The sequence below is a fragment of the Ruoffia sp. FAM 26255 genome (assembly GCF_045528525.1).
Taxonomy (GTDB): domain Bacteria; phylum Bacillota; class Bacilli; order Lactobacillales; family Aerococcaceae; genus Ruoffia; species Ruoffia tabacinasalis.
On sequence record NZ_JBGQQX010000004.1, the window covers coordinates 1 to 57,671 of the forward strand.

The window sequence follows — 57,671 nt, forward strand, 5'->3', positions numbered from 1 at the left end:
TAAAAATCGAATCTCGATAAAAATGTTCTGTAAAATCTCAAAAAACATATAAATTTTAGAACCAAAGCAAAATTACGACAAAAAATGTATTTTTAATCGAAAAATTTAGAAGTATGAATTATTCAGGCAAGTATGTCTCGGATTAAGGATCTTGACGCTGCGCTTGCGCCCATAAACTGGTACACATTTTCTGTTGTGACTATTTCACTGTTGTCAAAGAATAAATAGCGCAATTGCCGTGCGGATCTGAGTATTGTTTCTGATTTTGCTTCTTTAAAATGACAGTGCCGGCATGTCACTTTTCTTAAAGTGATTTCTACATCAAATCGGTGACACGCTGGACAAGTAACGCCTTTATGGATAGTCGCAAAGTCTTCTATCGGCAAGCCTGTAGGCTGGAACGGATTTTCAATCGAATAGCGGTTCAAGACTTTTTGTATTCTATTCAAATATGCTGGTAACAGAGGTTTGGCCAGAAATTCGGTCTGCTTTTTCAAGAAGTTTCTAAATTGGTTGCGCTGTATAATTTCATAGTCAAATTCATAATCGAGTTTAACTCGGCAATGTTCATTGATGAAAATCATCGCACCGGTTACTTTAATATTTTCGGAGACTTCATTGGCAATTCGTGTTAGGCGCCGTACTTTGGTCGCCATGGCATTCATAAAATTATTTTCCATTAAATGCGCGTTAATGTAGCATTCGTGATTTCTATATTCAAATTCGCCATCAAAATTCTTCACTTCAATAACTAACCAGTGATTTTCTTTGATTAATAGAAAATCGGCTTGCATCGTGCTTTTGTAGTTAAACCAGTAGTCTGAAAGGACATGCCAACTATCGTCGGCGTATTTTTCTAACCATTGAGCAACTTCTGATTCCCCGATATAGCCTTGTTTTAAAGACCAAAATCGACGTTTCTGTTCTTCAGCTAAATATATTTGGCGTATAACCGACATTTCGAGTTGAATGAGTTCGATATTTTTCTGCATTTTATCACCCCTATATATATACGTAAAAAAGGGCGATTTTCATTTTTTATTTTAAAAATTAATCATCTAAATTTAAAGTGAGTGCGTTCATTGCGACAATAATTGTTGAAAGTGTCATTAAAATTGCACCGAGCGCGGGCGAAATAGTGATTCCGATAGATGCCAAAAGACCCGCAGCCAATGGGATTGCAATGAAATTGTAGCCTGCTCCCCAAAGTAAGTTTTGGTTCATCTTGCTGTTTGTCTTGAAAGACAGTTCGATAAAGGATTCAATGTCGCCGGGTTCAGATTGGGTTAAGACAACGTCTGCGGAATCAATTGCCACTTGCGTTCCGGCTCCAATGGCGACTCCGACATCAGCCAATGCGAGTGACGGCGCATCATTCACACCATCTCCAACCATAATAACCGTCTTACCTTCAGACTGTAGACTTTTAATTAAATCATATTTGTCTTGTGGTGACTGGTTTGCACGGTAATCAATACCTAAAGTTTCTGCGACACCTTTCGCGGCATTTTCATTATCACCTGTTGCCATAATTGGCGTAATGCCTTTGTCTTTGAGAATTGTCATCAGTTCTTTACTCGTTTCTTTAAGCTCGTCACCTAGAGACACTGCGCCCAATGCTTCGCCATCTTTAGTTAAAATACTAATCGTTGCACCAGGTAAAATTTCAATATCAATCGACTTTCCATACACTTTTTGACTCACTAATTTATACTCTGTATCTTGATAAGTTCCCACAACTCCTTCACCAGAAACGACTTCTGTTGATGTGAAGTCAACGGGGTTTACATTTTCCTCAGAGGCATGTTCGATAATTGATTGAGCGATGGGGTGACTTGACCCGCCTTCAATTCCAGCCATGATAGCTAATAGCTCGTCTTCGTTATAGTCACTTGATAATGAATCAATCGCTAATACTTTAAATTCACCAGTAGTCAGCGTTCCTGTTTTATCGAGGATCATCGTGTCTGATTTTGTTGTTAATTCATAAACTTCACGGTCTTTCACAAGTAGTCCGCGATTAGCACCTAAACTAGTACTTCGCGAAATCACAAGTGGAATCGCTAATCCTAAAGCATGCGGACAAGCAATAACAAGCGTGGTTACCGTATAAGAAATCGATGTTTGTAAATCAGCAATTACCCACCAAGCGACGAATGTCACTAATGCCACACCGAGCGCAATATAAAATAACCAACTCGCAACTTGATGTGCTCTGTTCTCTGCTCGAGACGGATTACCTTGAGCTTCTGTGACTAAACTTTGAACTTGAGAGAGGAATGATGAATTTCCAGTTTGGCTGACTTTAATAAATAACGTCCCTTGTCCATTAGTTGATCCTCCGATAGCTGTGTCGCCTTCGGATTTCTCAATCGGTTTAGATTCACCCGTCAGTAGCGCTTCATTCACTCGAGACGTTCCGCGAATGATTTCTCCATCAGCTGGAATGTTTTCGCCTGCTTGAACTCGGACAGTGTCGCCAACCTTTAATTCTGTTACCGGGCGCTGTTCAATCGAATCATCTTGTAAGACAACTTGTGCTTCTTTCGGAAGTAATTTTGCTAAAGAGGCTTGAGCATCTCCGGCATTACCTAAAGCAACCATCTCAATCCAATGTCCAAGCAACATAATAAGGATTAGCGATGCGAATTCGAAGTAAAAATCCATCAGGTACTCGCCCGTAACATAGCGCATAATTACCGCATAGACACTATATAAATACGACACGCCAAGCCCTAAAGACACAAGCGCCATCATCCCTGGTGATTTCTCTTTAAACTCACCAACCGCACCTTGAAAGAACGGCTTCCCTCCATAGAAAATAAGGAATGTAGACAGCACGGTAGCTAAAATATCCGAATATGGAAAAGTGTATTGAAATGGAAACGGTATGTCCAAGCCCATCAGTGGAGAAATCCACATAATGATTAACCCAATCGGTAAAGATCTTAAGAAAATTTGTTTAAAATTCCCATGGTGGTGATGATGTCCATGGCCACCGTGATCCATGTGCTCATGATGGTCGTGATGGTCATGCCCTCCGTGGTCATGATGATTGTGATGGTGTTGTTTATCCTTACTCATTCAATTCCCCTCCTAAATTTACTTGACACTCACATTGCCCAGACACACAGTCGCATGCCACAACGTCCAATGCCGTTTTCTTTTTCTCTTTTAAAATGCTCATTAATTCTTCAATATCACTTTGACTTAAAGGCGCGTTGGTTAACATATCTCCGATTACTTCCCCGGCTTTCTTATTACAAATACGAGCTAACATATCTGAAATAGATTCATCTAAACTGGCTTCTTCTGTCAGTTTAGCTGAGTAAATGTATTTGCGTCCCTCTTGTTCGGTATCCAAAGCGCCTTTTTCTACTAAACGGCTGATTAAAGTTTTAATTGTGCTAGCTTTCCAGTTCATTTTATCTTCTAATACTTGGATAATTTCGCGACTTGTCGCCTTGCCTTGAGCCCAGACGACTCGCATAATTTCCCATTCTGCATCGGTAATTTTTAACGTTGGTATTGCTTCTGTCAATAAAATATCTCCTTTCAAACTAAGTTTATGATTACGACTACAATTGTAGTCATTGTTTAAAGTTTAGTTTACACATGTAACTCGTACAAGTCAACTTATATCCATTACATTTATATAAATTCCTCCGTTTATGATAAGATTAAAATATAACAGCGCTTTCATAAGGAGAGGTTCGTATTGAAAAAGCTGGGCTTGTCTCGTTTATTTGATTCCCACTTTTGAATTAATCACGGGCCTAATCTGTTTGTTGCTAAACATTCCGTTCCCTTTTTCATCCAATATCGCAGTCATATATTTTATGATAGCCAAACTCCTTTTTCTCTATTTAATGACACGACTCCTACATTCACAAGGACGTTCGATTCGGGATGTGATTGATTTTCAAAGGGACCGTTTAGGTAAGGATCTCCTTTGGGGGCTGCTTTTGATTTTTGTACTCTTTATCCCATTTGCTGCCGCAGTAAATGGGTCGCGTTTTTAATATTTGGGGCTGTGTCAAAAGTCCCTTTTTATAAGATGATAGAAAACAAAAGATCTGACGATAGAAGATAATCCTCTTCCTAATCGCTAGATCTTTTGTTTTTCATTAGTTTGTTTATTCTTTTGAGCATTCAGTGATAACTTATGGAGGTTACATGCCATTAAAGCGATACCAATCTCCTGACTGACTTTTTCTTTGCCTCTTACGTGGCACCTGGTGAACCCTAAAGAACCCTTGAGAAAACCAAAGGTTGTTTCAACATCTATTTTTCTGCGCTGATACACGGATTGACATTCTGGGATAGAGAAAAGTGTGCGTTGTTTGGCTTTAAAATATTCCCAAGATGGATTGACCATTATCTTTCGCACATAGCCCTTTTCTGTCAGAGCTTCCGGAATCTCTTGATTATCTGGAGTATAGCGCTCGGCTTTGTACTCTTTAAAGTCACGGGTCATACCATAGTTATCTGTTCGTTGACGGTAAGCGGAAAAATTAAATCGCACGCCTTGGGGATCGATATAATAATCTTCAGATTCATCATATTGCCAGTTTATGACTTTCTTTTCATCTGTTAACCACTTTTTTGTCTGTTCTTTTAACATTGTGCCATAAGGAATCAGCGCGGTTAAGTTCGGAAAAGAATCTTCTAAGAAACGATAATTAGCTTCAGACCCGTACCCCGCATCCATGCTTAAGAATTTCATTGAATGTATGAGCCTTTCGTGTGTCGTTAAAAAAGGTTGCAGCGTGCGTGTGTCTGTGGGATTGGGATAAATTGAATAAGCGAGCGCATACTGTCTACTTGTCGCTAATTGAAGATTGTAACCTGGTTTAAGTTGACCATTCATCATATGATCGTCTTTCATTCTCATGAAAGTTGCGTCAGTATCTGTTTTAGAGTAAGAGTTACGTTCGCCAAAAGTGGTCGATTGTTGGAGGTAGTTTTGATGTTTTTCACGTCGTTCTTTTATTTTATTCATCACTGACTTTACTTTTCGGCGTTCTTGTTTCGCAGGATTAGGTGAGAGTGTCACAGTTTCTTGTACCTTCACCTCCAAGTCTTTCAGTCTGGTTTCAAGGATCGTAATGACTTCCTCTAATCCATCTAATGTTATGGGGGTATCCGCAGGTAAATAAGCGGCAGCATAGGCTGCTTTTAATTCGACCAACAGTTCTATGATTTTATCCTGGTTACTTTCATCAAAGCGAATCATATTCTTTTTCCAAACGAAGCTATACTTATTCGCATCAGCAAGCAGCTTTGTTCCGTCAATCGACAATTGATCATCGATTAAGCGGTGATCGCGTAAATAATCGAGGAGAGACTCAAAGCCTTTGTCTAAGATTGCTTGTAATTCTGGCGCTCTTCGACAACGTCAAATAGTCGAAGCGGATGGCAAGCCGTCTTGAGTTAACCAGCGTGCCGGCATATTTTCCTGGACAAAAACATTGATTTTCCGACTCGTAAAGACACCACGCGTATAAGCAAACAACAATAATTTAAGAACAGCAGACAGACTGTATTCTCTAGGTCTACCAAATTCATAAGGATGATGAATCTCCAACGAATCGACTAAACCATTAATAAAATGAGCGACATGATGTTTTTTTGGCATATAATCCAATGATATATCCAATTTAAATTGATTTATGTTATAATTAGTATACATTTTGATAAGTCCTTTCATGGGATTTATTCGGACGAGCAGAAGTGAAGGTCTGTTCGTCTTTTTTCATACCTTAATTATAACACAAAACCGACACAAACGCTGTTGAAACAATGTTCGTGTCGGTTTTTATTTTGGAGGTATATGTCGACTTATGACACAGCCCCATTTTTTTGATTGATTTTGCACCAACTACTTCCCCTTGAGTCTCTCATTCATATTTGAGTTTTGTTTCTATTTGTGATATTATGAGCATATCAAAAAAATGAGGAGAGATATTATGGCAGTAGAATTAACAACTGTTAATGCAAAGTTAGTATCAGGACTTAAAGTAGATGCGGATGCTCGAGGCCACGTGATTCGTTTAGACGAACCTAAAAACCTTGGTGGAACAGATACAGGCATGAACCCGGTGGAAGCTGTACTCAGTGGCTTGGCAGCTTGTAAACTGATCGTGGCTAAATCTTTCGCTGCTAAAAATAATATCAACTTCCGTTCGATTGCAATCGACATGGAAGGTGAATTAGATCCGGACGGTTTCTTAGGTCTAAACCCTGACGCCAAAATCGGTTTCTCAAAAATCAAAACAATCTATCATATAGATTCTGATCATACTGAAGAAGAGATCAATAACTTTATCGACTTCATTGATCGAACCTGTCCCGTTCTCGATACAATTATTAATACCCCAGAGTTCGAAACTGAAATCAGATAATTTAATCAGCTTTAGAGGCTATGTCATAAGTTAGTTTAACTAAGCAATCCGAAAGAGAAAACAAAAAAATATTGACCAGCAACTTTTATAGGCTGGAATACCCATGTTGGACTTATGACACAGGCCCAAGTTATTTTACAGGTGACTGAGTTAATAATCTGTTAACTACACCTGTTTGGCTAAGGTGGGTTGGCGCGATTGTCGCTTTATTCTTTCCATTTATTAATGCGCCGATTGAAGAAATCATGTACCGAGGTTATGCCCAGCCTAAGTTTGCTGAAGGTTTTGGTAAGCCGTGGGCAGGTATTGTCATTCCGTCGATTGGTTTCGGCTTGCAACATTGTATGTTAGCGGCGAGTTGGCAAGGGGCCTTAGTTTATATTGGCGCATTCTTCTTTTGGGGACTTGGTAGTGCCTTGATTTCCCACTGCCATCAAAGATTATTTCCCAACATTTTCGCGCATTTTGTTGTCCATTTGGCTTTTGCTGCAATGCCTCTTGTGCTTTTAATGTTAGATGTTTATTAAACAAAAAGAGAGCCCACGTCATTTTGTGAGCTCTCTTATTTTGTTATTCTTCTGCACCTATTTAATTGGTTAACATTTTCAACCAATGAACGATAAATGTAGCCACAGCCGCAAAGCCTAGAATAATTACCCAAGTCATCAATGTCAGTGGTTCTGTCCCTAAGACATTATTCATAAATGGTAAGTAAACTGCAACCAATTGTAAAGCGACACCTAAAGCCATGGCACCCACTAACAATTTATTATGGAATAGCGTGCGGTCCAAGCCGAAGGTTTTGAATTTACGAACATTAAAGATATGCATTAACTGAGCAATTGCCATATATGTAAAAGTCGCCGTTTGAGCATATTCTAAGGATACGTCTGTGAAATTATGGAATAGGAAGAATACCCCGAAAGCTCCTAAACCAATAAATATTCCACTTATAATAATTCGACTTAAGAATTGACGGTTGACCAACCCTTTTTCAGGATCACGTGGCGGATGATTCATCACATTATCTTCGGCTTCTTCGTAAGCTAAGGCAATGGCCGGTCCAATATCAATGAGTAAGTTAAGGAATAAAATGTGTAAAGGTTGAATTGGCATCGGTAATAGGAAGATAATTGTGAATAAAATTGACACAATTTCAACCATATTACAGGCGAATAGGAAAGATACAAATTTTTTTATATTTTCAAATATGATTCGACCTTCACGCACGGCATCGACAATGGTTGAATAACGGTCATCCGTTAAAATCATATCAGACGCTTCTTTTGCGACTTCCGTTCCGCGAATTCCCATCGCGACACCGATATCAGCACCGTTCAAGGCAGGCGCATCATTTACACCGTCTCCAGTCATCGCAACGACTTCACCTTCATCTTGAAAAGCTCTAACGATTTGTAATTTGTTCTCAGGAGAGACGCGGGCAAAGACAGCTGTTTCTCTAATTCGGTTAATGAAGTCCGATGAATCATGCATTTCGTCAATTTCTTTACCAGTCATGGTGTTTTCCCAATTGTTAATCCCGATTTCTTTTGCAATCACTGACGCTGTTCGAGGGTGGTCACCGGTAATCATTTTCACAGTAATACCAGCCTCTTGCGTTTGTTTGATTGATTCGGCAACATCTTCTCTTGGTGGATCCATAATCCCGAACAAGCCATCAATCGTTAATATCTTACGATTATTATCAAACCAACCTTCGATGTCTTCTGTAATCTCATTGGCTTCATTCTCGTCTTCAACCGTATAGCTGGCTAGGCCGATGACACGGTTCCCTTCTTCAGTTAAAAGCTCGTTCCTCTCTGACCAAAATTCACTTTCTTCATCATCAATGTCTGTATATTCAGCTACTACATCTAGAGCACCCTTCATAATAAAACGGTAGATATTATCGGGCAGTTTATGGAAAGTAGCCATATATTTCTTCTCAGAATCGAAAGGAATTTCAGCTAGTTGCTCAAATTCAGTCTCTTTTAAAAATTCTGGTGACATACCAATTTTGTGTCCTAAGACAGTTAAAGCCCCATCCGTTGGGTCTCCTTCAATAGTATACTCGCCGTCATTTTCCGCTTCTTCATTTTCATCCGCCTCGTCTAGTTTAACTAATTTTGCATCACTGGATAAAAAACCATTAGTAATCAGCTTCAGTAAATCTTGATCGTTGTCATTTAAAGCGTCTGTGTCATGAATATTCTTAGCTTCTACGTCAACAACTTCACCGTTGTATTTCACAGTACCTTTAGGTTCATAACCGTTCCCAGTAACCTCATATTTTTCATCATTTTTAATAATTAGATGTTCAACCATCATTTGGTTTTCCGTCAGGGTTCCGGTCTTGTCACTAGCAATAATCGACGTTGACCCTAGCGTTTCAACCGCGGATAGGTTTTTGACGAGCGCTTCATGTTCAGCCATCGTCGACATCCCGTTCGATAAGGTAATCGTTTCAACCGCTGGCATAGCTTCTGGAATCGCCGCTACTGCTAGAATAACTGCCACATGTAGCATTTCTGCCGTATCTTGACCGTTAAGAATACCAATTAATAAAACTAATCCTGCTGCAACAAAGGCAACAATAATTAAAGCTTTACCTAATTTGTCTATTTCTTTATCTAGTGGACTTTCTCGGTCTTGATCTTCATCTAACATCTCAGAAATTTGACCTACTTCAGTATTCATACCGATACCCGTCACAACGGCTTCGGCTTTACCGCGGGTTACTGCTGTACCGGAAAAGACCATATTTAATTGGTCACCGAGTGCTTCATCTTCTTCAAATGTTGCGTCAGCATCTTTATCGACCGCTTCAGACTCTCCGGTTAAGGCTGCTTCCATGACCGCAAAGTTATTGGCACTAATTAACCGTCCATCAGCCGCAATCGCATCCCCTTCCCCTAAGATTAGAATATCTCCGGGCACAAGTTCGGTCGAATCAATTTCAATCTCTTCACCGTTACGGCGTACTTTTGCTTTTGTATCCACCATTGATTGGAGGGCTTCAACCGATTTTTGCGCTCCGACCTCAACAAAATACCCTGTAAAGACAGATATAAAAACAGCTAATAAAATTGCTAGCGCTTCAACCCAATCGCCCATTATGACTGAGATAACAGCCGCAACACCTAGTAAGTAAACGATAATATTATTAAGATTCTCTAGAAAAATCTCCCATTTAGACTTTGTTTCTGATTCTTCTAATTTATTCTCACCGTGTTCTTCCCGATTTTCTTCGACTTGAGACTCATTCAAACCCTCTTCAACAGAAGTGTCGAATTCCTCAAGCACTTCCTCTAGTTTCCTCTTATATATTTCACTCATAGTAAACTCCTCTTGTTTATAAGATTCTTAAAATAGCATCCTTACTTTTTCATATTCTTAATATAACATTTAATTTAAAGAAATTAAATTTATTTGCCTTGCGAAAATATATTAAATAAGCTTGATATTACACTATTTTAAATAAATATTTCGATATAATTACACTTAAATTAAGTTGACAATAAGCTCATATTTTATACAAAAAAAGAACTGCCTCTTTAGACAATTCTCTAATAAATTTGCTTACCATTCTTCATGAAAGTTCTCGACGGCTTCTTTGTAGCGTTTGATGATTCGGTCTTTTTGCTTTAATAGCACTTTCAACCCACCTAGGAGTTCTTGGGATGTTTCGACCATATCCAAGTCTTCTTGTTGTTGCATGATTGCTTCATCAACGAGTTCATGAGGCACTTCGGCTTTTATTTCATTGAACACAGAAATAATCTGGTGCTTTAGACGTTCTTTCCGTTCAGGTTCCGCTGCTTTTATTTGCGGCACATGTTCTTTAACAAAACGGAAATCTAGTCTCCGAGTCATCTTCCCGTCTAAGACTCGGACATATTCTTTTTGAAAAGGGGTGATCCCAGGCGTTTGTCCGTGAATTTGGTACCAACCGTCATACATCGCCCAAACGCCGGGCTCAATTTCGGGTTGGAATTCTCGGCTAAGGATAAAGGTCGGATCGTCGCCCGTAATTTCTGCTACCCACCGTTTTTCATCGGCGGCTGAAGGTTGTAATTGTAAATATTGTGGTTTCAGTGTCGACATTCCTTTCCTACTCAACTTACTTATGTGCGAATTTGCCAATTGAATGTGGCTTTGAGTGGGTCTCTTTGTGTCACTTTCATACTAACCATTGACCCTTTTCGCATCCGGCGGGACTCACCAGTGAATTCATATACCCACTCACTTAAAGTCGGTTCATGTCCAAAGACGAGTAACGTCGCATCATCTTGAACGGTTTTTAATGCTTCTAAAAACTTTTCTATCTCTCCAGTATAGATAAATTCATGAATCCTTGGTTCCTCAAGCTTTAATTTGTCGGCGGCGAGTGCGGCAGTTTCTTGTGCTCGGTTAGCCGGACTTGACCAGCTTACAAAGTTCCGTTCTTTCAGTGGCCCGAGTTTTTCTTCGAGTTCGGGTAGTAGTTTTGCGTATTTTTCCTTCCCTTTATCAGTCAGGTGGCGGTCGATGTCAACGAGTCCTTCCCTGCGCTCTTCAGCTTTCGCGTGGCGAATGAATATCAGTTCCATGATTCTCTCTCCTTTTAACTATGCTTAAAAATTATCTCGCGCTATTCTTAATTCAATAAAAGTTTCTAAGTTTTCAGCTTGTAGGAACAAGTTAATATCTTTTTCTATTCCAATTGTCGAAGGTAAAGTCGGTTGATCTTTTGCTCTTTGTGCTTGTACTTCTTCTAAAGCTTTTGCAAATGACGGATCTGTTGGATCTGTCTCGTGAGCAAAACGTAAATTCGTTTCTGTATATTCGTGCGCTGCATAGACTTTGACCTCATTTGGTAAAGCTTTAAAGGTTTGAAGTGCATCATACTGAGCTTGATAATCCCCGGTGAATACACGTCCGCAACCGCCTGAGAACAATGCGTCCCCACAGAATAAGTCATCTCCCATTAAGTAACTGATATGCTCTTCGGTATGACCACCGCTTTTAAACACTTTAAAGGTTTTGTTCAATAATTCAAACTCATCGCCATCTTTGACAGTAACTTGGTTGAGGCTGGCAGTTTCTTTCGGTCCATAAACAGGTGTCTCTGGGTATTTTGCTAAGACATCTTTAACCCCACCAATATGGTCATCGTGTTTATGCGTTAAGATAATCGCAGCTAAGTCCAATGCTTCTTTGTCAAAATAATCTAAAACACCCGCTGACTCACCAGGATCGACAATAATTCCATCAGTTCCATTATCTATGACCCAAATATAGTTGTCAGAAAAGGCTTTTACTGGATTAATATTCATATCACTCACTCCTCTTTGCTTATATTTATCTTTATTCTAATCTTAGCAAAGTTTACAGAAATTTTCTTGTGATACTACTTGTGGGAGTTGGGAAAATGCAGACTTAAGACAAATGGCGGGGGGTTTGGCTTGAGTTAGATGAACTCGAGACAAACGGGATTGTCATTTGGCTTGAGTTGAGTGAACTTGAGACAAACGAGATTGTCATTTGGCTTAAGTTAGACGAACTTGAGACAAACGGGATTGTCATTTGGCTTGAGTTGGAAGAACTCGAGACAAACGGAGTTGTCATTTGGCTTGAGTTGACTGAAATTGAGGCAAACGGAGTTATCATTTGGCTTGAGTTGGAAGAACTCGAGACAAACGGAGTTATCATTTGGCTTGAGTTGAGTGAACTCGAGACAAACGGAGTTGTCATTCGTCTTGAGTTAGACGAACTCGAGACAAACGGGATTGTCATTTGGCTTGAGTTAGACGAACTCGAGACAAACGGAGTTGTCATTCGTCTTGAGTTAGACGAACTCGAGACAAACGGGATTGTCATTTGGCTTGAGTTGAGCGATTTCTTGCCACACGCATTCGCGATTGTACTCTAGCCTCCAACCAAATCCATTCCAATACAAAAAGGAAGGGCTTTATGCCCTTCCCCTAAAAATTTAGCAATGTCATTCCGTTTTGTACTATATGTCTGAATAAACGAGTGTGTTGCGTGTCGTTTTTCTGTGTGTTAATTTATACTTTTCTTGCATCGGAACCACATTACTTTCTGCGTATTGGTCACTACCTGTTGAAATGCAAATTTCTTCACACTTGCACATCTAAACTTAAATATACACCACTGTCATTTATATACATCTACTAGCCTTCGCTATTTCTTTACACAGTTACCTCTAGCATTATGGTAAACAACAGATAGTCCTGATACGCTGAGTAGCACTTTCACTGCTACTCCGAACCTTTAAGACGGTTCTGTCGTAAAGAGTGAAACGCCAATCTTTACTTACAGTTGCATCTCTCTCTTTACTAACTACATAATGCCATGTAAGCGTTTACTTGTCAAGCCTTTTATTCATCTTTTTTCACTTTTTCTTTATAAATTATTGATTCAATCTCTTCGTCCAAAAGAACCTGACGAATCAGGTTAAATGCACTCCAAACAGAGTATTCACGGTTCTGATTACGCTTGTATCCAAAGTGGAATTTCTTCGCAAAAGTAGACTTCTCTTTAACCGCCACACCAATCCAGACAGTTCCCGGTATCTCACCCTCTAGTGAACTTGGCCCTGCCGCTCCCGTTAAGGACACAGCGAGATCTGCCCCAAACGCTTCAAGTGCCTTTTCAGCCATCTCAAATGCACACTCTGCACTCACTACGCCATGCGTTTCAATGACTTCCTCAGCTACACCTAGAACTTCTTTTTTAATGGATTCATCATACGTAACCATCCCTCCATCAAAAAATAGGCCGGCTTCAAATAAACTCGACAATTCACTTAAAAATGCGCCCCCTGTTAAACTCTCAGCCCCTGTTATTTTAAGCTTCTTCTCTTTTAGTAGCTTTCTTACAATATTAGGTAAATTTTGATCACCGTAGCCAATAATATAAGGAGCAACACTTTTTTCAATCTCACTTTCAGCTTTAGCAATGAGTTGATGAACCTCATCGGCGTCAAAACCTCTCGCAGTAATCTGAACTTCAATCTCTAAACCCGCTGGAAAAATCTCAATAAACGTCGTGTCGTCAGATACCAAAATATCACCGAGATTTCTCTGCGCTTGAGCCATTGTTAAACCAAACAGTCGGAAAAGCTTTGTAGAGACGACTTGTCCATTCAAAAGATGCTCAATAATAAGTGGCCAAGCTTTCTCAGTAAACATGGGTTTTAATTCATCAGTTAGTCCTGGTAGTAAGATATACGTATGGGTATCAGACTGATAAAACATTCCCAAAGCGAGACCTGTGACATTCACTAACGGAATCGAATCAAGTAAAGTTAGCGCTTGAAGTTGGTTATTTTTTGGCATGATTAAGTCTGAATTTTTATGGTAAGTAATAATTCGGTTTTGTGTGTCATCATCTAAGACCAGTGGTTTATCGAGATGCTCTGATAGTGTTGTTTTGACGATATCGTCATCATCAGGACCTAAGCCACCTGTAAACACGAGTACATCTGCTTGTTGCTCTGCTTTCTCAATGGTTTCCAATAGCTTTTCTTTAGAATTATCGATCATAACTGCTTGAGTCACATTAATACCTACAGAAGTCAACTCGCGAGCAAAAAAAGCTGCATTTTTATTCTCAACTAAGCCTTTTAACAAACTTGAACCGACTGATATAATCTCTGCTTTCATTCAATCAACCTCCCAGATTTTTTTACTTTTATTATCTTTCAGTTTATCACAACTGTTTAGTGGATAGAAAAACTGTATGACTGTATTTCGCGATAATGGTCGCTTAAGTAAATGGGTATCATTTGCAGATAAAGCGTATACATAGTAAGCTTATTGTACAATAATAATAAAGATAATAGAAAAATAAGGAGGGAAAATTATGGTACAAGCAAAAGAGAAATTAATCGAAAAAGTAATGGCATGCCAAAAAGCCTGCGAGCACTGTTTTGATAGATGCTTACAAGAAGAAGACGTAAAAATGATGGCGGAATGTATTCGGACAGACCGAGATTGTGCTGATATATGTGGTATGGTTGTATCTTTCTCACATCGTCAAAGTCCCTTGTTAGATGAATTGATTGCGTTGTGTATTAAAGCTTGTGATACTTGTGCAAGTGAATGTGAACAACATGATCACGATCACTGTAAAGAATGCGCTAAAGCGTGTCGTGAATGCGAAGCAGCATGTAAAGAATATTTAGCAGTATAATTTATTAGAAGACGAGTATAAGTTCCTAAGGGAGGCTTATACTCATTTTTTGTCTCAACTTTAAAAACAGAATCGTTTCATTTTGTCTTATCTATATTGCTCCGTTATACTTACGGTACAAACATCTAAGGAGACTATCGCCATGAAAAAACTCAATTACAAACACATAAATAATCAACAACTCATCGATATCCGTGGACAACTGGACTATCAAGCTGGACATGGTCCAAAGACGCTGAATCTTAATCCAAGTAATTTCAAAAAGTACGCCTCATCATTTATCGCATCGGATCAAGCTATCATTTTTATTATTAATGAAGAATCAAAAGATTTCATTGATGAGCTTGAATTATTGAGCCAAGAAGTCGGATTTATTGATGTTCAAGGATATATTTTAGCACACGATATTCCGATAGAAAGCAGACAACAAATCAAATCCATCAACGTACATGATTTTCTTGCAGTTGAAGATGACTATATTTTACTTGATTTCAGACATCCTGATGAGATTACACGTCCTGCCCCTGAAGAGAATTTAATTAATATTCCACTTGAAGACTTACCTTCCACTTACCAAAAGTTAGATAAAGACCAGATGATTTATACACTATGTGGCTCAGGTAATCGCGCAACTTCAGCAGCTTCTTTTCTAGCTAATAAAGGCTATAAACCTGTCGTCATTGAAGGTGGGATGAAAGCCGTTCAAGAGGCAGTTTATTAACTTTTTGCAATGTTAGTAAAGTCGGTGTATCCAAAGTTAGTATTTATAGATATAATAGATTACATAACAATACACTTTATTAACAAATAAAAAAAGGAGAAAGCGATGTTAACACCCATCATTTTACTTATTGTCTTTACTCTGTTAAATGGTTTTTTCTCTGGTTCAGAGATGGCATTTATAACTGCAAATAAAGACAAATTAGAGAAAGAAGCCGAATCTGGGAGCAAAAAGGCTCAACTCGCATTAAAGCTATATTATAATCAAGATCGCGTTTTAGCGGTTGTCCAAGTGGCGATTACTTTAATCGGAACGTTAAACTCATCTTTTGCAACGAGTGGGTTATCACAATTCATTTCACCTTATCTAGGTGCACAAGGTGCGGCGATCGTTATTTCGCTCATCGTAACTGTATTAACTTTAATTTTCGGGGAATTATTACCTAAATCAATTGGGCAAGCCATTCCTGAAAAATATTCAAAGGCATCGGCACGTATTTTAAATCTGATTTACACGATTTTTAAACCGGTTGTTTGGTTTTTAACTGTCACGTTAAACTTCTTTCAATCGCTTCTTCCGATTGACTTTTCCAATGAAGATGAGAAATTAACTTTCTCAAATATCCGTGAAATTGTGATTCGAGGTGGTAAAGAAGGAGCGCTTGAATCGGATGAAGTTGGCATGATGCAAGGTGTTCTGAAACTGAACCGGAAAAATGTTCGTGAGGTGATGGTGCCTCGTAATCAAGCATTGATGATTGATATTAATAAAGAACGCGAAGTGAATCACGAAATCATCGTCAATTCGACATTTTCAAGACTGCCTGTTTATCAAGATGACAAAGATAATATTTTAGGTGTAGTTTTAGTGAAGGACTACTTGCGTGCGAGTGTCCTGGTCGGCGATTACACCCAAGTCGATTTAAAAGATTTAGCTCATGATCCTTTAAATGTTCCTGAAACTTTACTATTAGATGATTTATTCTCGCAAATTCAACAAACGAGCAATCATATTGCGGTTGTAAAAGACGAATACGGTCAAACCGTTGGGCTCGTTACTTTAGAAGATATTATCGAGGAAATTGTTGGAGAGATTTATGATGAATATGATACGGTCGAAGAAGATGCTCTAGTGCAAAAACTAGACGAATCATCATGGCTAGTCAACGGTATTATGAATATCAATGACTTCAATGAATACTTTGGTACCATTGTGACAAGCAACGAAGTGGACACAATTGGTGGCTACTTCACATATAAATCCGAAATTATTCCAAGCGAAGATAAGATTGGCACATGCCTTGAAATTGAAATGCTGATGCTTGAATTAATGCAAGTCAATGAAGCAACTGCAACTCAATTAAAAGTTACTCGCATTGCTGAATAGCATAAACAAAGGCTCAAGAATGGTGATGAATTTATCACGGTTCTTGAGCCTTTTTAAATTATTTTGTTGTTGTCGCTAAGTCCCAATAAGTGACTTTTCCGGTTCCATTTCCAGTTATTTGTATCTTATCTTGGTTCGCATCGGGATAGACGCGTGAAGTAAAGACGGCTTCACCATCATTGACAAAGATTTCTAATGAGGACGTATCAGAGAAAATGTGTAATTGCGATAGTGATTCAAGTGGAAGCGTGCGCTTACGACGACCGTAGCCACTTTCTCCATGTCTTAATGTTAGTTCTCCGTCTTGATAAGTTACCGAAGTATCTTGTCGCAGTTGTAGTTCAAAATCTTTCGGTCGTTCATCAAAATCAATCAATAGTTCGTAGACTTCACCTCTTAGTGTGTCAGCAGACAATTCAGTCAGAGAATACGACTGTTCTTGGCCACGCAGAGTCTGATATTCCACTAAGGGGCGTTGTTTTAACATGCCGTCTTCAAAGTTTAACTCACGCGGTAAAGCCATCGCATGTTGCCACCCTCTCGCAATCGTTGGGTTATTGTATTCCGGCTGAGTATCGCCAATGCCCATCCAAACCCACATAATGCGGCGACCTTGGTCGTCTTCAAACGTTTGAGGTGCATAGAAATCAAATCCATGGTCCAACTCTCTAAAATCTTCTTCCACTTGGAACTTTAACTCATCCCAGTTCACTTGCCCGGTTAAGTAAGTGGCCGCATGTGGGTTATGATAGTTGTATGTTGTTGGCAGGATTCCTTGTGGTGAAAAAACTAAGATATCTTTACCTGACACATTAAAGTAATCCGGACATTCCCACATGTACCCTTGCTCTTCATCCCCTTCTAGAAATATACCTTCATATTCCCAATCATATAAATTAGGTGAGCTATAAATCAAGATGCTTCCCACATTAGTACGGCGTCTCGCACCTAAAATCAAGTAATATTTTCCATTTAATTCAAATACTTTTGGATCGCGAATATGATCCGTAAAACCTTCTGGGTATGCTGAGTGCGGAATGATCACTTCTCTTGATTCAATTGTAAAACCATCGGGTGAAACTACATGGACAGTATTTTGTTCGCGTCCACTAAATGTATAATCATGGTCACCCTCATTTTTAACGTTACCTGTATAGAAGAAATGAATCTTATCGTCTAATACAATGGCACTGCCTGAATATACACCATCTTGGTCAAACGCTTGATCAGGTGACATAAAGATCTCTTCATCTTTAAATTGCACCATATCTGTCGACGTCTTGTGTCCCCAATGAGTTGCGCCACCTTTAGGGTCTTCCGGAACATATTGATGGTATAAATGATAGACGCCGTCAAATTGCACCGCCCCGTTTGGGTCATTCAACCAGCCTGTTTCAGGCATTTGGTGATAACTAAGTCGCCATGGATCTGCCTCTACACTTGCCTTTAATTTTGCTTGAGCTGCTTGAATTTGTTTCCAGTTAATATATGCTTTTTTACTCATCAATTCGTCTCCTTTACATCACTTTTAAACTTCTTCACGAATGGCTTTTCCTTGTAAACGAACTAAGATGAAGCCAACTATGAAAGCTACTAAGCTCACGATAATGTATTGTGCTAAAGCTGTTAAGCTACTTGTATAAAGTAGCAATCCAGGAATAAAAGTAATTCCCATACCTGTTGCTGCTAAGTCGAAGAGGTAAATTAAAAATCCTCCAACCGCACCCGCAACAATCCCTGAACCAAATATACGAAGTGATCTCATGTTAACACCGAATAATAGGGGTTCTGTAATTCCAAATAAAGTAGGCACCGCTGAACTGATCATGTTTGTACGTTTCACTTGGTCCTTCATTAAAAAGGCTGTTCCAATTGCAGCACCAAATTGTCCTGCCATACTCACTGTAGTTAAAGGCTGAATCACATTCAATCCCGTATCACTCAACAACGTTATTTCGATTAAACCAATTGAATGGTGTAAACCAGTAATAACAATTAATTGTTGAAGTGCTCCAAAGACTATGTAGCCAATACCTAACGGCGCATTGATTAAAGTGACGATACCATCAATGACAAAGCTTTCAATTACTTGAATGATTGGACCTAACACGAATAATATAACACCAATTGTAATCGTAATCGTTAAGAACGGCGTCACAATCAGATCCATCACTTTAGGCACCCATGTACGTAACCATTTGTCTAATTTACTAATCATCCAACCCGCAAGAATCGCTGGGAAAATCGAACCTTGATAGCCATAAATATCAATCCCGAAAATATTCATCGGAATCGCACTGCCGCCTCGAACGTCATAGGCATTCGGTAATTGTGGTGCTACCATCATCAACCCAACAACAATACCTAACAACGGATTCCCACCAAATTTACGCGTTGCACTGTAGGCAATTAACACTGGTAAGAATGCAAAAGCCGTATCTGTTAGCATCGCAAAGAGTCCTGCAACATCTTCAGTCATCTCTAGACCAAGTTCAACTAATAAACCACGCAGACCCATTAATAGCCCTGTCGTTACTAGCGCTGGAATTAAAGGCACTAAAATATCTGCTAAAATTCGAACAACTTTTTGAACAGGATTTAAGTTTGCATAAATATCATCTTTCATCGACCCATCATCATCTGAACTTGATTTTCCTAAATATTCATCTAATTCTTTAGTGACTTCATTGACTTTTCCTGTACCAAAAATAAACTGATGTTGCCCTGTTGAGAAGAAATAACCTTTACTCTCTTCAATATTTTCTGCTTTCTCTTTATCTAACTTACTATCGTCTTTAAGCACAACACGCAAGCGCGTAGCACAGTGCTCATAGTTTTTTATATTCTCTTTACCACCAATGACATCCAACAACTGTTCAATTGATTTATCATATTTCCCCATGTTTATCCCTCCAGATAATTACAAAACTTGGAAACGGAACCGGTTCCATTGAATAGTAAAGCAAACGCTTGCAAATTGCAAGCATTTTTTGTTATTTTATTTTTTTAGTGGATTGTTTTACATTTAATTGATTGGGCATCGTCTCCAGTAAGCTAACTGGATCCTCTTTCATCATTTGTTCGATCCGATTCAACGCTTTAATCCCTAAGCCATAAAATGGGTAATCGATGGTCGTAATACTTGGAAATGTATAATCAGATTCGCTATATCCCCCAAAACCGGATAAAGAAAAATCATCTGGAACAGATAGATTTAATTCGTTGGCTGCATTCAATATTCCGATCGCTATATGATCCGTTGCAGCCGCGATATAAGTTGCCTCAGTCGTTGGTAAATAGTCTAAAGCTTGTTGATAAGCTTCTTTTCTTGAGAAACTCGTCTCATGGAATGCTGCTTCAAAACCTGCTTCTTTTACTGTATCCATAAACCCATTTCGTCTCAAAACCCCCACCGCATTGTCCTCTTCTGTGACGCCGACGTATAATATTTTTGTATGCCCTAATTCCAAGGCATGTTCAGCAATCAATCTGCCAGCTTCATAATCTTGATGGACAAGACTTGGAACACCCTCAATTTTTTGGCCTAAAATGAGGGTGGGAATGCTTAATTGAGTTACTTGTTTCTTTAAGTCCTCATCCATCTTACTCGCGATGAGAATGATGCCGCCGACTTTTTGTCTTTTTAATAAAGAGATATTCTCTTTCTCACGTTCAATACTCAAGTTGGAATTGGTTAACATTAACTGGTAGCCTTTTTCATGCGCAACGTCATCGATCCCTTTTAACACTTGATTTGTCGATGGGGAATCGAATCTTGGCAGAACCACACCAATCATATTTGAGTGCTGGGCTTTTAAACTTTGGGCAAATTGATTCGGCACATAACCTGTTTCTTCGATGATGGCTTGGATTTTTTCACGTGTCTTATCACTCACAGATCCATTATTTAAATACCGGGATACCGTGCTTTTTGCCACACCCGCACGCTTCGCAATGTCATTTAATGTCGTCAATTCCTTCACCTCTTTATCTATTTAACATTATATTACCATATCGGACCAATGAACTCATTGTCCAAATTCAAATCCTAAGATTCCTTTAAAATAATTCGCCACAGTTCGGTTATAACTATCAAATTAGGTGAAATTTTAGTATATTAGAGATACTTAATTAATCATTGGAGGTCATTACTATCAAATTCGAACATAAAATGCGTGGAAATGTGTCATTTGGTGTTAACCCAATTGGGTGTAAACAAGAAGTGAATAATCAAATTGACTTTGTTAAAGAACAAGGTGCTTATGAAGGCCCTAAAAAAGTCTTAATCATTGGTGCGTCTTCAAGTTACGGCTTAGCGACACGTATTAGTCTCGCTTTCGGTGCGAATGCGGATACGATTGGTGTATCATTTGAAAAAGGTCCTAAATCAGAAAAAAACTTAGGGACAGCAGGTTGGTATAACAATATCTACTTTAAACAAGCGGCAGAAGCCGAAGGCTTAATCGCGAAAAACTTCGTCCAAGATGCTTTCAGTCACGAAACGAAGCAAGATGTTATTAAATACATCAAAGAAGAATTTGGTGGTAAAGTTGATCTGGTTGTATACAGTCTTGCGTCAAGTGTCCGCACAGATCCTGATACCGGCGAACGCTTTAATTCAGTGATTAAATCGATTGACCAAACAGTTGTCGGACCGAATGTAAATATTCAAAAACAAGAGTTCTTTGAGCACGTCTTAGAACCTGCGACAGAAGAAGAGATTGCCGATACAGTCAAAGTGATGGGGGGCGAAGATTGGCAATTATGGATGGAAGCTTTAAAAGAAGCAGGTGTCCTAGAAGAAGATGTTTTAACAGTAAATTACTCATACTTAGGTTCTGATCTAAACCGTCCTTACTATGGTGACGGAACGTTAGGTCAAGCGAAAGCAGACTGTGAAGTCAAAGCAGATAATATTAATGAATTATTAACTGATATTAATGGAAAAGCGACGATTGTGGTTGCGACGGCTGTAACAACCAAAGCCAGTTCAGTGATACCATTCTTCCCAGTGTATTGCATGGGGCTTTATCGCATCATGGCTGATAACGGAACGCATGAAACGCCAATTATGCACCAAGACCGTATTTACCGTGATATGTTATATGGTAATAATGCAGAGTATGATGACAAAGGACGCCTACGTCCAGATAGTTGGGAGTTAGATCCAGAAGTTCAAAAAGAAGCTGAAACATTAATTCACACGATTAATGAAGATAATTTCACTTCGGACAAAACTGGTTATAGTATCTTTATGAAAGAATATTTAAACTTAGCTGGCTTTGACGTTGACGGTTATAACGAAGCCGAAGGCGAAGAAACAACTCTAGATGATTTACTTGCTTTAGAATTCTAAAAATTCAAACAAAAAACAGTTCGCCTGTCCAACGCGAACTGTTTTTTGCTGTCTGAGGCCTTTCATTTGGCTTTTATTCACTATATACTTAAGATTAATTAAAGGATGATATTAATTCATTATAATATTATATTTAAGAAAGGATGAGGAGAATGAAAGCTGCCATTATTGTGGATAGTACTGCAGGCTTAACTGAAGAAACAGCGACGCTCTCGAATATTTACCAAATATATCTTAGTACCATATTTGTAGATGGGACTGTGTATATTGACTCGCCCGATGAGTCTTTAACGAAAGATTTTTACGATAGAATGGACACTGAGAAAAACCTGCCCAAAACTTCTCAACCCGATACGAAACAAATTTATGATTTATTTGAGCAACTCGTTCAAGATGGTTATGACACGGTCTTTGGTGTTTTACTCTCTGAGAAAATAAGTGGAACCTTTCAATCAATTCAAACGACTTCCAGAGAATTCAGCGATCAATTAGACATTCATTTAATTGACGCACAGTTGACTTCTTTTGTGATGGAGGCGATGGTACTTAATTTAGTTGAACTCATTCAACGTCAATTTGAACCAAATGACATTGTTACTCGTATCAAGCATTTGCTTGAACAATCAGCCTTTTACTTCACTCCAGCAAAACTGGATAACTTAGTGAAAGGTGGTCGCGTTAGCTCATTAAGTGGGTTTCTTGGCAATGCCCTCAATATTAAGCCCATCATTACAATGGGTGCAGAACACGATGGGCAAGTATATGTTCCGGAAAAAATCCGGACGAAGAAAAAGGCTCATGACCGCTTGTTTGAGATTGCGGATACACACATTCAACAATATCCAAAACACGCATATGTCGCGGTTGGCCATACTGGGGCTGAAGAAGATGCCCAAGTCATGCGCGACCGCATTCAATCCGCTTACCCTGATTTACCCATTCGAATTGGCTTTATTACGCCCGTTCTAGGAACTCATGGCGGGAGTGGTGCCATTTCAATCAACGTGGCCCCATTATTAAATCCTTCCGCATACTCCAATTAAATACGCGCATTTGCTAGCCATTCAGCAATCAATTTGACCGTCAGGTCAGGTTGATCTGCATAGAGATTGTGGCTAGCTTTTTGTATAACTTTATAATCGACATAAGAGTTTTGTCTCTCTTCCAGTCTTTGCATTTTAATCGGTAACTCCTCTTCGGAATCACTTAATAGCAATAAGGTCGGAGTTTTGTAATCCGGTCGGATAATCGTTAATTTCATCGCATCATTTAATTTCATTAGTTCCAACAAGCCTTCTTCAGATAACTCGTCGCCACCTATTTGACTTAGTACTTCTTTAGTTTCTTCCATAGATTCAGCCAGCGTTTTACCAACATCTTCATTCGTCAAGATTCCCCCATCCAACATAATCACTCGTTCAATTTGTGTTAGGCGGGTAGATAAGTAAGCAGCGATTTCGGCCCCGATAGAATGCCCCATCAAGATGATCTCTTCATCTGGAAAATACCCTTCAAAATAAGCTAGCAACTCTTCAAAATCATCAATCGTGACATCTTTCGCACCGAACTGTCCCGGTAAATCTAGATAAGTAAATTCATAGCCTTTTTCTTCCAATGACTCTCGTAACTCCAATGAATCTTCTCGACCGCCTCCGAAACCATTTATAAAAAATATTTTCTGGCTCATCTTTATGACCTCTTTTCTATAATGACTCTTCACCAGGTAGGTTGCGTTAGTATAACACATCGCCTTTAAAAAACATCCTTAAAGACTTTTACTTAATTTAACACTGAGCGAATGGCTTGAGTCCATTGTTCCATGCGTTCTTTTTCACGGCCGTTATTCAAACCACTTGTAGATAAGGCGCTGACAACGTCATAGGATTGAAAGACTGGTTGCTTAATAATTTCTTTATAGGCTGTTTTCCCATTCGCAATAATGAGTTTGATTGGTATACCCTTTAACACGATTTCAAAATCATTTAAGGTCGGATTCTTTATCTTATGATCTAAACTTCCCTCTCTTTTCGCCGTCGCATACACATCCCAAAGACCGATGCCGTGGGCTTGTAAGGTATCTAAGCGTTCTTGGTAATCAACTGGGTCTGGAACTTCTAAGGCGTTAAATACTACCCGCCAAAAGGCATTCCCGGGGTTACCGTAGTATTGCTGCTTTCGTAAAGACGGCACACCCGGGTGGCTACCCAAAATGAGGATGCGTGTTCCTTGATTGACGACTGGTTCAAAACTATGTGTCTCTTCCATATCTCATTCTCCTATTCAACATTTTTAATGCAAAAAGCTCCTTCTAAAGAAGCCAAAGCTTGTACTTCAGAAAGAGCAACTAATTACTTTTTAACTTAGTCTTTGATTGGTTTGTATTCGACTTCTAAACCTTTCTTCACAGCTGGACGCTCTGCAATGCGGCGAGCCCATTCTAATACCTTTGGATATGATTGGATGTCTAAGAATTCTGCTGAACCTTCGTATAAATCCCCTAGAGCAAGACGGCCATACCACGACCAGTTTACGATATCTGCAATGGTATATTCGTCTCCTGCAATATATGGTCGTTTCCCTAAAGTCTTATTTAATAAGTCTAATTGGCGCTTTGTTTCCATTGTGAAGCGATCAATCGGGTATTTTATTGGTTCTGGTGCATAGGCAAAGAAGTGTCCAAATCCTCCACCAACATAAGGTCCTGCACCAATTTGCCAGAATAGCCAGTTCATCGTCTCAGTGCGCCCATGAATATCTGTTGGAATTAATTTATTAAATTTCTCTGCTAAGTAAAGTAAAATCGAACCTGATTCAAAGATTTCTAATCGTGGCTCTTGGCTTTGATCAACCAGTGCCGGAATCTTAGAGTTTGGATTGATTTCGACGAAATCTGAACCAAATTGGTCACCGTCGCCGATATTTATTAGATATACATCATAATCAACATCCACACCTAATTCTTTTAACTCTTCAAACATAATGGTTGCTTTAATTCCATTTGGTGTTCCTAGTGAATAGAGTTGGAATGGCGCTTCTCCTACAGGCAATGTTTGTTCGAAACGACTCCCTGCAGTTGGGCGATTACCCCCTAAATTCGAATTTTCGTCTTCCCATTTCCACACTTTTGGTAATTCATATGACGTCATCGTAACACTCCTTATATAGTTTATTCGTAGCTTCATCATACTACTTTTACTGAGCTTTTCCCAAGTATTCGCTTAGAAACTATTCCCGCTAATTTTATAGGTAATTTCACTAAGGTCTCTACCTAACTGTGCTATAATAGTCTTAAGCAATAATAATAAGGAGAGATTACAATTTATATATTAATCATTTCACTTGTGCTTATCATGGCCTTGATTGCTATGCGCATTTCAAGTGATTTAAAGATACCACAATTACTTCTGTTCATGCTCTTAGGTGTTTCCTTTAATTTTTTTGGCGCAGATTTTACGAATTATAATTTTTCCAATCAAATATCTTCCATAGCTCTGATGTTCATTATTTTCTATGGAGGATTTGGTACAAAATGGAAGATGTCAAAGCCAGTTGCAAAAGAAGCTATTACTTTAAGTTTCCTCGGAACGGTTCTAACCGCATTGATCACCGGACTCTTCGTTTATTTAGTCTTTGATTTTTCTTTACTTGAGGCTATGTTACTCGGTTCCATTATTGGTTCGACCGATTATGCCAGTGTATCGGACGTTCTCGTCTCTCGACGCTTAAAATTAAGATACAATACAGACTCATTACTAGAGTTAGAATCAGGATCGAATGACCCGACGGCTTATACGATGGTCGTACTATTCTCGACGCTACTTCAAGGAAAAAACGTCAATGTTCCTGTCTTAATTATCTTACAAGTTGGGATTGGTTTATTACTCGGCTTTGCTTTAGGGTGGGTATTCATCCGTATTCTCGACTACTTAAATACTCGAGAAAATATGGAAGTCATTCTGTTAGCTGCCGCTGCTTTATTCACTTATGAATTTACAAACCAAATTGGTGGTAACGGCTACTTAGCGGTTTATATCTTTGGTATTTATATTGGTAATAAAGAATTCGTTGGTAAGCGTGAAGTTGTCTTCTTTTTTGATAGCTTTACAAACTTAGCTCAAATTGGCCTATTCTTCTTACTTGGTCTTTTATCTGATCCAAGTTCGATTATTGCGATGTTGCCGATTGCCTTAGTGATTATGTTATTTATGACATTTATTTCGCGTCCTGCCTCGGTTTATGGTTTAATGGCGCCCTTTAAGTTGAATAAAAACCAACTGCCTGTTATTGCCTTTGCCGGACTACGAGGAGCTGCGGCAATTGCGTTCGCCATTAGTGTGGTCAATTCTGACACACCATTCTTGAACGACCTCTATCATATTGTCTTTGATATTTGTCTGTTATCATCTCTCATTCAAGGAGGTTATTTACCAACCTTATCTAAGAAAATGGATATGGTTGATCCTGAAGATGCGTCTTTACGTAACTTCAACTCGTTACAAGATAAGAGTGACGTCGGCTTTTTAGCTACTAAGATAAAAGCAGACAGTGACTTAGTGAATACTTATATTCGAGATATCACACTGGCTTTTGATTTTATTATCGCAAAAGTCCTTCGTCACGGCGAAACAATTGTCCCAAACGGCGATGTGCAACTTAAAGTTGGCGATGTGATTGTCTTAGCTGGACGTTCTTACTTCGATGTGGTCGGAACGGACTTACTAGAATTTCGAATCAACAGCCACCACAATTGGGTTAATAAACAGATTAAAAATATTCGCTTAGAACGTGACTCCTTAATCGTCTTAGTCTTAAGAGGCGATAATGAGTTGATTGTTCCAAATGGGGATACAACTATTCTTGATCAGGATACCGTCTTAGTTTTAGAAGCATCTAATGCGAAGTAAATAGTTAAAGAGCGAGGCACATATGCCTCGCTCTTTTTTGTAGACGTTAACTTGAGTCAAACCGATCTTGCATTTAGATCAAGACCCTTTGACGTCATTAAACTACTCCTTCAAGTTTGTTATTCACTTACAATATACCATTCACTCCATCCTAAACTAAACATTATAATTTCAATATTATATTGATAACTTACTTTGTTTTATAATTAATAAATTATCGTCTCAAGTAGATATTATGGAAGTGAGAATGAAGTTAAATATCGCTTTTACAAATCGCGTTTATTTGATTCAATCATAATAAATTCTGGTAAATAATTCGGCGTACACCCTTTCGAAACTTTCTCATCTTTGTACAGGCCTGTATCTTCACCAATTATAACGCAACGTTTACGGTACTGTTCCTCATAAACCCCAATCCAGCCTGCTGTAAAGTTCATAGCCCACTGAACTTCTGGTCGCTCTTGACTAATTTTAGCTTCAATTGCAGTTACCAAGTCTGATGTATTATTTGGTGGTGTTTTCCCAGTCCATCTTAATCGTCCTTGATGATACCAGTAAGTCCGCCTTTGAAGTGCGTATGGACTTATCCTCCCACGACTCCATGAGTGTCGTTAATTTCTTATTCTTTATGAGCTGATTAGCTAACAACCAATCCATTAGATTGTTACTTTCATCATATGTATGAATTTGCATATCATCAACAAGTTCATCTAATACTTCTTCTGAAAGTAGTTTTTTGTCCATAATTAAGATTGATAAAAGCCTTGGTAAAAACTTACCACTCGACCAAAGTTCCATCGCCAGTTCATAATCAACTTTTATTTCTTTTGCAATTTTTCGTAAGTCACCTAATTTTGTATTATCATCAATCTGTCGAAATATTGTTTCCGCTTTTTCAGAGGTCTGTATTACTTTGTTTTGATTCATCGAAATACTCCTTTAATTAAATCCGTGAGCTTTTAAATAATTATAGCTTTCTTCTAAACAATCGAAAGGATCTCCTTGGGATGTTTCTTGTTCAGCAAAAGTATATTGGATCCCTGTTTCTTTAGTTGCCTGCCTCCTTGATGAATAGATTGCATCCAATATACAGAAAAAGAGCACATCTACAGAATAGTAAAACTATTCCATAAATATACTCTCACAATCAACGACCAAATAAAGAAAGCTTTGCTACCTGATCAGTTGACATAGTTTATCGCTCTTTTTTACTTACTCTCCCCAGAATCGGTAAGCAATGGCTTGACCTTGCTTGATTTTATCCCATTGCTGTTCCTGAGATAATTCATTCCCTCCATCACATGACGCGAAGCCACATTGATGAGATAAGTACAGATTATCTTTTGAAACATACTGAGTAGCTTTTTCTAATTGTTCATACACTGCAGCTTCATCATCTAATTTTGCCGACTTACTTGATAAGAATCCTAAGACTACTTCTGTGTCAGGCTTGTTTTTAAAGACGCTTAACGCACTTAAGTCTCCGGCACGCTCATCATCCCACTCTAAGTAGAAACGGTCATAGTTTTGTTTTTCTAAGAATAAATGCGCGATTTTCTCGTAACTTCCACCACCCATATTACGTGAATCATAGTTACCACGGCAATTATGCGTATAGACTTTTAAACCCAGTGAATGAGCATAGGCAATGACATCATTATTCAAATCAATGAATTCTTGGGCTAAGCCTAAGATTGATGAGTGATCAAAGTCAGTACCACTAAAAGGACTATGTGAGTTATCTTCAGCAAATAACTCCCATAAGCAGTCATCAAATTGGATAATCGTTCCACCTGCTTCAGCGAATTCCTTTAAGAAATCTTTGTAAGCTTGACTTAAATCCTTTTTGAATTCTTCTGCCGTCTGATAAACTTTCCCTCCGATTTCCTCTGACAAGCTAAGTTCTCCAAAAATATGTGACGGAGATGGAATACATTGCTTTAACGTTGCACCTTGGGGTGATACTTCTTTTAAGCGATTAAAGTGGTCGATGAATGTATGATTATGACCTTGTAAAGGCGATTCAATTGTGATGCCGATATCCTTACGAGTTTCATAACTGCTCACTTGATCCAGATCACGGAAGAAGTACCCATTATCCGCAATGTAGCGTTTAATACCATTTAAACCCCACACAAAATCAAGGTGCCACATAGATTTTGAATATTCGCCATCAGTCACTTCAGGTAAGCCATGTTCAATTTGTTGGCCAACAACTGCTTCCACGGCTTGATCTTCTTCTCTCTTATAGCCGTCAAAATCATTGTAAAATGGATACGCAATATCATCACGCTGTTCGATTTTCGTCTTATAATCTAATAATGACTCAGGACGTAATAATGATCCTACGGTCAAGAATCGGTTAGTTGAGTTAGCTGTTTTTGTCATTCATAATACCCGTTTTTAATTTGTTTCTAATAGTATAGAATACATGATGAGATATTAGTAATATCTATTTTAGTGTGCTTAGCATAGTATTTAACTATGACCAAATAAAAAAAGGGGTGTTTCAATGAATCTAAAGCAAATAGATTATTTCTTGAAGGTTGTGGAGACGGCTTCAATTACTAAAGCAGCCGATGAATTATATCTTTCCCAACCGTCCTTATCACATGCGATTAAAGAGTTGGAAAAGGAAATGAATATCACGCTGTTCCACCGTAGTTCCAAAGGTGTGACTCTTACGAGTGAAGGCGAAGAATTCCTATTATATGCAAGGCAAATTAGCGAGCAAATTAATTTGATGAACCGCCGTTATAAAGACGATGAAGCACCGCAACAAATTTTTAGCGTGGCAGGGCAGCATTATGCTTTTGTAGTTGATGCATTCGTCCGTCTGCTGAAACAATACGAAGACCATGACTATCAAGCGACATTGAAAGAACTTCGAACCTATGAAGTCATTGAAGACGTAGCTAATTTGAAAAGTGAAATTGGTATTATCTATCGCAGTCATTATAACCGTCAAGTCATCAACGCTGAACTAGAAAAAAAACACATTCATTTCACACCACTTATCTCTGTTAAACCACATGTATTTATTTATAAAGATCATCCCTTAGCCGATTATGAAAAGATAGCTCTCTCTGATTTAGATACTTATCCAAAATTAAGTTACGATCAAGGGTAGCACAATTCCTTTTATTTTTGGGAGGAAGTATTGGCCGACTTTGCTTCACGTAAAACAATTACAGTGAGTGACCGAGCAACTTTGTTTAATCTAGCTATTGGCCTAAATGGCTACACGATTAGCTCAGGTATTATCAATGCTGATTTGAACGGGAGCGATATTATTGCAAGGCCACTCGTCTCTTCCGAAACGATTGAAATCGGCTATATTACTAATAACATGCACACATTAAAACCAATCGCTCACACATTTCTTGAGATCTTGACGGAACGACTAGAAGTGTCTGTTGGGAGTGACTGATAATTTTTACTTTATTCATCGATAGACCATAAAACATAGACACACCTTAATTTACTCCACTTTTTTGTATTTATGTATTTAAATAGCATCATCAACTATAAAATCAATCGCAATGCTGTTAATACAGTTACGATAATAATAAATCGGCGGTACCATACATCATTGATACGCTTAATGAGCCAAATTCCGACTAAAGCACCGACAACAATGAATGGAATTGAAAACACCGTAAACTTGACTGTATCGCTGTTAATCGTACCACAAAGAAAAATATGAAATGGCAATTTAATCAGATTAACTAGAAAAAAGAACCAAGCCACTGTACCAATCATTGATTCCTTCTTAAGCTGTTGAGTTAAAATATACACATTAAAGATGGGACCCGCTGCATTTCCAATCATTGAAGAAAAGCCACTCAAAGTACCGACAGCACCTTTGATAAGGGGATTGTCTGGCAAAACTATTGCTTCTTGTTGATATTCTCGAACGATTAAAAGAATAATACAGAGGATAACAATGATGCCGATAAGGAATTTGAATTGTGCATCATTGATCCAGTTCCCAACAATGGCACCCGCGACTACACCCACGATACTGGCTGGAATTAATTTAAGTACATCCGCTATGTTTCCTTTCTTACCATACTTAAAGATTGCTATAAGATCGCCTACAATCACCATTGGCAACATAATACCTGACGAATTTTTACCCCCAAAAATTAATGCCATCATGGCGACAGCTGGTATTATTGCCCCTTGAATTCCAACCTTTGAGAAACCAACGATGAGCGCACTTGTAGCTAGCATTATTATTTCGAATACATCCAGTTCAAACATTCGCCCCCTCATCCGTGTTAAGCTCATTATAGAATATATAGTAAGCGTCTTCCAAACTTAGTTATTCAGTAGGTTGAATCAAATGCCTATATATTCTTTTCATGTTAGAATGAAAGTAAGAAACTATTGGAGGATGATATTATTATGAACCAAGAACTCGTTGAGATTTGCCTACGTGTTAGAGATATTGACGCTACTTTAGATTTTTATACGAATCTATTTAACTTTGAAGTGGCTAGTCGCAGAGAATTCCCTGAGAATAAGTTTGATTTAATCTACTTAAATTCTCCTGGATCATCTGTACAAATTGAACTGACTTATAATTATGATGCAGAACCATATAATGTTGGGGACGGCTTCAGTCATTTAGGTGTGACTGTCAGCGACTTAGAAAAAATGCATGAAGTATGTAAAGCATCTACTTATGAAACTGGTGACTTAAGAGGTCTTACAGGTGGCACGCCAACTTACTTCTTCGTAACAGATCCAGATGGATATCGTATTGAAGTAAAACGAGCTAAATAAGTAATAATTAAAAAAATGTAAGTGTATTGGTTATTTTCCAACACACTTACATTTTTTCTTTAATTAACTAAACTTTTAGCTTTATCTCGACCAGACTCAGCTCGGTAAGCTTTATAATGTTCTGGGTCTTTTTTATAGAAATCATGGTGATATGTTTCTGCTTCATAAAACACCTCTGCAGGAGTGATTTCTGTAACGATTGGTCTATCATAGGCTCCGCTTTGTTCTAAGGCTTCTTTAGACGCTTCTGCCTTTAATTTTTGTTCTTCTGTTAAGTAGAAGATACCAGGTCGATAGGATGAACCACGGTCAATAAACTGTCCACCCGCATCTGTTGGATCACTAATATTCCAATAAATATCTAAGATTTTCTCATAAGAAATGATACTTGGATCAAATTCAATTTGAACTGCTTCAGTGTGTCCCGTTTCTCCACTTTTAACAGCTTCATATGTTGGATTCACAACATGCCCGCCTGTATAACCTGAAGTTACTGAATGAACGCCATCCCATTGATCGAATGGTTGAATCATACACCAGAAGCATCCACCTGCTAAAATTGCTGTTTCGTGTTGTTTTATCATATTAATCCCCTTCTCTTCTATATATTCTAGTTCTTAGTTTTCTACTTCTGGTAAGGGCACATCGAACATTGGATATGTCTCACCGTTATATACTTCATGTATTTTCTCTTCAACATCATCTGTTTGGTAAATTTCTGCTATTTTTAAGTATAATGGGTTATCTTTATTCTCTTCTAAAGTTGTAATGGTATTGATGTACATTGGATTAACTTTATCCACATCTTCTGCATCATTGAAGATAGCGTCATTAATGGATAATCCTGCATCATTGGCAAAATTTGTATTAATGAAAGCTGCATCCACATCTGGTAAAGATAGTGCCGCAAAGTTTGGTTCAACAAGCACCATTTCTAAATTCTTAGGGTTCGCGGTAATATCTTCCTCATCCGCGTAAATTCCAACTTCATCATCAACTTCAATTAATCCAGCAATCTCTAAAGCTAAAAGCGCCCGTCCTAACGTTGAGGGATCGTTTGGTAAAGCAATGCTTCCGTCTTCTGGAATATCGGCTGGAGAGGGATGTTTCTCAGAATATAGACCTAAGGGCATTAAGATTGTATTGGCAATCGCATAGACCGTGCCGTCATTATCTTCGTTCCAAGATTTAATAAACGGATGCCCTTGGAAACCACTCATATCAAGCGAGCCATTTTGCAATGCTACGTTTGGTTGATTGTAATCATTAAACAGAACCAGTTCTAAAGTAATTCCTTCCTCTTCCAAAGCTTTCTCTGCTACATATTCCCATAGTTCAAGTCCTGTATCACTTACAACACCGACGATGTCCGTTTCACCTTCAAACTCTTTTGTTTCCTCAGCTGAAGCAGCTGGTAAAAGCCATTGGCCACTCACTAATAAGATACTTAATACGATTTTAAATACACGTTTGATATGTTTCATTATATTCTCTCCCTTAAGCAATTATTCTTCCAGACCTTGCAACTCTTTTGAATAAAAAAAGTCCCTTTTGTCAGAGATATCTCTAACAAAAGGGACGAAGAGTCGTGTTACCACCCAAATTTCTATTATCTTCACAAATAATAGCTCAATCAGTATCAATAAATACTGCACACTGTATCGGGTGTTCCCGTCTAAGAAGCATTAACCTCTTAAACTGCTCCAAGCTCATCTTCACTCACGCTTAAACCGCCCTTTTTCACCAAACCAGGCTCTCTGTACTTGTTAAGTCGTTTCGCTACTCTTCTCTTCATCACAGTCGCTTATTAATCTATTGTTTTACATACTATGCGTCTTCATTAAAATTGTCAACCCTTTTATTATATAAAAATTATAAATTACAAATAACTCTCATTTAAAATATAATATCCAATAAGTCTCCATATGAATGACAAAAGATAATAACGTTTTTAATGGTTAACATGGGTTAATTACTTATATGCCTTAACTATATAAGAAAGAGTGAGTCTATGAAACCTGATTATTACCTTGAAGAAATCATTGAACCCTTTAACCACCTAAAGTCCATCTTCGTAAGGTCACAACTTAACAAAATGAACAACCACCTACAATCACCTTACAAATACCCAAAAGAATATACTTATACCTAAAACCCTTCACACTTCTAGTTTTCCTCATGATGGTATCATCCTAGTAGCCGGATTACTCGGTATGTTACCTGCAATTTTAACCGGTCGTATCTTCGATGGTCGATTCATCGGTGGTGACTTTAACCAGTTAATCACCCTGATTGGCGCATCATTCATCGTCCTACTTTTAACCGGTTTAATCGGTTTCACCTAAAGTTTCCTCGGCGCTTGTCTATCTCAAAACATCGGTAAAGACATGCGTAATCAAATTTTCGGCCACCTTCAAAAACTATCGCAAGGCTTTTATGCTTCTGGTAAATAAGGTGAAATTATTACCCGAATGACCAGTGACATCAGTGGTGTTCAAAGCATTGACACCGGTACTTTAACCCAAGCCGCCTCCAACTTAGCTGTCTTAATTTCTTCTTTTATTGCGATAATCCAACTAAACTGGATACTCTCTTCAATCAGTATGTTAATCGTTCCCCTAATTGTCTTTCCTGTTAAAATAGTCGGTAAAAAATGCTGGGCACTAACCAATGAATCTCATGATTTAAACGATGAAGCGAATGAAATATTAAATGAAACGCTCAGCGTGAGTGGTCAACAACTGGTTAAACTGTTCACTAAAGAAGAAATTGAGTATCAACGCTATCAGACAGTAGTTAAACAACTCACACAAGTTAAAGTTAAAGAAACAACCGTCGGTCGATAGTTTAGAATGGTTGCACAAACCTTCATCGAAGCAGGCCCATGTTTATATACTAGCTGGGGGGCATCTTGCTTCTGATTAATCATTCCCGAGGTTTAACCGTTGGTAATATTACCTTCCTTGTCGCTTTTTAATGCAACTTATAGACATACATATCGAATTTATCCGCTCGCGAACTTTATTCAACCGTATATGTAACTACTTAGATATGCCCATTGACATCCATAACAAACCAAACGCTCTCACATCAAGCTAAATAAAAGCCAATCTGAGCTTTAACAATGTCTCATTTTACTACAAAGAAGATTCACCTTTCCTTCATGTTATTAGTTCCCAAGTAAATGAAAGTGAAATTCTCGCAATCGTTGGCTCTTCTGGTGCAGGTAAATCGACCCTTTTTAATCTGATTCCAAGACTCTATGACGTCATTGGAGGAGAAATTAAACTGGGTGATTACAATATTCAAGATTTAGATTTACACTTCCTAAAACAAAATATCGGAATGGTTACTCAAGAAACCTACTTATTCAACGTATCCATCCGGGAAAATCTCCTTTACGCTAAAAGTGACGCCACTGAAGAACTCATCCAAGCCTGTAAAGAAGACAATAACCCTGACTTTATCACAAGTCTTCCCGACGGTTATGACACCAAAGTCGGTAATCATGAAATCAAACTATCTGTTGGAGAGAAACAAAGGCTTTCAATTGCTAGGGTATTTCTAAAAGACCCAAAAATACTCATCTTAGAGGAAGCAACATCTAGTCTTGACTCAATAACTCTGAAGGCTTAATCCAAGACACTCTAAGCTCATTAATTAAGAATAAAACGAGCCTTGTCATTGCTCTCCACCTGTCAACATTTATCAATGCTGATAAAATACTCGTCTTAGACAATGGACAGGAAGTCAAAAGAGGCACACACCAGCAACTTCTACAAAATGGGGGTATGTATATACTGATGTATGAAACCCAATTTAAACCGTATCTTCATGATACTGAACAACTTGCTTCTGCTTAATAGAATATAGAATACTTGTCACCTGTCGCTGAACCTTAAATCCCATTCTGGATCAAGAGTGTCAGTACAGATGGCTTTTTTATGTAATAAAGCTTAAGTAGCAGTCTTTTGACCAGATAGTCAAATATGATAGAAACGATACGTTGATCACGCGGTCAATATTGAAATGAGGTGACACGACTAAACAGAACAAAGCAAAGTAATTTAAAAAATCAATAAATTATCCAAAGTGCTATTACTGAGTTTGGCCTTCATCGTTATAGTGAGACCTCACTTAACGCAATATCTAAAGAAAGTAATTTTTCCAAAGGAATTATCTATCATTATTTAAAGAACAAACATGATCTATATTTAGCTTGTGTGGCTGAATGTTTCAAAGCTTCATCACTTTTCTTAATGAAGAGTCAGTTTCCTTTGAAAATATCGAAGTAGCAACTAAAAAATATTTTTCATTGCGTCAACAATTCTTTGAACGAAAATCTGAATTTAGTAATATATTTGCGAACGCCGTTTTTCATCCACCCCTACACTTAAAGAAAGAAATCAGAGCACTGAAAACAAAGCTGGATCAATTTAATTATGATTTCTACGAAAGTATCCTTCAATCTTTAGATTTAAAGGATTTATGTGATTTTTGATGAGGCGATGGAGCCTTTACAGCTATTTTCATTTTATCAAGAGCTTTAGGTAAATATTCCGGCGCTTATATTGGAGCGAAAGTCACAAAATTACCCGATACAGTAGCGAAACATCTTAGTCTGACACTATTACCCCACTCAGGGTTTTTACTCGCCTTTACTGGGATTGCAGCTTCACAAATCGCTCTATTCGACCCTACAACAGCCACCATTATTCAAGGTACAATTAATTGCAGCAGCCGCTTTTATCAACGAGATAATCGCTGTTCTTATTTCTAAAAAAGCCTTTGAATGGGCTGGGGAATCAAATCAACAGAGAGCCACTCAACCCATAGGTGATTTGAATACATCGAAAATTTAATTAAATGAATGCACAAATAGAGCACTCTGGGGATTCTTGAAGAGCTCTATTTGTGCATTATTCTATGGACACGCTTTAATTTATAACTTATTATATATTTACTAAATATAAATTTAACATCAATTATAAGCACCTGCCTGTATTACCAAATAACAAAAAGGAATGATGACATGTCAGATAAAATTGATAACAAAGATATAAACAGAGGAAACGAACTTGTCACTACTCTCTTATCAAATCGCATCTTAAAAATAGACCGTAAAGAGTTCCTATATCAATTATTCAAGGAGGAACCAGAAATTGAAAAAATACTTGAAAATGGCCCCATTGAAATTATTGATGAGAAACAAATTGCTTCCATAGCTAAAAAAGCCATTAACAATACGACAATGAAATCATCTGCTGCATCCTTCGTTTCAGGACTGCCTGGAGGTGTCGCAGTAGTTGCTTCAATACCTGCTGATATTCTACAGTTTTACGGCATGTCGATTAATTTAGCTCAAAAACTGATGTATTTATATGGTTATCCTGATATGTACAATGATGATAAGCTAACCCAAGAAGGGAAAAACTCATTAATCATTTTTCTTGGTGTGATGTTAGGAGTCAGTGGGGCTGGAACAGCTGTTAAAGGGATCTCATCAGCTCTAGCTGGTCAAGCAGTTAAGAAGCTCCCACAACAAGCACTCACAAAAACTGTTTATTATCCAATTATCAAAAAAACTTTAGCTAATTTTGGCGTAAAAGTGACTAAGAATTCCTTTGCAAAATCTGTATCAAAGGTCATTCCAGTCGTTGGTGGAGTTGTTTCTGGTGGACTGACTTTAGCTACCTTAAGACCCATGGGCTATAAATTACAAAAAGCTTTGCATGAAGGGACTTATGCACCAATCGTCCAAGAGGATATCATTAAAGATGTAACTTTCACTCAAGTTACTAATAGCGAAGAAGACGAAGCTTTTGAAAAACTGAAGAAAACAAAAGAGTTATTTGACTTAGGTATTGTTAGTGAAGATGAATATACAGAAATAAGAGAAAAGTATTTGAAGGATTTTTTATAAAAAAATCAAAACACAATAATAGATCGCTCAGGATAATCCTGATATGTCCCCCTTAAAGTAGACAATTTTAAAAGCAAACTACTTTCGGGGGTCACCTCAGTATATCACAGGACGTTGTCCTTTTTTATTACACAGGGATTTTGTTTAAACTTGATTGTCATCAAGTGTAATTTTCTTTTCTTTGGATAGTATTAAGCTATCAAATAGAGAAAGAAGGATTGAAATGCTACAAAAGAAAAAAATGTTTATCCCATTAGTTATTGCTGGTCTCGGTTTTAGTTTAATTGCTCCTATTACTGCGGAAGCACACTGTGACACTCCCTCAGGTCCTACTTACAATGCACTTCAGACAGCCATCGAAAAAAATGACTTTAATCACATATCGTACTGGGTTCTTCCAGAAAGCGAAGCAGAATTAAAAGAAACTTTCGACAAATCTATGAGTGTTATGGACAAATCAGATGACGAAGAGACTGACCAACTTGCTCACGATTATCTATTCGAAAACTTTGTTCGCTTACACCGCGCTGGTGAAGGGGCACCTTATACAGGAATATCAGATGAGCCTACAGAAGAAGGTATTGCATTAGCTGACCAGAGTATCGCTGAAGAATCACTACAACCATTGGAAGACGCTGGGTACATCACAGAGGATAATAAAGCCCATGTTGAAGAGGTTTTTAGTAGCTTACTTGAACGTAAAGAATTCGATGTAGAGGATACAGAAGCTGGTCGCTCATTTGTAGAGGCTTACGTTGAGTTTACTCATCTATTCGAACAGGGTCACGAAGAAGAGAGTCACGATTCACATTAAATAACTCATTTCTAAGTATTTCGGTAAAACTCAACCCCATGATAAAAGTCTATGTTAGCAGACTTCTATCATGGGGTTTTTTAATTTCAGTTTAAAATAGGCAATCTAACAAGTGACACTATAGTCTAATCGTTACCTCAAAGCGATTCTGGCACTTGGGACAGACTACTTGCCTTCTTCCCCTCTTAAGAGGTAACCGTAGAGTAACACCGCATTCAGGACATTTTCTGTAACGGTGCGTTCCCATATGACGAATTCTTTGCCATATTGGCTTTACTTTCCTTTGAAGCTTACTTATCCACTTCATAAACTTTTGATTTTCTGCTCTTCGTGATGATATATTTTTAGAAAACACACGGTAAAATATCCATATGATAAAAATAGATAACAATATATTTAATAGTCGGATTTGCGCAAAAATCTGGACAATAGAAAGCACAAAGTAAAGGATAATACCTGCAACGTAAAGATAATCTATCCCATAACGCCCTTGCATGAATTGGGCTAATTTAACTTTAATTTTATTTAGCATTTAGGACCTCTTTTTTAAATTTATATTACAACTACAATATGAACTTAAGAATAATTTTCGGTTGAAAGGGTAAAACTCAGTTAAAAGATTTCTATCCAGCCTTCATAAAAGTTATTCTCTAGGATAAAAACACTAAGACATTCGATATACAATTGCACTTCGATGATGGATACATTGATCAAGCATCTTTGCCTTTTAGGTTAGCTGTAATTTTTAGCATTACTTATGAAACGCATGTTCCATTATAATGCGACACCTTCTTTTCCAGCAAGTTTACCGACGGATGTGTGACGGTTTGGTTTTGGGAATATTAGCCAGAAAAAAAGTACATCTCAGGGGTTAAACCTTGATGTACTTTCTAAATTAATGTGATACCGGCTATAGGGATCGAACCTACGGCCCCCGCGTTACGAGTGCGATGCTCTACCAACTGAACTAAACCGGCATTCTTTGTGTTTTGAACTAAAGAGAATATTATAAACCTTTCAGCGAAAAATAACACAGATAGTTTTCAGTTTCAAGCTCATTCCTCTAGCTCAGGATGGTTAATCCCTAGAATACGTTGTTGGCGTTCCTCGATATTTTGAATATCTAGTCTTTCCGTAAAATTGGGACTCGTTAGATTAAACAGATAATTACTGTAATCCTTAATATAGTTTAGCTTCTTCGGATGTGCAGAATAAGCAACTGTCAACAAAGAGTCAAACAGTGCAACCACTCCAGAAATATCTTGCTTCATATAGTGAATTAATTGCCAATAACTTTCATATAAGTCTTTTGGAAAATTATTGAAATCATAAATCACGTTACCTCCCGAAGAAAATGTCTCATCAGTGTCTTCGCCCATCACCACAAACCTTCCTGGTATACTGGCAAATTTTGAATCCAACAAAGCCTTGTAGTTTAAGATATAAATGGCGGTATTAGGATCATTTATGCCTGGCGAAACCGCCCTCAGAGCTACTTCAATCAATTTAGCTCGAGCAAAATTTGGATCGTACATAGAAGAAGGTTTTTCTTCATAAGTTAGGGTGCGGTTTATTGCCGCTTGGAGCTGTGATTCATCTTTAACTTTTCGGTTAGTGTATAAATCGACTAGCGGCTGATTTGCGGAAATAAACTCTCCTATTCTTAGATGTAGCACTATGGTGCCTTTGAATTCCTTGCTCAGTTCAACTAGTCGATTAAAATTAATATATTCAACATAACCACTCTCGTTAGCCTTTACTGTGAAGATGTGTAGCGTGTCTATTTGAGGAAGATGATCCAACAAAGGCATTTCTTGAAAGTATTCAATCGTTTCATCCGCAACTGACTCGGCCTCCTTGTACAATTTAGTCACAAGATGGTTCAATTGTACGGATATTGCCACATTATAAACGAACTTCGTAAAATAAAAAACGCAGGCAAGGGCGTACAATAAGGCAATGGAGGCCGAAACAACCAAATATTCATCTTCTGAATTGCGCATAAAAAACAAAGAGGAAAGACAATAAATAAAACCACCAAGAAAAATCCCCAAAGTTTGCATAGATGTTTTCTGTAAGAGAAAATTCTCAACAGTCCGGGGACTGAAATTAGATGAGTAGAACGAAATGACCGATAACATCGTCCCAAACGTGAAGGTTGCCACTGAAAAAAGGGAACCCGCTAGCAGGCTCAAGATTGATTTGGCCAGATTGACGCTCGTTAGAAAAACAGTCGGGAAATAGTCCACCACATTTATCATTCTGGTGTCGAGCAAGATAACACCAATCGCTAAAATGAAAGAAAAGAGCACGCTCCCTCCTAGAATAAGCCAAATACGTTTATCTTCAAAAAATAAGCCAAATGCCTTGACCATGTTCTATAACCCCTCCTTTGATAGAATTATTTTCTCTATTATACCACTCGCTCCTTAGGAATGTCTTCTTTTCAGCCGTACTTTTTCTGATGTTCTTTCTTCAACTTTAAATACGCTTCATTTTCCCTCACAATTTTCCACTTCTCTTCAAAAATGGTAGCTGACTTTGCTTTTTCTTCGTCTATTATTCTTTCTTTTATGTCGCCCTTTTCATCATATTTGCGACCACCTTTGTAATTGGCGTAACGTCTAGATCTAGTGTAGCCCATTTGAAGAAACTTCCGACTCATATCCATACCCACAAAATCACCGGCTGCCTGGTAATCCAAAAACAGCTGGTAGATTTTGTCAGAAGATACTTTAGCAATTTCTGGAGTCTTAAAACGCCAATGTGGTAGTATCTCACTTTTATAAGGTTCTACCAGAAGCACCCCTTGTTCTCCTCGGCCCACTCGATACAATTCAGGCTGGTCCCGGAAGTTTATCTGAGCGAAATCCAGTTCATAATCAAAGGCCATGTTACCCCCCTCATGTCGATCCATTTCACTTTTTCTGTTTAGTTTTGTTACTAAACATGACGTTAATTTTGTGTTCCAGGCAACTATCTTGTCTGCTCCTAACCGGAAGACAAAAAAGCTAGATTCGTAAAGGTCTCGCTAACATTTGTCTGTAAATTGTTTTCAATTTTATCATCATTTATGATACGCATGTCCGTATCATCGATAGGTAATAAAATCTATTAGCTATTTTGATACGATTAAAAAAGAACCTCAAGCTAGTCTTCTCTGATATGAGAGATTACCCTTTGAGATTCTTGTTAGATATATGTAGCTTATGACATTAGTTGTTTCTTCCATTAGTCCATATATTGATTTTTAAAAAAGTTAGATGACTTTTAGTTCATGGACGTATAGGTTATAGGTATCTCTTTCTGCATCGTACTCATTAGATAGTAGTGCTTCGTACTGTTTTGTCTCATCTACTGGCTCACCGAGTAGTTCTATTATGCGTTTAGACTCTATATGGATTTGATTGACATCCTCATCGTATTCATAGTTACCTTCTATTACTTCTACTATTTGAAATATTACTTTCTCTACTTCTTCTCCATCTTTTTCATCAACATCATTATCCACTAGTACATCATTTAGTTCATGTACTTTGATTATAGCTTTAAAAGTATCATTTTGATTCATTGTAACCGCTCCCTAAGTTTGATACTTTCAATCTACCATTATTTTTCCTTGAAGTCGAGAACTCATAGTTTTTACAGAACTGATTGTGAATTAAACTTACCCCATATCCCGATAATAAGGATATGGGGTATTTAACTTTGTTTAACATTTTATTCTTCTATTATCTCTAGTGGTGGTAGACTATTAACTAAATCGACCGTTTGCACAGAGACATTGATGATTGATAACAATAGATTAAAAATGTATTTTGGATCTTCAGAGTAATCATTTGGATCGTCAATTATACCAGATTTTTTGTCGGTCTTTACTCGATATTGATCTATAATCCATTCGATTGCTGAACGACCATTAAGTTTATATTGATAAGCCTCATCAGGAATATTTTTGATTGTAATATCCTTATTAAATTTCAAAGCAGTTTTATCTTTTCTGTTACAAAACTTAATTTTGTTTACAATATAACTTGGTCTATCGTTACTAAAATCAATATCTACTTCTTTATATGGTTCGATGTTTTCATAATTAATATGTAAATCAGCTAGTTTTTTTCCTACCTCAACAAAAAGAGATTTGTTTTTTACTAAAGGTATTCTTGGTAACTCTTTCGCTAAGTCATTCTTAAATTTACTTCGATAATCATTACTGTGCAAAACACCATAGATATAATAATACAAATCAAGATTATCTAACCCAAAATGTTTTTGAGAGGTTTCGCTTGAGTTATCTTTACTAAATTCGATTAACATACCATCATTATATTGATTATTGTATAGAAAGAAACCTTGTGCACCTGCCTCTAGTAAATTTAAATCTGTAATAGTATTAGTCATTAAAGTGTGGAAAGGATTTTTACTACCCTTTCCTGGAACAGATATTAGCAGATTTCTTTCCCCATAATAATCTTTAAATTTTCTTGGCCTTTCAACAACATTTGAATCATAATATACCCACTTCTTAGTAAATGGTCTATACATTTCAAGAACTAAATGTCCTCGATTATAATGGATAACAGTATCATTCTTAAATTTTGTACGTAAACTACTGCTCCATTTAATAAAACTATCGTCAGTATTAATGTGATTTAATTTTTTGTCTTTAGTATATTTTTTTAGCCTTTTTCTTTCCCTATTATAGTTATCTATTAATAATTGAGAATTAATTAAAGTCTGATCTTTACTAAATCCTGTAATCCAAGCATCTCTATTTGTACTTATCCCTAAACTTTGATTGTAAAATATACTATTACTAAAACCACTTTCCATAGGTAAAAGTTTTTGATAAATTTCATTACGTTGATTAATCCAATCATTATTATCATCTGGTTGGATAATATTAAACCCTATATTTTTTATGGTATTAAAATTTTCTACTAACTCTAGCTTTCCTTCCATTGATAAATAATCATCTACTTCATAATAAAAAATTTGATGATTACTAGAATTATCCTTTATAAAAAATGTTATTGCAATTGGTGCGCGACTTCCCGAGCCAAAAATCTTTCCTCCCTCTTTTCTAGATTTTTCACCCGAAGTTCTTTGATCTCCTCGTAAATTCAATATGTAAATATAATTAAATTCTTCTAGGAGGCACTTGCGCATTCCAGCAGTCGAAGAAGTTGTAATAAACGATGCATTTGTAACAAAACCAATTATTCCTTTACTTCCAATTCTATCTGATGACCACCTTATCGCTCTAATGTAAGAATCATACAGAGTATTTTTATTAGTTACATTGGAATATTTAACATAGGTATTTTTTAATCTTTCATCTAATTTTGGATATTTCTGATTTTGATTTTCATCATTATCACTTAACTGTCTTGCTGAGTACGGTGGATTTCCAATTATTACAGTAATTGGTGATTCTTTTTGACGTTGTAAACGTTCATTATTATCTCCAAATAAATCTTCATCTAGTACAGACTCTTGTTCTGTAGTATCAAAAGTATCAGTCAACACTATCCCTTCAAATGGATGATATTCATCAGCACCAAAAACTTCTTTGAAAGTTTCCTCAATATTTATTGCAGCTATATAGTAGCTAAGTAGTACTATTTCATTGGCAAAAATTTCATTCGTATATTTATAGAGTAAATCTTCTTTATTGATTAACCCTGATTGCAGGAGACGAGTGATAAAGGTTCCTGTTCCTGTGAAAGGATCAAGTACATTCACATTTCTATCAGATAAAGATTTACCTAGATGTTTTTGTAAAGCATCTTCTACAGAATGGATGATGAAATCGACCACTTCTACTGGTGTAAACACGATTCCTAACCGATCAGTTGTATTTGGAAAACCTACTTTAAAGAACTTCTCATACAATTGAACGATGATGGTTTGCTTAGCTTCTAGATTATCAATGCCTTCTGCCCTTATTCTGACACTCTCGTAAAAGCCTTCTAACTGTTCTTGCTCTTTATTCAAGCCTATTATTACTAATTCATCAATCATTAAATCCATGGCTTGAGAAATGGGATTATTTAAAGCAAATGATTCTTCTTCAAACAATGCATCGAAAACTGGTTTGGTTATCATGTGTTGTGCTAACATTTCAACCGCTTCATCCACTGAGATTGAGTCATTGATATTGTGTCGTAATCCTTTCAAGAACTTCTCAAACGCTCTTGCGGTAGCAGGTTCACTTTCTAACATGGCATGTATCCGAGTGATATGTTGCTGTGCTATCTCAGTTACATCTTTGGACCATGTTTCCCAGTAACGAGTGTTACCGACTTTATCAACGATTTTTCCATAGATTGCATGCTCTAACTCAGACCACTCTTCTTCCGAAAGATTAAGTGTTAGTTGTTCAGTCTTTGTGTCTACAACGTATTCACCATCATCCTCATTAACTTCTGGAGCTCCATCATTTACACCGATCACTTCGATTTGACTTGGTTTTTTCTTATTTAACTCCAACTTGTTTATCGTTGCGTCAAATCGTTCATCAATGGAACGTAGAGCGTTCAAGACATCCCATACTATCTTATATTTTTCATTATTATCTAACACTTGATTAGCTGAAACACCACTTGGTACTCCAATAGGTAGGATAACGTAACCATATTCTTTACCTGGATATTTCCGCATCACACGACCTACTGCCTGCGCAATGTCAATCTTTGACTTTCTCGGGTTTAAAAACATTACAGCATCTAAGTCCGGAACATCTACCCCCTCAGTTAAGAATCGAGCATTGGAAAGGATTCGACATGTTCTATCAGGCACGTGTGACTTAAGCCAATTTATTTTTTGATTCTTTTGTAACGCGTTCATTGAACCATCTGCATGATCGATTTCCACTTGAAAAGCGTCGGCATTATCTTGATCGATGTATTCATCCACAACGGTTTGCCACATATTAGTAATGAGTTTTGAATTAGCAATTGTATTGGTAAATGCAATGGCCCGTTTCATGGGTTGCCCTGATAACACATTGGAATTATCTTTACGTTTTAATAGACCATTCCAACAGCCAATAATCTTTGTAACATCATCAAACTCTAATTCATTATTCTTACTTGCAAACACTCGTTGCATCTCTTTTTGTACCATGGATTCATTCACAGCAAGTACCATGACTTTATAATCTGTCAAGATACCTGTATGAACTGCTTTTCCGAATCCGAGACGATAAAACTCTGGTCCATAGGTAGCCTTATCATCCATATCTGCGATGACTACTGACATTTCGTCCGCTTTAGTTTTTGCATTATCTCCGAAGACACGAGGTGTAGCGGTTTGGTATAAACGTCTTTCACTCTTTACTAGATTATTGTCATGAACTTTAACAAATGCACTACCATCCTCACCTAACTTTGTTGCACCAGTTGTACGGTGCGCCTCATCAGCAATGATTAAGTCGAACTCATAAAAACCTGACTTTTGAGCTTGTGCAATCACATCTATTGATTGATACGTTGAAAAAATTACGAGGAACTTATTATCAATATTTTTTTCTTCAATGTCATCTTTGTATTCCATCAATTTTTCAGCATTAGTGGTTGCTGGGTAACCAATGTCGGCTACACTTATATCAAACTCAGTACTTTCACTTTCTTTACGCGTTACACTTCTATCAGAACAGACCGCAATGGTATTCATATCATTGGCGTAAATACTATCGCCTGTCCATCCTCGTAAAGATTGAGAAAGAAGTTGAATACTGGGAACTAAGTACAGGACCCTAAACTGCCCTACTTTTTCTTTAGCTAGTTGTTCAGCAATTTGGAGCGAGGTATATGTCTTACCTGTCCCGGGAGCCATAATCAACTTACCGCGATTGTGTTCTTTAAACCCTTCTAGGACTGCTTCGAGCGCTTCCACTTGATGCGGTCTAGGTGTTTTTGCAGGTTTTAAAGGTACTGCTACCTCTGTTTTACTTGGTGAGTATTGTGACCAGTCGATATGACTATTCAGTAAATCTTCAAAGCCGATACGAGCAATTTTCTTATCGCGATCTTTTAAAGCACTCTCGGCATTAGAGGACCATCTTGGTGAAGACGCAACAATGATACCACTTGAAAAGTACCTCTTACCTATTTCGTTGAGGAACGAATCAATGTGCCCTTTTTGAATGATTGTAGATGGGGCATAGTATTTACATTGAATGGCTACTAAGTCTCCCGTAATTCGTTCTTTTGCTACTAGGTCCACACCCACATCAATTTTAGGTATACCGTATTCATTAGGAACATCCTTCAAAAGCCAAACGTCACTGAAACGTTGCTTGTACATTGGTTCATTCTTGAAGTAAACCAATGAAACATTTTCAAACATGGTTCCTCGGTCTCTTTGGATACCGTCTTTCTTATCTATTTCTTCTAACAGTTCTTCCAAAGATGATAATTTTGTTTTCATAGTTGATTACGCTCCTTGACTTCATTCAATATGATGATAAATCGTTACCTTTTCTATAGCCCACAGAGTGTTCTAGTATCATCTATTGTATTAAGCTTATTATAACATATCGAGTAAATGAGAATAATTACTTTCCTGTATCTAAAGACAATTTGATTATATATTATTATCTTGAATGTCTGGTTCTAAGTATGGCAATCATTCATTTACAAGACGTTAAACACCCCCATCGATGCCAATCGATGGGGGTTCTTTGTCTTTATTTTATATTAGGAGGAAATTTTATGGAAACTGTATCATTTGTAAAGTTGAAGCAAATTGTTGTTGCTGAGCCCGAATTTGAAGGGCTGACCTTGGACTCTACTGGGACCGTAGCGAACTTTGCCCGCGATTACATCGGGAGTAATGACCGTGAAACCTTGATTGTTGTCGGGGTCAACACAAAGTCTGCGATTAACTTTATTTCTACCGTATCGGTGGGGTCGCTTAACTCAACCATTGCGACACCCAGAGAAATTTTTAAACATGCCATTCTGTCAAACTGCGCTCGCCTTTTTATCGCTCATAATCACCCGTCTTATGATACCACCCCGTCTAAATCTGATTTTGATTTCACTCGACGGATTCAACAAGCAGGTGTGTTGCTCGGGATTGAACTGGTGGACCATCTCATCGTAACACCGACCGACTATTTCTCCTTCCTAGGTGAAGGGTTCTTAGACAATGGAGGGATTATCTATGAGTAAGGAAGCACTTGCCCTTGAATGGATCAGCGAATACTTAGGTCGTCCTATTAGCCTAGATGACGTTGGCTATGAGTCCTATGTGTTCGAGGGAGATGAGTTAGATGCGTCGCTCATCCCTCCTAATTATGTTTCTTATTTTAAACCGGATCAACAAGTCCTGACGTGTCTGTATGCTTATGGTGATACGATGGTTTACTTGCTACAGCCCCTTGGGAGTGAGTTACCAGCCATGACACTAATGGGCTTACTCGATGATTATGAGCTCATTCGCTATCGATTACTAAATGGAGGTGTTTAAGATGCAGACAACTATCATAATACTAGAAGTCATCGTCCTTATCGCCTCTACAGTCGCAAAAGAACTTGAACGAAGAAATGGAGGTGGCAAGTAAGATGGTAAAAGAGTTAAGTAAAGAGATTGTCACCAAAGTGATTGAAGAAGATTCAGGTGCTCACCGCTATGTGTTAGAGCGTATTTGGGATGACAAACAGCAGATTGTGACAGTCATTACGCTCTACCCCTCTAGCTCTGAACTGGTCATCACCGATACCACTACCATGTTAGTTACCAACAATGTCTATAAATTAGGGTTTGGGGGCTTCTTATCGGTGAACCTGTATTCGAAGATTCATTTCCCCGATTCCCCGACGAAAAAAGACAGAGCCCGTAACTACAAGACGGCTACCAACAAGACCAATGACGAGTACATTCTCGAAAGCTGTAAGAAAGCCGACGAAATTATTATTGCGGTCGGTTCTCTACCCTCTAAGAACAAACTAGTTGCACAGCGACTGCAATCAATCTTAACGACACTCAAAGAGGAAGGATTGCTCGATAAGACAAAGTCACTCATCGATCAGGAGAAACAAGTATTATGCCATCCCTTAGCTCCTAAAGCAAGAAACAGTTGGACATTAAAAAATAGTCCCATATAATTAAGACAATAAGAGTCATGGTTAGATAAATTACATCATAGGGAGTGAAAGAAACAATGCAGTTAAGGACTTTTAGAGAAAAAATACTTTATATAAGCTCAAAAACACGAAGAAAAGATGTGGGTCAAATTGGGTACGGTAAATTTGATTCTCTCCGTACAGTAGGAATGTTTCTCCAAGAAAAACAAGGTCTTAGTTCCCAAGACCGTACTTATGGAGATAAACATGGCAATCAAATTACCATGCTTACTATAAAATACTTAATTGCGATTTATATGTTTAGTTTGAAAAAAAATCCTATTCTGTTTGCTGAGGAGTTAGGGGAATTAAAAAAGTTTGAGTTGTTTTCTACAATACATCTTGAGAAAAACACGGACGAAGAAGTGCAGAAATTCGAAGAGTTCCAATATATGAATAAATTACAGGAAGTATTACAGATGAAACAATCGGAATTGCTAAAAAAAATTCCTAAAAACACCTTTTATTCACAGGAAATTAACTCTCCTGTCCTCCTCTATCTTCTCTACTTTCTGGTAAGTTATGGAAGTAGTGATACATTGCTTAAAGATTTTGATAAGATCGCGTCAAAATTTGAAGAGACAATGTATAACAAATCAAGGTTCATCTTCCAAACAAGTGTTGAATTGTACCGCGATGATATGTTATTGACGATGTTACTTGAGCCTTTAGCTCACAAATTAAACCCTATTAGGTTAGTTGAAATTTACAATAACCATCTCGATTACTATAACGGCCTCTTGGAAACAGATGCAAAGTATCTTAGCGCATCTGTTTCCGGTTATGATTCCATTGGAACTAACAGCAAGGTACGTAATAACCTCTCAGATAAAGTTAAATTATTTCCAGATGAAGAGGCCTATCATGATGTAGCATTGCCTGAGGAAATTCTTAACCTAGATGAAAAAAGCAAGAAGAAAATATTGAGGGTTATCATAGACTTATTCAATTTAGAATCCTCTTATGAATCGCTATTAGAAGCTATCGAAATGGATTATCCGGATGACATTTCTTTGCTGAAACCTTTGTATAAAAATTTAGAGGATAGAGATCCCGAAATAAAAACCTTTGATTTTAACTTTACTAACCTGATCACCTTTCGCCTCATACAGGAAGCTTGCTCCCTATCCCTAAAAACTCATCTTGTATTTAATCAACGTATCATAGATATACTACATTCTCTTGAAAATTCCCTACCTGATAATAGTCACCCCTTCGCCTATCTTACCAGAAAAACCGACTAGAACAGGCTAATCTTCCTTCAAAGGCATTCTACTCTTTAAAAAGTAGGATGCTTTTTTGTTGTGGTTATTGACGGTAGAAATCCGGACTAAACTCCCATTTTTTTTGATTTCTTGAGTCCGAGAGAAATCATCTAGGTTATCTTACTATGTATGTAGCGTAGTAAGTTACTACGTATCCATCATCGGCCGATGGGGAGTGGCAATAATGACAAATACAGAAAGAAGGAATTATGATGACTGAAAATAATGGAGTATATGGCAATGATCTAGAACTCAATGAAATGATGGAATTGCGAAATTATCCGAATAAAATGGAGTTTAACGCTAGAATCACAGGGATGCAGTTTACTAATGAAAACACCTACTTCCATTTAGAACTAACGGAACCCGCAGTAGGGATGAAGCACGATGAGGTATTTACACTCGGTAAGAGTTATTTATTAAAAGAATCTAATGAAACTAATGAATGGAGTAAGCCACTAGAAGATGCACTTTTCGCGTTTGGTTCTGAATTAATCAATCCTCTTGACGAATTTGATACTGACTTAATCTACCAAAGATTAGTGGGTGATATTTTTAATTTTGAATTTGTCAGAACAGATTCTAAGGCAGATTGGGAATTGGTAGAAATGACGAAGGTGAACGAGAGCTTTAATGGTAACGATTTAATTTCATTTCAAGGCAATATCGTTAGTGTGTCACATACCAATAATTCTATTGAAGTCGTATTTAAGTTGGCTATAAGTTCCAAGATGCATTTCCATGCTGGAAGTTTGCATCAAATTTATCACTACCACCTTTATAATGACGAGCAAAAAGAATTGTTTGAAAATACATTTGACGAGTTTGTAACATTTGACCCTCGAACTAATAAGTTCAATTTTGAAAATAGCCAATTAATAGTCATTTACCCACCTAAAAAAATAATTGAATCAGAAGAGTTTATTCGCTTCGATGCACAGGCAGTGAGACCTTTCATGGTACTACCCATGCCAAAGGAGGTGGTGTAATGAGAAACGAAACAGGTGATTTTCAAATCGGGTCCTTCACCTACAGCGTAGAGAACGGGATTACTGAAGGGGACACAGTCTGTTCGCTATACGCTAGGGTATCAAGTGTCTTCATTGACCATACTACTATGGAGCAGACATACCAACTTGAATTCAAGCATGCTGTGTTAAATGAAATTTACAAGATTAAGGTGGAGTACTCAGAATTATTGACGAGTGGTATTAGTTCCTTAATGCGACTAGGGCTGGACGTTACCAACAGCAATAAGCAGTCGCTTAGTAATGCTTTGCTTGCGAGTATTCCCTATGCAGAGGTCGTATTCGTTGTCACTTCATATGGTTTTAGCAAATTCAAAGGTATGCAGATATTTATTACTGATAAGGTCCTATCCAAAGAGCCTATCAAAGAGCTACTTGTCGTCCAGAACAACAAGTATGACTTGGTTCCAAAAGGCAGTCTGGTTGATTGGCTTCAGATGTATGAAGATTATGTAAAGGGCTATCCTCCATTAGAACTGGCGGTAGTCTTGGGACTGAGTGGACCAATTATTTGTCACTTGAATCAAAGCTACCCAGATCTTAAAACGCTTTTAGTCAATTTCTCAGGTGATAGTTCAAAAGGCAAGACTACAGCGCTCTCGTTAGCTGTGTCGGTGGCTGGTGAACCGAATAAAGGCCACCAGTCACTGCTTCGCTCTTGGAATGGGACGAGCAATGCCAATCTCGGATTATTAGAAGGGGTTTATGGTATTCCGATTGCCTTTGATGAACTTAGTGCCAATTCCACCAGAAACCTAGATAGCTTGTTATATACATTGACTGAAGGTGTCGGTAGGTCGAGAGCTAGAAGTGATGGAAGACTTAGAGAGGTAAGTACATGGTCAACAACTATCCTTAGCTCAGGCGAACTGGATATCTTTAACCGCTTATCCGAAAACACCGGTTTAAAAATGCGTGTCTTCAATTTTAGGGATATCCCTTGGACCGAGTCAGCTGACCAAAGTGAAGCAATTAAAGCTTGTATTACAGCCAATCATGGTTGGCTCCTCTCCGCTTTTATAGAGTACTTATTTACTGAAGATGCTGACATTGAGCACTATTTTGAAGAAGCCATTGAAGTACTTAGAGATGATTCTAATTTAACGATAACGAGTGAGCGAGTGTTTAAAAAATTGGCTGTCATTACAGCAACTGCTAATCTACTCAATGATACTGAGATTCTAGAGGTTGATGTTAAAGCCATTTATGACTTGGTAGTCTCCCAGGAAAATGAAGCGAACCAAACAAGAGACATTGCTAAACAAGCGCATGAAAGGCTGATGCAGTATCTTCTCGCAAACCAAAGTCTGATTTCTTCAGGAAGTCGTTCAAAGATTGGGTACATTGAGGGACAAACCGTTTGTATCTACCGCGATCAATTAACCAAGATACTCAAAGAACTGGGTTTTGAAGACGCACGAATCGTCCGAAAAAAATAGCTAGAATCAAATGTGATTGTTCCTTCCGAATCAGACCGGGTAACGACTCGGAAAGTAATTGAGAGTCAAAAGCATATTAGCTATCGTATCTCAATTCCTGATGCGTATGCGGAAGAAGGCTTGAGGGACGTCAGACCGGTAGGAACATCTACCTACTCTCTCCCTTCTCATCCACGACTACAAAGTACGCTTGTTGGTGAACTACATTCAAATGAAGAGAATCCGACCATTGAGACGTCTGAAGGATTCGACCTTGATGACAGCGACATAGACTTTTAAGGAGATGAAAAAATGGCTACTTCAGAAACTAATTTAAAAATTCAAGTCTTCCTCGAACTACTGGTACAAGTTTTGATTCAACTGGAAAGTGTGAGTGACGATGACTAAAACTGCTGTGATTTATACCCGTCAATCTACACCCAAGCAACAATCCATTCCAGCGCAGATTAAAGCGCTGGAGGATTATGCGAGTCAACATAACACTCAAGTCCTTGCGATTTTTCAAGATGCTATGAGTGGGAAAGATACGAACCGAGAAGACTTTAACGCGATGGTTGAATATATTTCTACTCACGATGTCGATGTCCTATTAGTTTGGCGATATGACCGAATCGCTCGTAACTTAAAGGACCTTGAAAGCTTCCTAATGCTCTGTTCAGATCTAAACGTTAGCGTCATAAGTATCAACGAAAAGTTGGGTCATAACCGTGCCCAAGATGTATTTATGTTACAAATGCTCGGGGCTGTGGGTCAGTATCAGCGAGAAATCATTAAAGAGAATCAGCAAATTGCGTATCAACAAAAGTATGACGAAGGCAAAATTTTGAGTGGGACTGTGTCTTATGGCTATCGTTTAATCAATGACACTCTAGAGGTAAAGGAGAACGAGGCAGCCGTTGTTCGCTTAATCTTCTACCTATACACCCAGAAAGAGCTGGGCTATAAGGCGATTTCGGAACACTTGAATGCGTCTGGTAATCTTAACCGCGATGGCAAATGGTGGCACGCCGTTCGTATTAAATCGATATTGGACAACCCCTTCTATACTGGAGCCATCCAAAGTAAATATGGCGATGCGAATTCTCACCAGCTTCCTTTGATTCAAAAAGAGCGTTTTGAACAAGCCCAAGCCATCCAGTTAAGTCGAAACACTCTCAAACAGCTCGTGACCAGACGTTATGTTTTACAAGGGAAGATAAAATGTCCTCACTGTCACACTGTCTGTACGCCAACTCATACCCTGAACGGTCAGCGGGATTATTATTACTATTCATGTTCTCTCTATACTTCTGGAGGGAAGCGACACTGTCCTGGTATGATACTCAATGCTTTAGAGGTTGAAGACTTCATTAGTTCCAAACTTCATCAATTTATTCAATCTGATTTCGTGGCAGGCCAACTGAAGTCACACATCACTCGAACCAACTACGATATCGATCGAACCAATCAGCAGAAGCAAAATAAGTTAAAACAAAGACAGAGACAAATTATGGATGCCTACGAAAAGGAGCTCCTTGATGACGACCAACTTTCTGATAAGTTGGTCGCATTGAACGGGCGAAAAGCAAAGCTTAAGTTAAAACCCAGGATACCTGAATCCATCACTAATCTAATTGACCGCAACTTACTCATCGACAACAACCCAACCCTTCCACAATACACCCTGTACCAGAGTATCATTGAGAGGATTGCAGTCGATGAAGAAAAGAACGTCATCGCGATTTATTTAACCGGGTTCAGAGAAAATATTTTAGAGGAGGAAGACGATGTTTCATAAAGATAAAATGCGGGCAGTCTATTATACCCGTGTAAGCACGGCAGAACAGGCCCTCTCGGGTTATAGTCTTGGTGCCCAACAACAAATCATCTCGGAGTACTGTGCCAAAAAAGGCTATGAGTTAGTAGGTGGCTAAATAACGTTCCAGCCATTGGATAGAGGCGATATCCAGGTGGTTGGTTGGCTCATCCAAGATCAGTAAGTCCGGCGCTTCAGTCAACACTTGGGCAATACCTGCACGTTTTTGTTGACCTCCGGACGTTTCACCAATTTTTTGGGACAGATTTTTTAATCCCAAACGGGTCAGGATGGACTTGGCGCGGGTTTCTAAATCCCAGCCATTTTGTTCCGTCATCTTTTCGGACAAGCGCAAGAAGGATTCTTGCAAGGACACGTTCTCAGGATCTTTCTCTAACTGAAGTCGCAGGTCTTCATAATCATGAACCAAGCGGACCAAAGGCGAAGAACTGTCATAAATAGTTTCCAAAACTGTTTTATCTGGGTCCAGGTCCGGGTTTTGATCCAAATAGCCAATGCGATAGTTCTGAGGTGCCATCATCTTGCCATCATCGGAGGTTTCCAATCCTGCAATGGTCTTCAAAAAGGAACTTTTCCCTGTGCCGTTGGGTCCAATAAGACCAATCCGGTCACCGGTGCGTAGGGAAAGATCAATACCATCTAATAAGGTCTTGGTACCATAGGTCTTGTGTAAGTTTTCAATGGTTAATTCTTTCATGGAGAAGCCTCCTTTGTAATGAAATTATTATAACATATCCTGGATCTAACAAAGCTTGAAGGAATGATTCTTCTAGAAGAACTGCGCCAGATAGGTGATCCATAGATAACTAATGGGTAGCGAGACCGCCATGGCTGGAATCATGTTGGTGACTGGTAAACGTTTTAACTCCAAAATATTGAGTGCAGAAGCTAGAATCAAGACCCCACCCACTGCCTTGAAATCCGCAATTATGGCGGGTGTCGTATAGGCCAAAATTATTTCACCGGCATAGAACAAGGATAAGAAAACAATCGCCTGTGGCACCGCAATAAAGGAAACTACGGGCCCTAAGCTAGCGGAAAAAATCATGGCAGTAAAGAAATCCAAGAGGGTCTTGGTGATTAACAACCCATGATCACCGGTCATTCCTGATTCCAAAGATCCGTAGATCCCTGTCCCACTGGCACAAAAAAGCACAATGATGGTCGTCAATTGGAAAAAGTAAGTCTTTGAACCTAAACCGTGATTACCGATAGGAATCACTTTGGCCACCCATCGTTCCATATTGGCAGCCGCCTGATTAATTTTCTCATCAAAGCGCAAGCCCATTCCTACCAAAAGGCCGACAATCAGGCTCAATACAACTGCCGGCAAATTCTCGAGGGCGATCATATTCACAACTGCCATTAAGAAGGTACAAAGACCAAAAATCATGGTGAGCGATTCTTTGGCCTCTCGGCTCAGCCTCTTACCAACGCTTCCACCTAATAATCCTCCAACAAAGATTCCCAATGAATTCACAAGGACACCGATCGGCATAGATGACTCTCCTCTTTCTCTTTTCTCACATCGACCATGCGTTTATTTTATCATGAATCATTCTTGAGTGGTAAAAATTTACAAGAAAGAGCCTTCCCGGTGATGATGGGAAGGCTCTTAAACGTGCGTTTGTCTTATAAGTTTTTAATGCTTTCATTTAATGCGTGTTGACGTTTCCGGCGGTTAAACCAAGCACGCAAATGACCTTTGCGCGGTGAGAACAAGAATGCAATCATAGCAACGATTCCTGTCACAACCGCAATCACACCGGCGTAGGATAAATCCATTTTGTAAGCCAGATGCACACCGACAATGGCATTGAAGGCCGCAATGATTAAACTGAGAACAATCACATGACTCAACCGATCGGATAAAAGATAGGCTGTTAAAGCCGGGCCCACCATAAAACCAACGACCAAAATAGATCCGGCGGCTTCAAAAGCACCAACCGCGGTTAAACTTACCAGCGTCATGAGCCCATAATGAAGAAAGGTGGTCGGAATTCCCAAGGAATGGGCGTATTGAGGGTCGAAGCTCGAAACCTTTAATTCCTTGTAAAAATGAAGCACATAGCCAAGGTTCACTAAGAAAATCACCACGGCGATCCAGAAAGCGCGTGGTCCAATATCATGACCCGCAATGACCATCCGGTCAAAGACCGTGAATCCCAACTGTCCCATAAAAACCGAGTCAATGTCCAAGTGAACATCCCCAGCATAGCGGGTCAACAGAATAATGGCAATACTAAACAAGAAAGGGAACACAATTCCGATGGACGCATCCTGGTCTAAGAGCTGTGTACTTCTTAAAGCTTCAATAGCCAAGACAGTAATGACCCCCACGATCGTTGCACCCACCATGAGCAGTGGTGAAGAAAGATCTTTGGTGATAAAAAAACCTATGACGATTCCTAGAAGAACCGTATGGGTGATCGCGTCGGATACCATGGTTTTACCTTGCAAGACCAGAAAGTTTCCGATAATTGCACAGGAAAGAGCGACTGCAACGGCCACGAAGGTAATTTGAATTAAGAGGCTCATAAAGATTCTCCTTTCTCCTGGGCCAGACTTTCTTTTAATTGGCGTTGACGACGAAGAGAACGACGGCGTCTCGCAATTAATCCACGTTCAGGTGCAAAACACACACTGATAATTGTGAGACACGTGGCGACGATTACAATGGTGGCACCTGTAGGAATCTGTTTGCCTGTGGAGCTCAAGAAGGTTCCTAACAAACCAGATATTCCACCAAAGAGGCCCGATAAACCGACAACGACTGACATGCGGTTGGACCACTGGCGAGCCGCAATGGCTGGATTCACAAGCAAGGCCGAAATTAAAACAACTCCGACCGATTCAAGCCCCATTACGATGGCTACCACAATCAGTAGAGACAAAAGAAAGGCAAAAAATCGGTAGGGACCCGGCAAAGTTTGGGCAAAGTGAGCATCGAAGGTAATGATCTTGAACTCCTTCCAAAAAACAATGACCAGTGCAAGAATTATCATTCCAATGATGATCAAAACATTGACTTCTTGCTTGAGCATTCCACTGGCTTGTCCAAAGATAAAATTATGCAGACCCGCTTGAGCGGCATTGGGCGTCTTTTGAACAGACGTTAACAGCGCTGTTCCTAATCCAAAGAAAGTGGATAATACCAAAGCCAAGGCGCTGTCTTGTTTGACCACAGAATTTCTTTGAGAAATAAAATTGATCAACCAGGAAGCCAACCAACCAAAAATTGTAGCTCCCGCTAATAAGGCAAACATGTTCTTGCTACCTGTTAAAATAAAACCAATGACAATTCCCGGTAAAGACGCATGCCCCAAGGCATCTCCCAAAAGACTTTGCTTTCTTAAGGTCAGGAAAACTCCCAATACTCCACTGAAAACACCCAAAAGTGCAGTACCCGTCGCTACCACTTGGAAAGTATGGTTATTTAAAATGTTGGCAATTGAATCCACATCACTCACCCTTCCCCTAAGTTATGGTCTTGTC

Annotated in this window: 55 protein-coding genes, 1 tRNA gene and 2 pseudogenes (1 of these 58 running past the window's edge); 27 read left to right on the forward strand and 31 right to left on the reverse strand. The window is 38.3% G+C overall.

Going from position 1 to position 57,671, the window contains the following annotated elements:
* Positions 1-122 precede the first annotated feature (122 nt).
* From ACEN31_RS01270 to ACEN31_RS01285, 4 genes and pseudogenes are all read right to left on the reverse strand, one after another.
* Entirely contained in the window at positions 123-992 is an 870-nt protein-coding gene (locus ACEN31_RS01270; protein WP_407108368.1) for a nuclease-related domain-containing protein, read from the reverse strand.
* Positions 993-1,050: 58 nt separating this feature from the next.
* Entirely contained in the window at positions 1,051-3,084 is a 2,034-nt protein-coding gene (locus ACEN31_RS01275) for a copper-translocating P-type ATPase (RefSeq protein ID WP_407108369.1), read from the reverse strand.
* Entirely contained in the window at positions 3,077-3,541 is a 465-nt protein-coding gene (locus tag ACEN31_RS01280) for a CopY/TcrY family copper transport repressor (RefSeq protein WP_268951515.1), read from the reverse strand. Before ACEN31_RS01280 ends, ACEN31_RS01275 begins: the two co-directional genes overlap by 8 nt.
* A 567-nt stretch (positions 3,542-4,108) precedes the next feature.
* A pseudogene (locus ACEN31_RS01285) lies at positions 4,109-5,692 on the reverse strand (IS1182 family transposase).
* Between the two features lie 277 nt (positions 5,693-5,969).
* On the opposite strand from ACEN31_RS01285, the gene ACEN31_RS01290 reads away from it, so the two are divergent.
* Both ACEN31_RS01290 and ACEN31_RS01295 read left to right on the forward strand, forming a co-directional pair.
* The gene (locus ACEN31_RS01290; protein ID WP_407108370.1) at positions 5,970-6,404 is read left to right on the forward strand and encodes an OsmC family protein; all 435 of its coding nucleotides are present in this window, start codon (positions 5,970-5,972) and stop codon (positions 6,402-6,404) included.
* A gap of 197 nt (positions 6,405-6,601) precedes the next feature.
* Positions 6,602-6,931, forward strand: coding sequence for a type II CAAX prenyl endopeptidase Rce1 family protein (locus ACEN31_RS01295; protein WP_407108412.1), 330 nt, complete (start codon positions 6,602-6,604; stop codon positions 6,929-6,931).
* Positions 6,932-6,992: 61 nt separating this feature from the next.
* Here the strand turns inward: ACEN31_RS01295 and ACEN31_RS01300 are convergent, their stop codons facing one another.
* From ACEN31_RS01300 to gloB, 4 genes are all read right to left on the reverse strand, one after another.
* The gene (locus ACEN31_RS01300; RefSeq protein ID WP_407108372.1) at positions 6,993-9,740 is read right to left on the reverse strand and encodes a cation-translocating P-type ATPase; all 2,748 of its coding nucleotides are present in this window, start codon (positions 9,738-9,740) and stop codon (positions 6,993-6,995) included.
* 243 nt (positions 9,741-9,983) lie between these two features.
* Positions 9,984-10,508: a hypothetical protein gene (locus tag ACEN31_RS01305; protein ID WP_138404762.1), complete on the reverse strand. Its 525-nt coding sequence runs from the start codon at positions 10,506-10,508 to the stop codon at positions 9,984-9,986.
* Positions 10,509-10,528: 20 nt separating this feature from the next.
* A complete protein-coding gene (locus ACEN31_RS01310; RefSeq protein WP_138404761.1) occupies positions 10,529-10,993 on the reverse strand; it encodes a histidine phosphatase family protein in 465 nt (154 codons plus the stop codon).
* 24 nt (positions 10,994-11,017) lie between these two features.
* A complete protein-coding gene (gloB, locus tag ACEN31_RS01315) occupies positions 11,018-11,719 on the reverse strand; it encodes a hydroxyacylglutathione hydrolase (protein ID WP_407108374.1) in 702 nt (233 codons plus the stop codon).
* A 176-nt stretch (positions 11,720-11,895) separates the two neighbouring features.
* On the opposite strand from gloB, the gene ACEN31_RS01320 reads away from it, so the two are divergent.
* Complete coding sequence (locus ACEN31_RS01320) at positions 11,896-12,315, forward strand: hypothetical protein (protein WP_407108376.1); 420 nt, start codon at positions 11,896-11,898, stop codon at positions 12,313-12,315.
* A 469-nt stretch (positions 12,316-12,784) separates the two neighbouring features.
* Here the strand turns inward: ACEN31_RS01320 and ACEN31_RS01325 are convergent, their stop codons facing one another.
* Positions 12,785-14,071, reverse strand: coding sequence for a CinA family nicotinamide mononucleotide deamidase-related protein (locus tag ACEN31_RS01325; RefSeq protein WP_407108377.1), 1,287 nt, complete (start codon positions 14,069-14,071; stop codon positions 12,785-12,787).
* A 199-nt stretch (positions 14,072-14,270) separates the two neighbouring features.
* Here ACEN31_RS01325 and ACEN31_RS01330 point away from each other — a divergent pair, with 199 nt between their 5' ends.
* The 3 genes from ACEN31_RS01330 (at position 14,271) to ACEN31_RS01340 (ending at position 16,707) form a co-directional block, all read left to right on the forward strand.
* Complete coding sequence (locus ACEN31_RS01330) at positions 14,271-14,600, forward strand: four-helix bundle copper-binding protein (protein ID WP_197104909.1); 330 nt, start codon at positions 14,271-14,273, stop codon at positions 14,598-14,600.
* A 142-nt stretch (positions 14,601-14,742) separates the two neighbouring features.
* Positions 14,743-15,321 carry a rhodanese-like domain-containing protein gene (locus ACEN31_RS01335; protein WP_407108378.1) on the forward strand — a complete coding sequence of 193 codons (579 nt, stop codon included), beginning with the start codon at positions 14,743-14,745 and terminating at the stop codon, positions 15,319-15,321.
* A gap of 105 nt (positions 15,322-15,426) precedes the next feature.
* Positions 15,427-16,707 carry a hemolysin family protein gene (locus ACEN31_RS01340; RefSeq protein ID WP_407108380.1) on the forward strand — a complete coding sequence of 427 codons (1,281 nt, stop codon included), beginning with the start codon at positions 15,427-15,429 and terminating at the stop codon, positions 16,705-16,707.
* Positions 16,708-16,765: 58 nt separating this feature from the next.
* Here the strand turns inward: ACEN31_RS01340 and ACEN31_RS01345 are convergent, their stop codons facing one another.
* From ACEN31_RS01345 to ACEN31_RS01355, 3 genes are all read right to left on the reverse strand, one after another.
* Positions 16,766-18,211 carry a glycoside hydrolase family 32 protein gene (locus ACEN31_RS01345; protein ID WP_407108382.1) on the reverse strand — a complete coding sequence of 482 codons (1,446 nt, stop codon included), beginning with the start codon at positions 18,209-18,211 and terminating at the stop codon, positions 16,766-16,768.
* Positions 18,212-18,235: 24 nt separating this feature from the next.
* Positions 18,236-19,609 (reverse strand): PTS transporter subunit EIIC, encoded by a 1,374-nt coding sequence (locus ACEN31_RS01350; protein WP_407108383.1) that lies wholly within the window; start codon positions 19,607-19,609, stop codon positions 18,236-18,238.
* Between the two features lie 91 nt (positions 19,610-19,700).
* Positions 19,701-20,681 (reverse strand): LacI family DNA-binding transcriptional regulator, encoded by a 981-nt coding sequence (locus tag ACEN31_RS01355; RefSeq protein WP_407094009.1) that lies wholly within the window; start codon positions 20,679-20,681, stop codon positions 19,701-19,703.
* A gap of 197 nt (positions 20,682-20,878) precedes the next feature.
* On the opposite strand from ACEN31_RS01355, the gene fabV reads away from it, so the two are divergent.
* Together fabV and ACEN31_RS01365 are read left to right on the forward strand one after the other, a co-directional pair.
* Positions 20,879-22,063, forward strand: a complete 1,185-nt coding sequence (gene fabV / locus ACEN31_RS01360) for an enoyl-ACP reductase FabV (protein ID WP_231606925.1) — start codon at positions 20,879-20,881, stop codon at positions 22,061-22,063.
* Positions 22,064-22,215: 152 nt separating this feature from the next.
* Positions 22,216-23,106 carry a DegV family protein gene (locus tag ACEN31_RS01365; protein ID WP_407108384.1) on the forward strand — a complete coding sequence of 297 codons (891 nt, stop codon included), beginning with the start codon at positions 22,216-22,218 and terminating at the stop codon, positions 23,104-23,106.
* Here the strand turns inward: ACEN31_RS01365 and ACEN31_RS01370 are convergent.
* The 3 genes from ACEN31_RS01370 to yghU form a co-directional block, all read right to left on the reverse strand.
* Positions 23,103-23,750: an alpha/beta fold hydrolase gene (locus ACEN31_RS01370; RefSeq protein ID WP_407090623.1), complete on the reverse strand. Its 648-nt coding sequence runs from the start codon at positions 23,748-23,750 to the stop codon at positions 23,103-23,105. The genes ACEN31_RS01365 and ACEN31_RS01370 overlap by 4 nt on opposite strands.
* Positions 23,751-23,842: 92 nt before the next feature.
* Complete coding sequence (locus tag ACEN31_RS01375; protein WP_407108385.1) at positions 23,843-24,328, reverse strand: DNA-deoxyinosine glycosylase; 486 nt, start codon at positions 24,326-24,328, stop codon at positions 23,843-23,845.
* Between the two features lie 95 nt (positions 24,329-24,423).
* Positions 24,424-25,209, reverse strand: a complete 786-nt coding sequence (gene yghU, locus ACEN31_RS01380; RefSeq protein WP_407108387.1) for a glutathione-dependent disulfide-bond oxidoreductase — start codon at positions 25,207-25,209, stop codon at positions 24,424-24,426.
* A 177-nt stretch (positions 25,210-25,386) separates the two neighbouring features.
* On the opposite strand from yghU, the gene ACEN31_RS01385 reads away from it, so the two are divergent.
* Positions 25,387-26,967 carry a potassium/proton antiporter gene (locus tag ACEN31_RS01385; protein WP_407108414.1) on the forward strand — a complete coding sequence of 527 codons (1,581 nt, stop codon included), beginning with the start codon at positions 25,387-25,389 and terminating at the stop codon, positions 26,965-26,967.
* Between the two features lie 266 nt (positions 26,968-27,233).
* Here ACEN31_RS01385 and ACEN31_RS01390 read toward each other — a convergent pair whose 3' ends face one another.
* The 3 genes from ACEN31_RS01390 to ACEN31_RS01400 all read right to left on the reverse strand — a co-directional run bounded on the left by ACEN31_RS01390 (position 27,234) and on the right by ACEN31_RS01400 (position 29,355).
* Positions 27,234-27,461 (reverse strand): hypothetical protein, encoded by a 228-nt coding sequence (locus ACEN31_RS01390; RefSeq protein ID WP_407108388.1) that lies wholly within the window; start codon positions 27,459-27,461, stop codon positions 27,234-27,236.
* A 10-nt stretch (positions 27,462-27,471) separates the two neighbouring features.
* Positions 27,472-27,894, reverse strand: coding sequence for a hypothetical protein (locus ACEN31_RS01395; protein ID WP_407108390.1), 423 nt, complete (start codon positions 27,892-27,894; stop codon positions 27,472-27,474).
* A 285-nt stretch (positions 27,895-28,179) separates the two neighbouring features.
* The gene (locus ACEN31_RS01400; RefSeq protein ID WP_407108391.1) at positions 28,180-29,355 is read right to left on the reverse strand and encodes a cobalamin-independent methionine synthase II family protein; all 1,176 of its coding nucleotides are present in this window, start codon (positions 29,353-29,355) and stop codon (positions 28,180-28,182) included.
* Between the two features lie 124 nt (positions 29,356-29,479).
* On the opposite strand from ACEN31_RS01400, the pseudogene ACEN31_RS01405 reads away from it, so the two are divergent.
* Positions 29,480-30,397, forward strand: a pseudogene (locus ACEN31_RS01405) (LysR family transcriptional regulator).
* 95 nt (positions 30,398-30,492) lie between these two features.
* On the opposite strand, the gene ACEN31_RS01410 reads toward ACEN31_RS01405, so the two are convergent.
* Positions 30,493-31,233 (reverse strand): sulfite exporter TauE/SafE family protein, encoded by a 741-nt coding sequence (locus ACEN31_RS01410; protein ID WP_407108392.1) that lies wholly within the window; start codon positions 31,231-31,233, stop codon positions 30,493-30,495.
* A gap of 144 nt (positions 31,234-31,377) precedes the next feature.
* Here ACEN31_RS01410 and ACEN31_RS01415 point away from each other — a divergent pair, with 144 nt between their 5' ends.
* Positions 31,378-31,758 (forward strand): VOC family protein, encoded by a 381-nt coding sequence (locus ACEN31_RS01415; protein ID WP_197105289.1) that lies wholly within the window; start codon positions 31,378-31,380, stop codon positions 31,756-31,758.
* Between the two features lie 59 nt (positions 31,759-31,817).
* Here the strand turns inward: ACEN31_RS01415 and msrA are convergent, their stop codons facing one another.
* The gene (gene msrA, locus ACEN31_RS01420) at positions 31,818-32,342 is read right to left on the reverse strand and encodes a peptide-methionine (S)-S-oxide reductase MsrA (protein WP_407108394.1); all 525 of its coding nucleotides are present in this window, start codon (positions 32,340-32,342) and stop codon (positions 31,818-31,820) included.
* A gap of 33 nt (positions 32,343-32,375) precedes the next feature.
* Positions 32,376-33,242, reverse strand: a complete 867-nt coding sequence (locus ACEN31_RS01425; RefSeq protein WP_407108395.1) for a MetQ/NlpA family ABC transporter substrate-binding protein — start codon at positions 33,240-33,242, stop codon at positions 32,376-32,378.
* A 729-nt stretch (positions 33,243-33,971) separates the two neighbouring features.
* On the opposite strand from ACEN31_RS01425, the gene ACEN31_RS01430 reads away from it, so the two are divergent.
* The 7 genes from ACEN31_RS01430 (at position 33,972) to ACEN31_RS01460 (ending at position 38,495) form a co-directional block, all read left to right on the forward strand.
* Complete coding sequence (locus ACEN31_RS01430; RefSeq protein ID WP_407101656.1) at positions 33,972-34,103, forward strand: hypothetical protein; 132 nt, start codon at positions 33,972-33,974, stop codon at positions 34,101-34,103.
* Between the two features lie 117 nt (positions 34,104-34,220).
* Positions 34,221-34,604 carry an ABC transporter transmembrane domain-containing protein gene (locus ACEN31_RS01435; RefSeq protein WP_407094833.1) on the forward strand — a complete coding sequence of 128 codons (384 nt, stop codon included), beginning with the start codon at positions 34,221-34,223 and terminating at the stop codon, positions 34,602-34,604.
* A 322-nt stretch (positions 34,605-34,926) separates the two neighbouring features.
* Positions 34,927-35,394, forward strand: coding sequence for an ATP-binding cassette domain-containing protein (locus ACEN31_RS01440; RefSeq protein WP_407094834.1), 468 nt, complete (start codon positions 34,927-34,929; stop codon positions 35,392-35,394).
* 449 nt (positions 35,395-35,843) lie between these two features.
* Complete coding sequence (locus ACEN31_RS01445) at positions 35,844-36,053, forward strand: TetR/AcrR family transcriptional regulator (protein ID WP_407094835.1); 210 nt, start codon at positions 35,844-35,846, stop codon at positions 36,051-36,053.
* A complete protein-coding gene (locus tag ACEN31_RS01450) occupies positions 35,990-36,259 on the forward strand; it encodes a hypothetical protein (RefSeq protein WP_407108396.1) in 270 nt (89 codons plus the stop codon). The genes ACEN31_RS01445 and ACEN31_RS01450 overlap by 64 nt, the downstream gene beginning before the upstream one ends.
* Before the next feature lie 531 nt (positions 36,260-36,790).
* On the forward strand, positions 36,791-37,681 hold the full coding sequence (locus ACEN31_RS01455) for a bacteriochlorophyll 4-vinyl reductase (RefSeq protein ID WP_407094828.1): 891 nt from the start codon (positions 36,791-36,793) through the stop codon (positions 37,679-37,681).
* A gap of 223 nt (positions 37,682-37,904) precedes the next feature.
* Positions 37,905-38,495: a DUF6448 family protein gene (locus tag ACEN31_RS01460; protein WP_407094829.1), complete on the forward strand. Its 591-nt coding sequence runs from the start codon at positions 37,905-37,907 to the stop codon at positions 38,493-38,495.
* 904 nt (positions 38,496-39,399) lie between these two features.
* Here ACEN31_RS01460 and ACEN31_RS01465 read toward each other — a convergent pair.
* The 5 genes from ACEN31_RS01465 to ACEN31_RS01485 form a co-directional block, all read right to left on the reverse strand.
* Positions 39,400-39,472: transfer RNA gene (locus ACEN31_RS01465), tRNA-Thr, on the reverse strand.
* A 78-nt stretch (positions 39,473-39,550) separates the two neighbouring features.
* Positions 39,551-40,870: a DUF2254 domain-containing protein gene (locus ACEN31_RS01470; protein WP_022796604.1), complete on the reverse strand. Its 1,320-nt coding sequence runs from the start codon at positions 40,868-40,870 to the stop codon at positions 39,551-39,553.
* Between the two features lie 71 nt (positions 40,871-40,941).
* Positions 40,942-41,388: a DUF4385 domain-containing protein gene (locus ACEN31_RS01475; RefSeq protein ID WP_407108397.1), complete on the reverse strand. Its 447-nt coding sequence runs from the start codon at positions 41,386-41,388 to the stop codon at positions 40,942-40,944.
* 366 nt (positions 41,389-41,754) lie between these two features.
* Positions 41,755-42,066: a hypothetical protein gene (locus ACEN31_RS01480; protein ID WP_407094830.1), complete on the reverse strand. Its 312-nt coding sequence runs from the start codon at positions 42,064-42,066 to the stop codon at positions 41,755-41,757.
* 149 nt (positions 42,067-42,215) lie between these two features.
* Positions 42,216-46,928, reverse strand: a complete 4,713-nt coding sequence (locus ACEN31_RS01485; protein ID WP_407108398.1) for a DEAD/DEAH box helicase — start codon at positions 46,926-46,928, stop codon at positions 42,216-42,218.
* Between the two features lie 191 nt (positions 46,929-47,119).
* On the opposite strand from ACEN31_RS01485, the gene ACEN31_RS01490 reads away from it, so the two are divergent.
* The 9 genes from ACEN31_RS01490 to ACEN31_RS01530 all read left to right on the forward strand — a co-directional run bounded on the left by ACEN31_RS01490 (position 47,120) and on the right by ACEN31_RS01530 (position 54,273).
* Complete coding sequence (locus tag ACEN31_RS01490) at positions 47,120-47,674, forward strand: JAB domain-containing protein (protein WP_407108399.1); 555 nt, start codon at positions 47,120-47,122, stop codon at positions 47,672-47,674.
* Positions 47,667-47,972, forward strand: coding sequence for a hypothetical protein (locus ACEN31_RS01495; RefSeq protein ID WP_407095131.1), 306 nt, complete (start codon positions 47,667-47,669; stop codon positions 47,970-47,972). Before ACEN31_RS01490 ends, ACEN31_RS01495 begins: the two co-directional genes overlap by 8 nt.
* Before the next feature lie 95 nt (positions 47,973-48,067).
* Positions 48,068-48,610, forward strand: a complete 543-nt coding sequence (locus tag ACEN31_RS01500; RefSeq protein ID WP_407095130.1) for a DUF1643 domain-containing protein — start codon at positions 48,068-48,070, stop codon at positions 48,608-48,610.
* A gap of 44 nt (positions 48,611-48,654) precedes the next feature.
* Positions 48,655-49,872: a hypothetical protein gene (locus ACEN31_RS01505; RefSeq protein ID WP_407101496.1), complete on the forward strand. Its 1,218-nt coding sequence runs from the start codon at positions 48,655-48,657 to the stop codon at positions 49,870-49,872.
* 233 nt (positions 49,873-50,105) lie between these two features.
* A complete protein-coding gene (locus tag ACEN31_RS01510) occupies positions 50,106-50,882 on the forward strand; it encodes a hypothetical protein (RefSeq protein ID WP_407095128.1) in 777 nt (258 codons plus the stop codon).
* On the forward strand, positions 50,882-52,360 hold the full coding sequence (locus tag ACEN31_RS01515) for a DUF927 domain-containing protein (protein ID WP_407101497.1): 1,479 nt from the start codon (positions 50,882-50,884) through the stop codon (positions 52,358-52,360). The genes ACEN31_RS01510 and ACEN31_RS01515 overlap by 1 nt, the downstream gene beginning before the upstream one ends.
* 12 nt (positions 52,361-52,372) lie before the next feature.
* Positions 52,373-52,639 carry a hypothetical protein gene (locus tag ACEN31_RS01520; protein WP_407094595.1) on the forward strand — a complete coding sequence of 89 codons (267 nt, stop codon included), beginning with the start codon at positions 52,373-52,375 and terminating at the stop codon, positions 52,637-52,639.
* A 100-nt stretch (positions 52,640-52,739) separates the two neighbouring features.
* Positions 52,740-54,137, forward strand: a complete 1,398-nt coding sequence (locus tag ACEN31_RS01525; protein WP_407094594.1) for a recombinase family protein — start codon at positions 52,740-52,742, stop codon at positions 54,135-54,137.
* Positions 54,127-54,273: a recombinase family protein gene (locus tag ACEN31_RS01530; RefSeq protein WP_168164936.1), complete on the forward strand. Its 147-nt coding sequence runs from the start codon at positions 54,127-54,129 to the stop codon at positions 54,271-54,273. The genes ACEN31_RS01525 and ACEN31_RS01530 overlap by 11 nt, the downstream gene beginning before the upstream one ends.
* Here the strand turns inward: ACEN31_RS01530 and ACEN31_RS01535 are convergent.
* The 5 genes from ACEN31_RS01535 to ACEN31_RS01555 form a co-directional block, all read right to left on the reverse strand.
* Positions 54,259-54,873 carry an ATP-binding cassette domain-containing protein gene (locus ACEN31_RS01535; RefSeq protein ID WP_407094593.1) on the reverse strand — a complete coding sequence of 205 codons (615 nt, stop codon included), beginning with the start codon at positions 54,871-54,873 and terminating at the stop codon, positions 54,259-54,261. The genes ACEN31_RS01530 and ACEN31_RS01535 overlap by 15 nt on opposite strands.
* Positions 54,874-54,945: 72 nt before the next feature.
* Positions 54,946-55,674, reverse strand: coding sequence for a DUF554 domain-containing protein (locus ACEN31_RS01540; RefSeq protein ID WP_407094592.1), 729 nt, complete (start codon positions 55,672-55,674; stop codon positions 54,946-54,948).
* Between the two features lie 134 nt (positions 55,675-55,808).
* Positions 55,809-56,714, reverse strand: coding sequence for a metal ABC transporter permease (locus tag ACEN31_RS01545; RefSeq protein ID WP_071408066.1), 906 nt, complete (start codon positions 56,712-56,714; stop codon positions 55,809-55,811).
* Entirely contained in the window at positions 56,711-57,637 is a 927-nt protein-coding gene (locus ACEN31_RS01550) for a metal ABC transporter permease (RefSeq protein ID WP_071408071.1), read from the reverse strand. Before ACEN31_RS01550 ends, ACEN31_RS01545 begins: the two co-directional genes overlap by 4 nt.
* A 5-nt stretch (positions 57,638-57,642) precedes the next feature.
* Positions 57,643-57,671, reverse strand: partial view of a metal ABC transporter ATP-binding protein gene (locus ACEN31_RS01555; protein WP_407094591.1) — the final stretch only. The gene runs 715 nt beyond the window's last position; only the last 29 of its 744 coding nucleotides appear in the window; its start codon lies off the right edge, out of view; its stop codon occupies positions 57,643-57,645.

Excerpts from the sequence above, each read along its gene's own strand:
- ACEN31_RS01270 (WP_407108368.1), bottom strand. The coding sequence starts at position 992 with ATGCAGAAAAATATCGAACTCATTCAACTCGAAATGTCGGTTATACGC.
- ACEN31_RS01290 (WP_407108370.1), top strand. The coding sequence starts at position 5,970 with ATGGCAGTAGAATTAACAACTGTTAATGCAAAGTTAGTATCAGGACTT.
- ACEN31_RS01460 (WP_407094829.1), top strand. The coding sequence starts at position 37,905 with ATGCTACAAAAGAAAAAAATGTTTATCCCATTAGTTATTGCTGGTCTC.
- ACEN31_RS01395 (WP_407108390.1), bottom strand. The coding sequence starts at position 27,894 with ATGAATCAAAACAAAGTAATACAGACCTCTGAAAAAGCGGAAACAATA.
- ACEN31_RS01480 (WP_407094830.1), bottom strand. The coding sequence starts at position 42,066 with ATGAATCAAAATGATACTTTTAAAGCTATAATCAAAGTACATGAACTA.
- ACEN31_RS01545 (WP_071408066.1), bottom strand. The coding sequence starts at position 56,714 with ATGAGCCTCTTAATTCAAATTACCTTCGTGGCCGTTGCAGTCGCTCTT.
- ACEN31_RS01415 (WP_197105289.1), top strand. The coding sequence starts at position 31,378 with ATGAACCAAGAACTCGTTGAGATTTGCCTACGTGTTAGAGATATTGAC.
- ACEN31_RS01535 (WP_407094593.1), bottom strand. The coding sequence starts at position 54,873 with ATGAAAGAATTAACCATTGAAAACTTACACAAGACCTATGGTACCAAG.
- ACEN31_RS01345 (WP_407108382.1), bottom strand. The coding sequence starts at position 18,211 with ATGAGTAAAAAAGCATATATTAACTGGAAACAAATTCAAGCAGCTCAA.
- ACEN31_RS01325 (WP_407108377.1), bottom strand. The coding sequence starts at position 14,071 with ATGAAAGCAGAGATTATATCAGTCGGTTCAAGTTTGTTAAAAGGCTTA.
- ACEN31_RS01540 (WP_407094592.1), bottom strand. The coding sequence starts at position 55,674 with ATGCCGATCGGTGTCCTTGTGAATTCATTGGGAATCTTTGTTGGAGGA.
- ACEN31_RS01470 (WP_022796604.1), bottom strand. The coding sequence starts at position 40,870 with ATGGTCAAGGCATTTGGCTTATTTTTTGAAGATAAACGTATTTGGCTT.
- ACEN31_RS01475 (WP_407108397.1), bottom strand. The coding sequence starts at position 41,388 with ATGGCCTTTGATTATGAACTGGATTTCGCTCAGATAAACTTCCGGGAC.
- gloB (WP_407108374.1), bottom strand. The coding sequence starts at position 11,719 with ATGAATATTAATCCAGTAAAAGCCTTTTCTGACAACTATATTTGGGTC.
- ACEN31_RS01300 (WP_407108372.1), bottom strand. The coding sequence starts at position 9,740 with ATGAGTGAAATATATAAGAGGAAACTAGAGGAAGTGCTTGAGGAATTC.
- ACEN31_RS01305 (WP_138404762.1), bottom strand. The coding sequence starts at position 10,508 with ATGTCGACACTGAAACCACAATATTTACAATTACAACCTTCAGCCGCC.
- ACEN31_RS01410 (WP_407108392.1), bottom strand. The coding sequence starts at position 31,233 with ATGTTTGAACTGGATGTATTCGAAATAATAATGCTAGCTACAAGTGCG.
- ACEN31_RS01375 (WP_407108385.1), bottom strand. The coding sequence starts at position 24,328 with ATGGAAGAGACACATAGTTTTGAACCAGTCGTCAATCAAGGAACACGC.
- ACEN31_RS01335 (WP_407108378.1), top strand. The coding sequence starts at position 14,743 with ATGAAAAAACTCAATTACAAACACATAAATAATCAACAACTCATCGAT.
- ACEN31_RS01340 (WP_407108380.1), top strand. The coding sequence starts at position 15,427 with ATGTTAACACCCATCATTTTACTTATTGTCTTTACTCTGTTAAATGGT.
- ACEN31_RS01510 (WP_407095128.1), top strand. The coding sequence starts at position 50,106 with ATGACTGAAAATAATGGAGTATATGGCAATGATCTAGAACTCAATGAA.
- ACEN31_RS01495 (WP_407095131.1), top strand. The coding sequence starts at position 47,667 with ATGAGTAAGGAAGCACTTGCCCTTGAATGGATCAGCGAATACTTAGGT.
- ACEN31_RS01455 (WP_407094828.1), top strand. The coding sequence starts at position 36,791 with ATGTCAGATAAAATTGATAACAAAGATATAAACAGAGGAAACGAACTT.
- ACEN31_RS01275 (WP_407108369.1), bottom strand. The coding sequence starts at position 3,084 with ATGAGTAAGGATAAACAACACCATCACAATCATCATGACCACGGAGGG.
- ACEN31_RS01365 (WP_407108384.1), top strand. The coding sequence starts at position 22,216 with ATGAAAGCTGCCATTATTGTGGATAGTACTGCAGGCTTAACTGAAGAA.
- yghU (WP_407108387.1), bottom strand. The coding sequence starts at position 25,209 with ATGACGTCATATGAATTACCAAAAGTGTGGAAATGGGAAGACGAAAAT.
- ACEN31_RS01490 (WP_407108399.1), top strand. The coding sequence starts at position 47,120 with ATGGCAATCATTCATTTACAAGACGTTAAACACCCCCATCGATGCCAA.
- fabV (WP_231606925.1), top strand. The coding sequence starts at position 20,879 with ATGCGTGGAAATGTGTCATTTGGTGTTAACCCAATTGGGTGTAAACAA.
- ACEN31_RS01450 (WP_407108396.1), top strand. The coding sequence starts at position 35,990 with ATGTTTCAAAGCTTCATCACTTTTCTTAATGAAGAGTCAGTTTCCTTT.
- ACEN31_RS01350 (WP_407108383.1), bottom strand. The coding sequence starts at position 19,609 with ATGGGGAAATATGATAAATCAATTGAACAGTTGTTGGATGTCATTGGT.
- ACEN31_RS01500 (WP_407095130.1), top strand. The coding sequence starts at position 48,068 with ATGGTAAAAGAGTTAAGTAAAGAGATTGTCACCAAAGTGATTGAAGAA.
- ACEN31_RS01430 (WP_407101656.1), top strand. The coding sequence starts at position 33,972 with ATGTTACCTGCAATTTTAACCGGTCGTATCTTCGATGGTCGATTCATC.
- ACEN31_RS01530 (WP_168164936.1), top strand. The coding sequence starts at position 54,127 with ATGTTTCATAAAGATAAAATGCGGGCAGTCTATTATACCCGTGTAAGC.
- ACEN31_RS01330 (WP_197104909.1), top strand. The coding sequence starts at position 14,271 with ATGGTACAAGCAAAAGAGAAATTAATCGAAAAAGTAATGGCATGCCAA.
- ACEN31_RS01485 (WP_407108398.1), bottom strand. The coding sequence starts at position 46,928 with ATGAAAACAAAATTATCATCTTTGGAAGAACTGTTAGAAGAAATAGAT.
- ACEN31_RS01370 (WP_407090623.1), bottom strand. The coding sequence starts at position 23,750 with ATGAGCCAGAAAATATTTTTTATAAATGGTTTCGGAGGCGGTCGAGAA.
- ACEN31_RS01525 (WP_407094594.1), top strand. The coding sequence starts at position 52,740 with ATGACTAAAACTGCTGTGATTTATACCCGTCAATCTACACCCAAGCAA.
- ACEN31_RS01400 (WP_407108391.1), bottom strand. The coding sequence starts at position 29,355 with ATGACAAAAACAGCTAACTCAACTAACCGATTCTTGACCGTAGGATCA.
- msrA (WP_407108394.1), bottom strand. The coding sequence starts at position 32,342 with ATGATAAAACAACACGAAACAGCAATTTTAGCAGGTGGATGCTTCTGG.
- ACEN31_RS01515 (WP_407101497.1), top strand. The coding sequence starts at position 50,882 with ATGAGAAACGAAACAGGTGATTTTCAAATCGGGTCCTTCACCTACAGC.
- ACEN31_RS01425 (WP_407108395.1), bottom strand. The coding sequence starts at position 33,242 with ATGAAACATATCAAACGTGTATTTAAAATCGTATTAAGTATCTTATTA.
- ACEN31_RS01310 (WP_138404761.1), bottom strand. The coding sequence starts at position 10,993 with ATGGAACTGATATTCATTCGCCACGCGAAAGCTGAAGAGCGCAGGGAA.